This is a genomic window from Cyanobium sp. HWJ4-Hawea, assembly GCF_024345815.1.
GTDB lineage: Bacteria > Cyanobacteriota > Cyanobacteriia > PCC-6307 > Cyanobiaceae > Cyanobium_A.
Genome location: NZ_JAGQBV010000016.1, coordinates 1 through 42944 on the forward strand (window position 1 = coordinate 1; position 42944 = coordinate 42944).

At 57.8% G+C, this 42944-nt stretch carries 34 protein-coding genes and 2 tRNA genes; 20 read left to right on the forward strand and 16 right to left on the reverse strand.

Annotation, left to right across the window (positions count from 1 at the left end):
• Positions 1–833, reverse strand: an 833-nt coding sequence (gene dxr / locus KBY58_RS05255) for a 1-deoxy-D-xylulose-5-phosphate reductoisomerase (RefSeq protein ID WP_255003296.1), incomplete at its 3' end; no start/stop codon positions are given.
• Between the two features lie 60 nt (positions 834–893).
• Between dxr and KBY58_RS05260 the strand changes: the two genes are divergently transcribed.
• Complete coding sequence (locus tag KBY58_RS05260) at positions 894–1532, forward strand: RluA family pseudouridine synthase (RefSeq protein ID WP_255003297.1); 639 nt, start codon at positions 894–896, stop codon at positions 1530–1532.
• Between the two features lie 46 nt (positions 1533–1578).
• Entirely contained in the window at positions 1579–1812 is a 234-nt protein-coding gene (locus KBY58_RS05265; protein ID WP_254933756.1) for a hypothetical protein, read from the forward strand.
• A 22-nt stretch (positions 1813–1834) separates the two neighbouring features.
• Here the strand turns inward: KBY58_RS05265 and KBY58_RS05270 are convergent, their stop codons facing one another.
• The 4 genes from KBY58_RS05270 to polA form a co-directional block, all read right to left on the reverse strand.
• The gene (locus KBY58_RS05270; protein ID WP_255003298.1) at positions 1835–2245 is read right to left on the reverse strand and encodes a type II toxin-antitoxin system VapC family toxin; all 411 of its coding nucleotides are present in this window, start codon (positions 2243–2245) and stop codon (positions 1835–1837) included.
• Entirely contained in the window at positions 2246–2491 is a 246-nt protein-coding gene (locus KBY58_RS05275) for a type II toxin-antitoxin system Phd/YefM family antitoxin (RefSeq protein ID WP_254933754.1), read from the reverse strand.
• A gap of 71 nt (positions 2492–2562) precedes the next feature.
• A complete protein-coding gene (gene cysS, locus KBY58_RS05280; RefSeq protein ID WP_255003299.1) occupies positions 2563–4056 on the reverse strand; it encodes a cysteine--tRNA ligase in 1494 nt (497 codons plus the stop codon).
• The gene (gene polA / locus KBY58_RS05285; protein WP_255003300.1) at positions 4053–7046 is read right to left on the reverse strand and encodes a DNA polymerase I; all 2994 of its coding nucleotides are present in this window, start codon (positions 7044–7046) and stop codon (positions 4053–4055) included. Before polA ends, cysS begins: the two co-directional genes overlap by 4 nt.
• Positions 7047–7201: 155 nt before the next feature.
• Here polA and KBY58_RS05290 point away from each other — a divergent pair, with 155 nt between their 5' ends.
• Entirely contained in the window at positions 7202–8455 is a 1254-nt protein-coding gene (locus KBY58_RS05290; RefSeq protein WP_255003301.1) for a cation:proton antiporter, read from the forward strand.
• Here KBY58_RS05290 and gltX read toward each other — a convergent pair.
• From gltX to rplS, 5 genes are all read right to left on the reverse strand, one after another.
• Positions 8387–9829 carry a glutamate--tRNA ligase gene (gene gltX, locus KBY58_RS05295; RefSeq protein WP_255003302.1) on the reverse strand — a complete coding sequence of 481 codons (1443 nt, stop codon included), beginning with the start codon at positions 9827–9829 and terminating at the stop codon, positions 8387–8389. The genes KBY58_RS05290 and gltX overlap by 69 nt on opposite strands.
• Positions 9830–9853: 24 nt before the next feature.
• Positions 9854–9927, reverse strand: a tRNA-Asp gene (locus KBY58_RS05300).
• 118 nt (positions 9928–10045) lie between these two features.
• Positions 10046–10234: a hyperconserved protein Hcp gene (locus tag KBY58_RS05305; protein WP_006043540.1), complete on the reverse strand. Its 189-nt coding sequence runs from the start codon at positions 10232–10234 to the stop codon at positions 10046–10048.
• A 36-nt stretch (positions 10235–10270) separates the two neighbouring features.
• Positions 10271–10343, reverse strand: a tRNA-Trp gene (locus tag KBY58_RS05310).
• 62 nt (positions 10344–10405) lie between these two features.
• On the reverse strand, positions 10406–10903 hold the full coding sequence (gene rplS, locus KBY58_RS05315) for a 50S ribosomal protein L19 (protein WP_255003303.1): 498 nt from the start codon (positions 10901–10903) through the stop codon (positions 10406–10408).
• Positions 10904–11034: 131 nt separating this feature from the next.
• Between rplS and map the strand changes: the two genes are divergently transcribed.
• Positions 11035–11895 (forward strand): type I methionyl aminopeptidase, encoded by an 861-nt coding sequence (map, locus tag KBY58_RS05320; protein WP_254933748.1) that lies wholly within the window; start codon positions 11035–11037, stop codon positions 11893–11895.
• A gap of 4 nt (positions 11896–11899) precedes the next feature.
• Here map and KBY58_RS05325 read toward each other — a convergent pair whose 3' ends face one another.
• Entirely contained in the window at positions 11900–12589 is a 690-nt protein-coding gene (locus KBY58_RS05325) for an SDR family NAD(P)-dependent oxidoreductase (RefSeq protein ID WP_255003304.1), read from the reverse strand.
• A gap of 171 nt (positions 12590–12760) precedes the next feature.
• Here KBY58_RS05325 and KBY58_RS05330 point away from each other — a divergent pair, with 171 nt between their 5' ends.
• Positions 12761–13834: a phosphotransacetylase family protein gene (locus KBY58_RS05330; protein ID WP_255003305.1), complete on the forward strand. Its 1074-nt coding sequence runs from the start codon at positions 12761–12763 to the stop codon at positions 13832–13834.
• Positions 13835–13870: 36 nt separating this feature from the next.
• Positions 13871–14383 (forward strand): DNA-protecting protein DprA, encoded by a 513-nt coding sequence (locus tag KBY58_RS05335; RefSeq protein WP_254933745.1) that lies wholly within the window; start codon positions 13871–13873, stop codon positions 14381–14383.
• Between the two features lie 14 nt (positions 14384–14397).
• On the opposite strand, the gene KBY58_RS05340 is transcribed toward KBY58_RS05335, so the two are convergent.
• Positions 14398–14835 carry an MAPEG family protein gene (locus tag KBY58_RS05340; protein ID WP_255003328.1) on the reverse strand — a complete coding sequence of 146 codons (438 nt, stop codon included), beginning with the start codon at positions 14833–14835 and terminating at the stop codon, positions 14398–14400.
• A 256-nt stretch (positions 14836–15091) separates the two neighbouring features.
• Between KBY58_RS05340 and KBY58_RS05345 the strand changes: the two genes are divergently transcribed.
• The 6 genes from KBY58_RS05345 to KBY58_RS05370 are packed head-to-tail and all read left to right on the forward strand — an operon-like array spanning position 15092 to position 25210.
• Complete coding sequence (locus KBY58_RS05345) at positions 15092–17500, forward strand: class I SAM-dependent DNA methyltransferase (RefSeq protein WP_255003306.1); 2409 nt, start codon at positions 15092–15094, stop codon at positions 17498–17500.
• Entirely contained in the window at positions 17491–18684 is a 1194-nt protein-coding gene (locus KBY58_RS05350; protein WP_255003307.1) for a restriction endonuclease subunit S, read from the forward strand. The genes KBY58_RS05345 and KBY58_RS05350 overlap by 10 nt, the downstream gene beginning before the upstream one ends.
• Positions 18681–20636, forward strand: a complete 1956-nt coding sequence (locus KBY58_RS05355) for a DUF262 domain-containing protein (protein ID WP_255003308.1) — start codon at positions 18681–18683, stop codon at positions 20634–20636. The genes KBY58_RS05350 and KBY58_RS05355 overlap by 4 nt, the downstream gene beginning before the upstream one ends.
• Positions 20633–23683 (forward strand): type I restriction endonuclease subunit R, encoded by a 3051-nt coding sequence (locus tag KBY58_RS05360; RefSeq protein WP_255003309.1) that lies wholly within the window; start codon positions 20633–20635, stop codon positions 23681–23683. Before KBY58_RS05355 ends, KBY58_RS05360 begins: the two co-directional genes overlap by 4 nt.
• Positions 23683–24411 carry a M48 family metallopeptidase gene (locus KBY58_RS05365; RefSeq protein WP_255003310.1) on the forward strand — a complete coding sequence of 243 codons (729 nt, stop codon included), beginning with the start codon at positions 23683–23685 and terminating at the stop codon, positions 24409–24411. Before KBY58_RS05360 ends, KBY58_RS05365 begins: the two co-directional genes overlap by 1 nt.
• On the forward strand, positions 24395–25210 hold the full coding sequence (locus KBY58_RS05370) for a hypothetical protein (RefSeq protein ID WP_255003311.1): 816 nt from the start codon (positions 24395–24397) through the stop codon (positions 25208–25210). The genes KBY58_RS05365 and KBY58_RS05370 overlap by 17 nt, the downstream gene beginning before the upstream one ends.
• On the opposite strand, the gene KBY58_RS05375 is transcribed toward KBY58_RS05370, so the two are convergent.
• Positions 25207–25542 carry a hypothetical protein gene (locus KBY58_RS05375; RefSeq protein WP_255003312.1) on the reverse strand — a complete coding sequence of 112 codons (336 nt, stop codon included), beginning with the start codon at positions 25540–25542 and terminating at the stop codon, positions 25207–25209. The two genes, KBY58_RS05370 and KBY58_RS05375, sit on opposite strands and share 4 nt — an antisense overlap.
• Before the next feature lie 375 nt (positions 25543–25917).
• Between KBY58_RS05375 and KBY58_RS05380 the strand changes: the two genes are divergently transcribed.
• From KBY58_RS05380 to KBY58_RS05400, 5 genes are all read left to right on the forward strand, one after another.
• Positions 25918–26280, forward strand: coding sequence for a hypothetical protein (locus KBY58_RS05380; protein ID WP_255003313.1), 363 nt, complete (start codon positions 25918–25920; stop codon positions 26278–26280).
• An 83-nt stretch (positions 26281–26363) separates the two neighbouring features.
• Entirely contained in the window at positions 26364–26720 is a 357-nt protein-coding gene (locus KBY58_RS05385) for a hypothetical protein (RefSeq protein WP_255003315.1), read from the forward strand.
• Positions 26721–26754: 34 nt separating this feature from the next.
• Complete coding sequence (locus tag KBY58_RS05390; protein WP_255003316.1) at positions 26755–27360, forward strand: hypothetical protein; 606 nt, start codon at positions 26755–26757, stop codon at positions 27358–27360.
• A 104-nt stretch (positions 27361–27464) separates the two neighbouring features.
• Complete coding sequence (locus KBY58_RS05395; protein WP_255003318.1) at positions 27465–28556, forward strand: DUF932 domain-containing protein; 1092 nt, start codon at positions 27465–27467, stop codon at positions 28554–28556.
• Positions 28557–28762: 206 nt separating this feature from the next.
• The gene (locus KBY58_RS05400; protein ID WP_255003320.1) at positions 28763–33421 is read left to right on the forward strand and encodes a DUF4114 domain-containing protein; all 4659 of its coding nucleotides are present in this window, start codon (positions 28763–28765) and stop codon (positions 33419–33421) included.
• Positions 33422–33455: 34 nt separating this feature from the next.
• Here KBY58_RS05400 and KBY58_RS05405 read toward each other — a convergent pair whose 3' ends face one another.
• A complete protein-coding gene (locus KBY58_RS05405) occupies positions 33456–37550 on the reverse strand; it encodes a phage/plasmid primase, P4 family (RefSeq protein WP_255003321.1) in 4095 nt (1364 codons plus the stop codon).
• A 924-nt stretch (positions 37551–38474) separates the two neighbouring features.
• On the opposite strand from KBY58_RS05405, the gene KBY58_RS05410 reads away from it, so the two are divergent.
• Positions 38475–38804 carry a hypothetical protein gene (locus KBY58_RS05410; protein WP_255003323.1) on the forward strand — a complete coding sequence of 110 codons (330 nt, stop codon included), beginning with the start codon at positions 38475–38477 and terminating at the stop codon, positions 38802–38804.
• 51 nt (positions 38805–38855) lie between these two features.
• Here KBY58_RS05410 and KBY58_RS05415 read toward each other — a convergent pair whose 3' ends face one another.
• The gene (locus KBY58_RS05415; RefSeq protein WP_255003324.1) at positions 38856–40190 is read right to left on the reverse strand and encodes a recombinase family protein; all 1335 of its coding nucleotides are present in this window, start codon (positions 40188–40190) and stop codon (positions 38856–38858) included.
• A 26-nt stretch (positions 40191–40216) separates the two neighbouring features.
• Here KBY58_RS05415 and KBY58_RS05420 point away from each other — a divergent pair, with 26 nt between their 5' ends.
• Positions 40217–40705 (forward strand): YajQ family cyclic di-GMP-binding protein, encoded by a 489-nt coding sequence (locus KBY58_RS05420; protein ID WP_255003325.1) that lies wholly within the window; start codon positions 40217–40219, stop codon positions 40703–40705.
• 2 nt (positions 40706–40707) lie between these two features.
• Complete coding sequence (gene ggt / locus KBY58_RS05425; protein WP_255003326.1) at positions 40708–42561, forward strand: gamma-glutamyltransferase; 1854 nt, start codon at positions 40708–40710, stop codon at positions 42559–42561.
• Between the two features lie 5 nt (positions 42562–42566).
• Here ggt and KBY58_RS05430 read toward each other — a convergent pair.
• The coding region (locus KBY58_RS05430; RefSeq protein WP_255003327.1) for an HdeD family acid-resistance protein at positions 42567–42944 on the reverse strand (378 nt) is incomplete at its 5' end.

Sequence of the window (42944 nt, forward strand, 5' to 3'; positions counted from 1 at the left end):
TGGCCGAGCACCGAGGAATCGGCCAGTTCGACCATCGAGTGGATGATCGATTGGGGGTGAATCACGATTTCGATGTGGTCGTAATCGAGGCCAAACAGGTAGTGGGCTTCGATCACCTCCAGGCCCTTGTTCATCAGGGAGGCCGAATCCACCGTGATTTTGCGGCCCATGCTCCAGTTCGGATGGCTGGTGGCATCGGCCACGGTGGCCTTGACCAGGTCGGCGGCATCCCAGTCGCGGAAGGCGCCGCCGGAGGCGGTGAGCTGGATCCGGCGCAGGCCCGGGGTGGGCTGGCCGGTGCTCAGGCGCGCCGTTTCGGCATAGGGCGTGCCCTGCAGGCACTGGAAGATGGCGGAATGTTCAGAATCGGCCGGCAGCAGGCGCGAACCGCTCTTGGCCAGTTCCGGCAACACCACCGGTCCTGCGGCGATCAGGGTCTCCTTGTTGGCGAGGGCCAGGTCCTTGCCGGCCCGGATGGCGGCCAGGGTGGGCAGCAGGCCCGCGCAACCGACGATGCCCGTCACCACTAGGTCGGCCGTGGCCCAGGCTGCGGCAGCGCAGAGTCCGTCGCTGCCCCCCAGCAGCTCAGGCATGCGCCGGGGCTTTTGCTCAGGGTCCAGGGCGGCCAACCTTTGCCGCAGTTCGGCCACCTTGTCGGCGTCTGCCAGGGCCACCACCTCTGGGGCATGGCGCTGGATCTGGCTGATAAGTAGATCCAGATTGTTGCCTGCGGTGAGGGCTACCACCTTGAAGCGATCGGGGAAGTCGTCCACGATCTCCAGGGTTTGGGTGCCGATTGAGCCCGTGGATCCCAGCACGCTGATGGCTTTCACGGTGCGATCCCTAGAGCTTTCGGCGTTTCAGTTTCCCATTCGCGCCGCTGGCCAACTTTTGTGGTTAGCGATCTGGCTGGCCGCTTGATTCACCAAGACCCCTGGTTGGCCGCCTTTGATAAGCCGGCGGGCCTGTTGTGCCAGCCGGGTTTGGGCCCTGACCTGGCTGATTCCCTGCTCAGCCGGGTGCAGCGGCAATGGCCGGAATGGCGTTTGGTGCATCGCCTGGATCGGGACACCTCCGGTTTGCTCTTGATGGCCACCAATGCCGCCATGCACCGCCAGCTCAGTGCCCTGTTTGCCCAACGCCAGATCCGTAAGGCCTATTTGGCTGAGGTGGCAGGCCATCTGCGGGGATCTGGGGGCAGGCTGGAAAGCTGCTTGGCCCGCACTGGCACCCGTCCGCCCCGCTATGGATCGGTGGCGGCCGGCAAGATCGCCATCACCCGCTGGCGACTGCTGGCTCTGGATGTGGATGGCGCCGGCAGGCCCCTCTCCCGGGTGTTACTTGCCCCGCGAACGGGCCGCTCCCACCAGTTGCGGGTGCAGATGGCTGAATTGGGCCATCCGCTGCTGGGCGACCCCCTCTACGGAGATGGCAATTCGGCTCCTGGGCTAAGGCTCCATGCCCTGGGCCTGGGCTTTTGCCATCCAGCCACAGGCCAAGGGCTGCGCCTGCGCTGTCTGCCCAGTTGGTGAACCAGCTGGGTGCACACTGATGGTCTCCTATGGGCCCAGGCTCGCCATGGCTGAGATGCCCGCTTTTTTACGCCGCTGGAATTTCATTGAGCGGGCCAAGCTTGAGCGCCAGCTGTGGGATGCCTTTGAGCGGGGCGACGACCTGGAGGCCACTGTGGCCGAATGTCGCCAGGCGGTGGCAGAAGGGGATCAGGAGCGGGCCTTTCAGCTGGAGGTCTGGGCCACAACCCTGCTGCGCATCCGCAAGATCGAGCGGTTGATGAAGGACCGCTCCAGTTGATGGTGGCTGAACTGCCGGTTGCTCAGTCGCTGGGGGCGAGTGCTCTGATCTCGAGACTGCCCGAGGCTTTCTTAAGGCGGCCGTCATTGGTGACTAGGGCCTGACAGTTGTGGCCCAGGGCGGTGGCCAGGTGCAAAGCATCCGGGGTTCGCAGCCGATGCTGGGCCCGCAGCTCGGTGGCCAGCTCAAAGGTGCTGTCCTGGATCCTCACCGATTCGAACAGCTGCAAAAACCCGTGGTAGCGATGCAGCCTTTCGCTGTGGCCCAGCGCCAGGGGTTGCACCAGGCACTCCAGCCGCACCAGGGCAGAGATCACCGGTTGCAGGCCTTGCTGCCTCAGTTCGGCTAGGGCCGCCCTGGCCGCTTTGCCAAAGCGGGGATCATCTTCCAGGGCGTAAATGACCACGCAGCTGTCGATGTAAGCGAGGGCCATTCAGTCCCACCCCTGCCGCTCGGTCTGAATGCTTGCTTCGATCGCTTCATGGCTACACCTGAGCTGCTCGGGCAGGGGGTGGGCCTGCAGCCAAGCCAGCGGGTCAGGCGTCGGTTCGGCAGGGGAGATCGCCACCAGTCGCACAGCGGGCACACCACGCTGGGCAATTACCACCTCTTGACCAGCCTGGGCCGCCTTGACCAGCTTGGAAAGCTGGTTCTTGGCCTCAAGAATGTTGACCTGCATGGCTAAAGCCTAGCCAGGTTGATACTGATCTGGCCAGGTCAGTCCCGGGAAGGCTCAGTCCCAGGCAGGTCTCAGCCCCGGAGCCAGTCGGTGATGCCGCCGGGCTTGTCGATCAGCTCGATGCCGGCTTCTTGCAGCTGGGCCCGAATTTGATCGGCAGCGGCAAAATCCTTGGCGGCCTTGGCGGTACGGCGCTGCTCGATTAAGGCAAGGATCTCGGCCTCACTGGGGCCAGTGGTGCTGGCTTGGTTTGCCGCCACAGGCGACTCAAAGTCCGCCGTGGTCGCAGACTCCGCCGTTGATGGCTCTGCTTTTAGGCCCAGCACATCGGCCAGTTCAGCCAGCAGGGCTGCCTGCTGCTGGAGCTGGGGGTCTGCCGCCACCAGCAGGGCGGCGTCCCGGTCGCCCCGGTCGATTCGGTTGGCTATGGCGCGCAGGGGTTTGGCCAGTTCAAACAACACGGCCAGGGCGGCGGAGCTGTTGAGGTCGTCGTCGAGGGCGGCCTGGAAACGGTTGCGGGCATCGGCCAGTTCGGTAGAAAGCGACGCCTGCTGCGGGGCGGGGCCCCCAACTGCCATGGCCAGGGCCCCATTGAGCCCCTTCCAGCCGGTGGCAGCGGCCTTTAGGGCCTCGGCGGTGAAATCCAGGGGTTTGCGGTAGTGGGCCTGCAGCACAAATAGCCGCAGGTTCATCGGACTCACCCCGCTTTCCAGCAGGGCGCGGATCGTGGTGAAGTTGCCAAGGGATTTGCCCATCTTTTGGCCGCCCACATTGACCATGCCGTTGTGCAGCCAGTAATGGGCGAGCTGCTTGCCGCTGGCGGCCTCGGACTGGGCAATTTCGTTTTCGTGGTGGGGAAAGATCAAATCCGCCCCACCCAGGTGGATGTCGATCGTGTCGCCCAGCTCCTCGCGCACCATGGCTGAGCACTCGATGTGCCAGCCCGGACGGCCAGGCCCCCAGGGGGAGGGGAAGCTGGGCTCCCCCGGTTTGGCTCCTTTCCACAGGGCGAAATCAAAGGGATGCTGCTTGCGGGCCTCCTCTGCATCCGCCACCCGACCATCGGCGTTGTGCTGTTGTTCGGCTAGATCACGGCCGGAAAGCTTGCCGTAGCCGGCGTGTTTCATAACAGCGAAATAGACGTCGCCATCGGCCGAATAGGCCGCACCCTTGGCCTCCAGCTCGCCAATTAGGGCCCTGATCGCATCCAGGCTGCGGGTGGCCCTGGGCATCCGGTCCGGAGGCAGGATGTTGAGCTGGGCCATGTCGGCACAGAAGGCGTCAATATTGCGTTCACTCACCGCCTCCATGGAGCTGCCCTCCTGGGCGGCCCGATTGAGGATCTTGTCGTCGATGTCCGTGTAGTTCTGCACGAAGGTCACCGAGAAGCCACTCCAGATCAGGTGGCGGCGCAGCACATCCCAGGCGATGTAGCTGCGGGCATGGCCCAGGTGGCAGAGGTCGTAGACCGTGACCCCGCAGCAGTAGATGCTCACCCGGCCCGGTTCGATCGGGCGGAATTCCTCCAGGCGGCGGCTGAGGGTGTTGGTGAACCGCAGGCTCATTTCGCTTCCATCCAGTTCGGGCCCACGCCGGTCTCCACCACCAGGGGCACAGACAGCTCGACGGCGCGCTCCATGGTTTCACGGGTGAGGCTCAGCACGGTCTCGAGGGCCTCGGGGGCGACCTCGAGCACCAATTCATCGTGCACCTGCAGCAGCAGCCTGGCCGGCAGGCCCCGGGCGATCAGTTGGTCGTGCAGTTGCACCATGGCCAACTTGATGATGTCGGCGCTGGATCCCTGGATAGGGGCGTTGGCTGCAGCTCGCAGTTGCTGGGCCTCCATGCCGCCGCGGCGGGCCACCTCCAGGTCGATCTCCAATGGGTCCTTGCCCAGCAGCCGGCCCAGGCCCGTGGGATCAAAGCCAAATGGCCTGCGCCTGCCAAAGATCGTTTCCACATAGCCCCGGCTCAGGGCCAGGCGCTCCTGCAGCTCCAGATAGGCGAAAACCTTGGGATAGCGCTGCTTGTATTTCCCCAGGAACTCCTTGGCCTGGGCTTGGCTGACCCCGGTTTCCCGGGCAAAGCGCTGGGCACCCATGCCGTAAATCACCCCGAAGTTAATCGTCTTGCCAAGGCGCCTTTCCTCGGCACTTACCTGCTCGCCTGCTGCCTTGTCGAGCAGCAGCCGGGCCGTGAGGGCGTGCACGTCGTCGCCGTCTTTGTAGGCCTCCACCAGCACCTCCTCCCCGGATAGGTGGGTGAGGATGCGCAGCTCGATCTGGGAGTAGTCGGCGCTGATCAGCTGCCAGCCAGCCTCCGGCAAAAAGGCCTTGCGAATGCGCCGGGAAAACTCGGTGCGAATCGGAATGTTCTGCAGGTTGGGGTTACTGCTGGAGAGCCGGCCGGTGGCCGTAACGGCCTGGTTGAAATCCGTGTGCACCCGCCCCGTTTCGGCCTCCACCAGGGCTGGAAGGGCATCCACGTAGGTGCTTTTCAGCTTGCTGAGGGTTCGGTGCTCGAGCACCAAGGCCACCACTGGATGGTCGGCTTCAAGCTTTTCCAGTACCGCTGCATCGGTGCTGAAGCCGGTTTTGGTTTTGCGCGATTTTTTGCGATCCAAGCCCAGGGTTTCGAACAGCAGTTCCCCGAGCTGCTTGGGGGAGGCGAGGTTGAAATCGACCCCGGCCGCTGCTTTCGCCTCCGCCTCCAGGCGGGTAAGGGCGCCCAATAGCTCCGCAGACAATTCGCCCAGGTAGGGAATGTCGATCCGGATACCCGTGGCTTCCATCGCCGCCAGCACCGGTTCGAGGGGCAGTTCGATCTGCTCCAGCAGCTTCGTCAGCTGGGGGCCCTGGGCTGCCAGCTGGGAGGCCAACAGGCCCGTAAGCCGAAAGGTGAGGTGCCCATCCATGCCGCAATAGAGCGACGCCGCCTCGATCGGCACCGATGCGAAGTTGGCCCCCTTGGGCACCAGTTCAGTGAAGCTGGTGGGTATGAAGCCAAAGTTGCGTTCGGCCAGGGCCTCCAGGCCGTGTTTGGAGTTGGCATCGCGCAGGTAATCGGCCAGCAGGGTGTCCATCACCACCCCGGCCAAGGCCAAGCCATGGCGCATCAGGATTAGGCGGTCGTATTTGGCGTTTTGGAGGGTTTTGGGGTGGGCTTTGCTGGCCAGCCAAGGGGCCAGGGCCTGGAGCACCTGGTCGAGGGGTAGCTGCCCTGGCGCTTCCGGGGCCGGGCTAAGTAGGTCGGCGGCGGCGGGCGGATGGTGGCCAATCGGGATGTAGGCCAGCTCAGATGCCCCTTCGCCCCAGCAGATTCCCAGGCCCACCAGTTCGGCCTTGAAGGGGTTTAGGTCCGTGGTTTCGGTGTCCAGGGCGATCGGTTGGCTGGGGTCCGTGGCGGCCATCAGGCGCTCCATCAGGGCCCCGAGCTGCCCTGGGCTGCTGATTATTTGCGGCTCCAGCACCGGCATTGGCGATTCTTGTTCGGCTGGTGCTGGTGCTGGCGCCGCATCTGATGCTGGTGCTGCTGGCGGCTTTGCCGGCTTGCTGATCGGCTTTGCCGGCGGGCTGACCAGTTCTGGCGGATTGGCCGAAAAGATCTCCGCAAAGCTGGGTACCAGACGCACCAGGCTGAACAGCTCCAGCTCCTCCAGGCGGCTGGCCAGGGCTTCAGCCTTCACCTCGCCGAGCTCCAACCGCGGATCAGTGGGCAGGGGAATATCAATCAGGATTTCCGCCAGCATCCGCGAGCGGTAGGCGTTCTCCTTGTCGTTGGCGAGCTTGTCGACCAGGGCACCCTTGAGGGCGCCTTTGGGATCCGTGGCCTTGGGGCCAGCAGCCTGCAGGGTTTCGAGGGCCCCGTACACCCCATCGAGGTTCCCGTGGGCTGCCAAGAGGGTGATGGCGGTTTTTGGACCCACCCCTTTGACCCCTGGGATGTTGTCGGAGCTGTCGCCGGTGAGGGCCTTGAGGTCCACCACCTCCTCTGGTGTGACCCCCAGCTTGGCGATCACACCCTCCCTGCGGATTTCGGTGGGGCCACTGTTTTTTGCATAGGGGCCGCCGCCCATGTAGAGCACGGCAATGTCGCGGCCGTCGTCAACCAACTGGAAAAGGTCCCGGTCACCGGAAAGGATGCGCACCCGCCAACCGCCATCGGCAGCCCGGTTCGCCAGGGTGCCGAGCACATCGTCGGCCTCGAAGCCCGGTGCCATGCATAGGGGCACGTCCAGGGATTCCTCAAGGATGCGTTGGAGGTTGCCCAGGTCTTCGAAAAAGTGTTCGGGGGCGGTGTCGCGGTGGGCCTTGTAGGCCCCGTCGGCCTCGTGGCGGAAGGTCGGCTCGGCGGTGTCGAAGGCAATCACCACCCCCTGGGGCGTTAGGCCCTTGCAGTTCTCGAGCAGGGCCTTTAGGAAGCCATAGGTGACGCTGGTGGGAATGCCCGTCTTGGTGGCCAGGCCCCCTTCGCCCCCCTTGGCAAAGGCATAGAAACTGCGAAAGGCCAATGAATGGCCATCCACCAGCAGCAGCAGGGGCTTGTCTCCTGGCATGGCAAGCCCGCTCTATTAGCAGCAACGTGGGTCCCAGCCTGCCATCCTGAGGGCATGGAATTAGGGGCTAAAAATCTGGTGATGTGCCCCGATGCCCCCATCACTATTTGGGTTGGGCCTACTCCCCGGGCTTTGCTTGCCCGGGCCTTAGCCACTTGAAGCCCCTGGAGCTGCTCTGGGGAGAGGCCTTCTTTGCCGGCTCCCTGGCCCAATTGCTGGCCCGGCTAAGCGGTTTGCCGGCGGTGGTTTTGCTCCTCGCTACGGGCCTTTTGGTCGGTCGAGCCGGCTTCGGTTGGGTGCAGCCCGAATCCCTGGGCCGTGGCTTGGAACCCCTGGTGGGGCTGCTGGTGAGCCTGGTGCTGTTCGATGGCGGACTCAATTTGAGGCTGGCCGGCCGGGACCTCCAACGCACAGTGGTGCAACTGGTCTTGGTGCGTGGCGTGCTCGGCCTCCTGGGTGGAGCCTGGTTTGCCCACCAATTGGCGGGTCTGAGCTGGCCCCTGGCCTGGGTGTTTGGGGCCATTGCCCTGGCCACCGGCCCCACGGTGGTCACACCGATGGTCAAGCAGATGCGGCTGCTGCCGGGCCTGGGCAAGGTGCTGGAGGCAGAGGGCCTGATTCTTGAGCCGGCTGGTGCGGTCCTGGCCCTGCTGTTGTTGCAGTTGGCCCTGGGGGATCTGGGCGGTTGGCAGGACGTGGCCGTCCTGTTGCTGCTGAGGCTTGGTGGCGGTGTGCTGGTCGGGGCCGTGGGGGGGCTGTTGTTGGTGGAGGTGCTGCGGCGCCTGCCCGCCGATGCAGATGCTCTCAAGTTGCAACTCAGCCTGGGCGTCCTGTTTGTGGTGGTCAGCGGTGTCCAGGTGTTTTTGCCCGAGGCGGGTCTGCCCGCGGCCGTAAGTGCTGGGGTGGTGGTGGGTTTGCGCCTTGATGAGCAGGCCAGCCAGCTCGACGAGCTGATTGCCCAGCTGGCCCAGTTGGCGATCACGGTGCTGTTTCCGCTGCTGGCGGCCGACCTCTCCTGGAGTGAACTGAGCCCCCTGGGCTGGGGCGGGGTGGCCTGTGTGTTCGCCTTGATGTTGTTCCGCTGGCTAGTTATCCAGGCCGGTGGCATTGGCCTGCCCGCCCTGGCCTGGCGCGAAAAATTGATCCTGAGTTGGATCGCCCCTAGGGGGATTGTCACGGCAGCGGTGGCGAGTTTGTTTGCCCTACAACTCGATCAAGCCGGGATCCCGGGGGCTGGCGCCCTGAAGGGCCTGGTCTTTTTGACGATCCTGCTCACCGTGGGCATCCAGGGCTTCACCGCACCTGTGTTGGCAAGGCGGCTGGGTCTGGTGGCTGACGATTCAGAGACAGCGCTCGATTCGGGCCCGGTCCTGGCCAAGGCGGTGGAGCAGCAACCAGGTGGCCAGTAGGTCGGGGCCCTGAAGGCTGCCCAGCAGCGCTGCCCGCAGGCTTTTCATCACCACTCCTTTCTTCACTCCAGCACTGGTCGCCGCCTCCGTCAGCAGCTTTTGGGCCTGTTCAGACCCCAGCTCCCCCGGGGGTAGGAGGGCTAGCAGGGCAACCAATACGGGTTTTGCCCCCTCGCTTTCCAGCTGGACTTGGGCGGCTTCATTGAGGGGCGGGCAACTAAAAAATGGCTCGGCCTGGGCCACCCCATCGGCCAAGAGGGTCATCGATGGGCCTATTAACTCACAGAGATCCGCCTGCCACTGGGTATCTGCTTTGTCTAATTCCCAGCCCTTGGCCTGCCAGAGGGGGAGTAGCTGTTCCAGCAGGACAGCGGGACCCTGCTCCTTCAACACCTGGCCGTTGAGCCAATTGAGCTTGTCCCAATCGAAGCGGGCGCCTGCCCTGTTGACCCGCTCAAAACCAAAGGCATTGGCAGCCTGCTCCAGGCTGAAGCGCTCATCCATGCCCTCCGGCGGCGACCACCCCAGCAGGGTCATGTAGTTGACCAGGGCCTCAGCGGTGTAGCCCATGGCCTGGAAGTCGCTGATCGAGGTGACCCCATCGCGTTTGGAGAGTTTTTTGCCCTCCTGATTCAGGATCAGGGGAGTGTGGGCAAACACCGGGGCCTGGGCACCTAGGGCCCCATACAGCAGGAGTTGCTTGGCGGTGTTGGCGATATGGTCTTCGCCGCGGATCACGTGGGTGATCGCCATGGCGGCGTCATCTACGACCACCACCAGGTTGTAGAGGGGGTCGCCAATTTGATCGGCCGGAGCCCTGCGGGCCACCACCATGTCGCCGCCGAGGTCGCTGCCAGCCCAGCGCATTTCGCCCCGCACCAGGTCTGTCCAGCCGATGCTGGCCCCGTCGTCGATGCGGAAGCGCACCGTTGCCTGGCGACCTTCGGCCACAAAGGCAGCCTCCTGCTCGGGGCTGAGGTCGCGGTGGCGGTTGTCGTAGCGGGGTGCCTGCTTGGCCGCGGCTTGCTGCTCCCGCATGGCGGTGAGCTCCTGTTCCGTGGCGTAGCAGCGGTAGGCACGGCCGCTGTCGAGTAGCTGCTGGATCGCTGCCCGATGGGCTGCGATGCGCTCGCTCTGGATTACCGGCTCGCCATCCCATTGCAGGCCAAGCCATTTCAGCCCGGAGAGGATGTTCTCCGTGAATTCCGGCTTGGAGCGCTCCTTGTCGGTGTCTTCAATCCTCAGCAGGAATTGGCCGCCTTGGTGGCGGGCGAACAGCCAATTGAAAACTGCGGTCCGAGCCGTGCCGATGTGCAGGGTGCCGGTGGGGCTGGGGGCAAGACGAACCCGAACAGCAGAATCCCCAGCACCCAACTGCCTAGCTCCGAAATTTGTAAACGGGACTGACGGGATTCGAACCCGCAACTTCCGCCGTGACAGGGCGGTGCTCTAACCGGTTGAACTACAGTCCCAGGCAGGCTTTTGACCTGGTGGATGTCGCCTATGCGACTTGAGAAGTATCCGCGATGGCCGGCCCCATCGTCAACCGATTGGATCGGTTGGTGGCACCGGCCGCCACGGCTAATTGGCCTAGGGGCGGAAGCCGGCCGGTTCAATCAGGCGCACCTGATTGCCCCGGGCGGTGAACTCCCGACCCTGATCACTTTGAACAACCACGCGGCCACCGGATTTAACCCGGATGACCCGTGCCCGCACCCAGCCAAGGGCAGCGGATTCGAGCACCTTGACCACATCACCGGGTTGTAGATCCAACTCCATGTTCGGAACCACGAAACTGCAAGTGGGAGCATCGAACGCGCCGTGGAGGACTTGAACCCCCGACATCAGGTTTTGGAGACCTGCGTTCTACCAACTGAACTAACGGCGCAATGCCGATGCCCCCGTTAACTAGAGGGACTCTTAGGGAAGGCGGTCTGCCTAAAAAGAGACCTAGCGGTCGAAGCGCTGCTTGACCCGTGTGGCTTTACCCACCCGATCCCGCAGATAAAAGAGCTTCGCCCGGCGCACCTTACCGCGGCGCTCCACGGTGACGGACGCCACCTGGGGGCTGTGGAGCATGAAAACCCTCTCCACGCCAATGCCCTGGAAGATTCTGCGCACGGTGATGGTCTCGTTCATCCCGCCGTGGCGCTTGGCTATGACCACGCCCTCGTAGGGCTGGACCCGCTCCTTGGTGCCTTCCCGAATCCGCACACCCACCTTGACGGTGTCGCCCACGTAGATCTCGGGTAGACCGCTCTTGAGTTGCCCGGCCTCGAAGGCGCGAATCATTTCGTAGGCGCTCATCTTGCCAGTGGTTGGCTTTGGTGCCGCAGTGGCCACAGCTGTTTTGGCCTCTGCGGTTGCAGTTCCTGCAGGAACAGTGCCCTCTTCTGGGGCTTCCAGCACTTCCGAGCTGTCGTTTACTTCGTTCGAATCCGTTGCCATCTCAGCTCCGCTACGCCTGGCCAAAGAGTCAGTGTACCGGCTCAAGTGCCAGCTCCCCCCAGCCGCCCTCCCATGGGCGGCCCGCAGTTGGTAGCTTGAAAGCTCTTGAAACGCTGATAGCTGGCGGCCGCATGAACCTCTTTGCCGACCTGCTGGCGAGCACTAAGGAGCGCAAGGCCCCCCAAGCCCAAGCTTTGGAAACGGGCCCCCGCATCCAAAAGGGCCGCCGCGGTGTGGAGATCAAATCGGCCCGCGAGCTGGAAACCATGCGCCGGGCCAGTCGCATCGTCGCCACGGTGTTGCGCGAAATTATGGACCTCGCTGCCCCTGGGATGACCACCGGCGACCTGGATCGCCATGCCGAGCGCCGGATCCGGGAGATGGGGGCAACCCCAAGCTTCATGGGGTACCACGGCTTCCCCGCCAGCATCTGCGCCAGCATCAACAACGAAGTGGTTCATGGCATTCCCAACAGCAAGCGGGTGATCAAGGCCGGCGACCTGGTGAAGGTGGACACAGGTGCCTATTTCGATGGCTACCACGGCGATAGCTGCATCAGTATTTGTGTGGGGGAAGGGGCCAGTGAGGAGGCCCAGCGCCTCAGCCGGGTGGCCCAGGAATCCTTGATGAAGGGCTTGGCCAAGATCAAGGCGGGCAACACCCTGCTCGACATCGCCGGTGCCGTTCAAGACCATGTGGAGGCCCATGGCTATGCGGTGGTGGAGGACTACACGGGCCACGGGGTGGGCCGCAACCTCCATGAGGAGCCCTCCGTATTTAATTTCCGCACCCGCGACCTGCCCAACATGACCCTCCGGTCCGGCATGACCCTGGCGGTGGAGCCGATCCTCAATGCGGGCAGCAAGGCCTGTCGCACCCTCAAGGATCGCTGGACCGTGGTAACCAAGGATGGCAGCCTTTCGGCCCAGTGGGAGCACACCGTCGCCGTCACCAGTGATGGCTGCGAAATCCTCACTGACCGCGATTTTTAGGCGCTTAAAAACTTGATTTTGTGAATACGGAGTTGTAAAGCCAGCGGCCCACAGTGGCGATTGGCATCAACAGATAGGTGAGGGGGTTGGGGGTCACAATTATTAGGTTGTAGCCCCAATTCGCCTGGTTGAGTATCTGATTGGCGACGAAATCTGCCCCCATCACCCCAATTGGGTTCAGGTTGGATCGAAATGGACCTAAGACCAGCCGGCGGATGCGCAGTGGTTGGGCGCCTGACTGCCAATCGAGGGCCCTCAGGCTGATCAGGTGACCCAAAAGGCGCTTGCTAATTTCGTAGAGCGGACTGGCGGCCGGCTGGATTTCCGCCTCTGAGGTGTTGATCCAAATCTCCTTGCCAGGTTTTTTGGCCGTGGTCGCCATTAGTTCGGCCAGGCGCCAGCTGCTCAAAGCGTTTACCTCCAAGCACCTGGCGGTGGCTGCCTGGCTGCGATCTTGATGGCTATTTATTCCGTGGTTCAAAACGAGCACATCGACCGCTGCCAGCAGGGGAGCCAGCTGCTCCTCCTTGCCCACCTGCCAGCTCACCTGCCTAAGGGGAATGGCCATCCCCTTTTGATCGCAAATCTCCAGGGGCTTGTCACTGCTAGTTAGGGCAACTAGTTGGGCGCCCCGGCGATGCCAGGCCCGCAGTAGGGCCTGGCCCAGGGCACCGCTGGCGCCCGTAATCGCCACGGTTGGGGCTAAACCAGCCGCCGATGAACCAAATTGCGACAAACCAGTATGGAAGCTGCGCTCAGGCTTACATGACCTCCAACGGTTTCTGGGCGGCCTTGCTGCCCCAGGCGTTTTGGTGCCAGCTGCGCCTAAATTGCCGGCCACCTAACAGCCCAGCGAGATCGAGAGATGGCGCCCACCTTGCTGGTTGGATCCTGTGAGCCCTACAGCGGCAAGTCGGCGGTGGTGCTGGGGCTGGCCCGCCAGCTGCGGCAGCAGGGGGTGGAGGTCAGGTTTGGCAAGCCCCTGGCTGCGGCCAACGGTGGCGGCCTGCTGGATCCCGATGTGAGCTTTCTGGGCACCACCCTCGGGCTGGGTGAGGGCCAACTGATCGCCTCCCTGCACGAATTGGGACCGACTAGCGCCCACCAGCGCCTGATCGCGGCAAACCTGGAAGCGGGGGCGGGCTTTGCGGCCCTGCGTCAGCAGCTTCAAGCTGCCCCTTCCGGTTTGACCCTGCTGGAGGCGGCGGGAAGTTTGCACGAGGGCCTTCTGTTTGGCCTGGGTCTGGCCCAGTTGGCAGAGGGGCTCGATGCTCCGGTGTTGCTGGTGCATCCCTGGACTGACAGCTCCAGCGTCGAGGCGCTTCTGGCCGCCCAGGCCCAGCTGGGCAGCCGCCTGGCGGGGGTTGTGCTCAACGGGGTTGATCCCGATGGGGTGGCGGCCCTGCGCCAGGAGGTGGTGCCGGCCCTGGGGCGGTTGGGTTTGGCCGTGCTGGGCGTGATGCCCCGCAGCCCCCTGCTGCGCAGCGTCACGGTGGAGGAGTTGGCCCGGCGCCTGCAGGCGGAGGTGCTCTGTTGCAGTGATCGCTTGGATCTGCTGGTCGAAACCCTCTCGATTGGGGCGATGAATGTGAATTCGGCCATGGAATTTTTCCGCCGCCGCCGCAACATGGCCGTGGTTACCGGTGCAGATCGCACGGATATTCAATTGGCGGCCCTCGAGGCCTCCACCCAGTGCCTGATCCTCACCGGTGCTGGTGATCCCTTGCCCCAGTTACTGAATCGGGCAGAGGAGCTGGAGGTGCCCCTGCTCAAGGTCGACCACGACACCCTCACAACCGTGGAGGTGATCGAGCATGCCTTTGGCCACGTGCGGCTCAATGAGGCTGTCAAGGCCACCTATGCCTTCCGCCTAGTGGAGGAGCACTGTGATTTCTCGCCCCTGTTTGGCCAGCTGGGGCTGGGCGCAAAAGCTGCCTGAGACTGCTAGTTTCAAGGGGCAGACTGCGGTCTATTGGTGACCCGATCCATAGATCTTCCGGGACTTGAGCGGATCGATACCCTGGCCCAAGAGCTGGCCATGCTCCAGGACCGGGGCAAGCGCCGCATTGCGATTCTTGGCAGTCGCCATGTGCCCGTGGTGGCGATTCACCTTGTGGAACTGGTGGCCCGCTCCCTGGCCCAGGAGGGTCACAACCTGATGACCTCCGGCGCCCAGGGGGTCAATTCAGCCGTAATCCGCAGCGTGCTCGATGTGGAGCCCAGCCGGCTGACGGTTCTGTTGCCCCAAAGTCTCGACCGCCAGCCTGGGGAATCCCGCGACCAGCTGGAAAAGGTGCTCCACCTAGTGGAGAAGCCCGAACACGACGACCTGCCCCTGCCGATAGCCAGCAGCCTCTGCAACCAGGACATCATCAGCAGGTGTGACCAGTTGATTTGCTACGCCTTCCACGACAGCGAAACCCTCTTGGCCAGTTGCCGCTCCGCCGAAGACATGGGCAAGGTGGTGACCCTGCTCTTCTTCGACTGAGGGCCGAGATAGCCCTAGCCCGCCAGTAGGGCCCTCAGGCCCCCCACGTAGAGCAGGCCAGTGCAGAGCAGGCCACCGGCCCAGCACATGCCCCGCAGGGGGGGCACATTGCCCACGTAGGCACCGATGTACACCAGCCTTAGGGCCGGGTGAATCCAGGCGGCGGCCATGGTGATGGCATCGCTGGCAATGGGCGAATTCGGCCCGGCCACTAGGCAGAGCAGGCAGGCAGGCGCATGCAGGCCGAAGGCCTCAAAGCTGTTTTGGTGGGCCCAGGCGGCCCGTTTCCCCCAGGCGGGCAGCCGCTCAAACATCGCCCTGGGGGCGGCCAAATCAGCCATGCTGAAATCGGCCTTGGAGCGGCCAGCGCCCAGGGGCACCACGCTCAAAACAACCACTGCCCCCGCCAGCACCAGGGACCAGGCATAGGGGGCTAGGGCGATGTTTTCCATGGCTTGCAAGGGCTTGTTGGGCTCTTTTCTAGGCTGGGCCCATACCCGGATGTGAGAGCCGCGATGGCCGATACCTATTCCTTCGATGATGTTGGCATAGCGCACAAGGCAAAACCGACTTATTCGCGATTGGCATGTCGTTCGGCCCATTGCTAGGCAGTTTTACAAGTTAAACAACTGCTACGACGCTGGATTTTGCTGGAGATTGCGCCGCCATCCCTTGATTACTCCCCCCAACGAGAAAGCTGATTAATCCATGGCCATCCGTAAATCCGAGCTGTATTCGAGCCTCTGGGCCAGCTGTGATGAGCTGCGCGGCGGCATGGATGCCAGCCAGTACAAGGACTATGTGCTGGTGCTCTTGTTCCTCAAGTACATCAGCGACAAGTACGCCGGAGCGCCCTATGCGCCACTGCTAATCCCGGAGGGATCTGGCTTTGCCGCCATGGTGGCGCTGAAAGGCAAGGCGGAGATCGGCGATCGGATCAACAAGGAGATCATCGCGCCGCTGGTGGCGGCCAATCAGCAGCTAAGCCAGAGCGACTTTCCCGATTTCAACGACCAGGCCAAGCTGGGTAGCGGCAAGGAGCTGGTGGAGCGGCTCACCAACCTGATCGCGATCTTCGAGAAACCGGAGCTCAACTTCTCCGGCAACCGGGCCGACGACGACGACATCCTTGGCGATGCCTACGAATACCTAATGCGCCACTTCGCCAGCGAAAGCGGCAAGAGCAAGGGGCAGTTCTACACACCGGCGGAGGTGAGCCGGATCAAGGCCCAGGTGCTGGGAATCGAGAAGGCAGCCACATCAGCTGCCACCACGGTGTGTGATCCCACCTGTGGCTCCGGCTCGTTGCTGCTGAAGGTGGCCGCCCAGGCAGGCACGCCGATCACCCTCTACGGCCAGGAGAAGGATGAGGCCACCAGCGGCCTGGCGCGGATGAACATGATCCTGCACGGCAATCCCACGGCCACGATCTGGCAGGGGAACACGCTGGCGGATCCGAAGCTCACCGAAGGCGAGCAGCTCAAGCAGTTCGACTTCGTGGTGGCCAACCCACCGTTTTCGGATAAACGCTGGAGCACTGGCCTGGATGCGGCGAAGGATAAATATGGGCGTTTCGAGGGCTTCGGCATCCCGCCCAACAAGCAGGGCGACTACGCCTACCTGCTGCATATTGTGCGCACCCTCAAGAGCGCCGGCCGAGGCAGCTGCATCCTTCCCCATGGGGTGCTGTTTCGCGGCAATGCCGAAGCTGAGATCCGCAGAAACCTGGTGCAACGCGGCCTGATCAAAGGGATCATCGGCCTGCCGGCGAACCTCTTCTATGGCACCGGCATCCCGGCCTGCATCGTGGTGATCGACAAGCGCGATGCCGGCAGCCGCCAGGGGATCTTCCTGGTGGATGCCAGCAAGGGCTTCATGAAGGATGGCCCGAAGAACCGCCTGCGGGAGCGCGACATCCACAAGATCGTGGATGTGTTCACGCGTCAGCTGGAGGTGCCGGGCTACGCCCGTTTTGCGAGCAACGAGGAGATCGCCAAAAACGACTACAACCTCAACCTGCCCCGCTACATCGACAGTTCCGAGCCGGAAGACCTGCAGGACATCGAGGGCCACCTACGCGGTGGGATCCCCGAACGGGATCTGGAAGCTTTGGCTGCTTACTGGGCGGTGTGCCCGAGCCTGCGGGCGAGCCTATTCCGGCCCCTGCGGACGGGCTACCTGGAGCTGGCGGTGGAGCCGGGTGCCATCAGGGCCACCATCAGCGCCCATGCGGAGTTCGCCGTCTACCTGGCAGCTATCGCCGAGCATTTCCAGCAGTGGCGATCGCTGGCGGCGGTGCAGCTCAAGGCCCTGGAGCCAGGCTGCCACCCCAAGCAGGTGATCGGCGATCTGTCCGAGGGTCTGCTGCTCCAGATGCATGGCCAGCCGCTGCTGGATGCCTATGGGGTGTACCAGCTGCTACTGGATCAGTGGGCCGATTCACTGCAAGACGACGTGTATGCCATCAGCGCCGATGGCTGGAAGGCCGAGCCCTATCGCGTGATCGAAACCGACAAGAAGGGCAAAACCAAAGACAAGGGCTGGACCTGCGACCTGCTGCCCAAAGAGCTGATCACGGCGCGGTTCTTTGCCGATGATCTGGAGATGTTTGCGGAGCTCTCCGCCGAGCTGGAGCAAGCCACAAGCCGGCTGGCAGAGCTGGAGGAGGAGCACGGCGGCGAGGAAGGGGCCTTTGCCGAACTGGAGAAGCTGAACAAGGCCAACGTGGCTGCCCGCATCAAGGAGATCAAGCACGACCCCGAGGCCGCAGACGAACTGACGGCCCTGCGGGAATGGCTGCTGGTGAGTGACGAAGAAGCCAAGACCAAAAAGATGCTCAGGGCCGCCGAAGCCCAGCTGGATGCGCAGGCCTACGGGCACTACGCCCAGCTGAGCGAGGCCCAGATTCGCGACCTGGTGGTCGACGACAAGTGGCTGTCCACCCTCGCCGCCGCCGTGCAGGGCGAGCTGGAGCGCGTTTCGCAAACCCTCACCGGCCGCATCCGCCAACTTGCCGAGCGATATGCCACCCCGCTGCCGCAGCTCACCGATGAGGTGGCGGTGCTCGCCAGCCGTGTGGAGGAACACCTCAAAGCGATGGGGGCGGTATGGACGTGAAGCCCGGCTACAAGCAGACCGAGGTGGGCGTCATCCCGGAGGAATGGAATATAGAGCCCTTGGGGAAACTAACCCAATTCGTGACCAGTGGTTCGCGGGGCTGGGCGCAGTTCTATTCTGAAACCGGCGCTTTGTTTATTCGCAGCCAGAATGTTCGAGATGGCCGGCTCACGTTCGACGACATTCAGTTTGTTTCGCCACCTTCTGGGGCAGAAGGAAACCGAACCAAGGTTGAGCTGAATGACCTCTTGATTACCATAACCGGCAACAGCGTCGGCAATGTCGCGCTTGTAGAACAGCAATTCGATGAGGCTTACATTAGCCAACACGTCGGGCTAGTCCGCCTCAACAAGCCATCGATTGGCCCGTATGCATGTCGATATCTATCTCCCTGTTCCCCGGGCAACCCGCAAATTTCCGGCAGTCAGTCAGGTCAAAGCAAGCCTGGGCTAAACCTTCAAAACCTCCGCGACTTTTTGATAGCGCTTCCACGAACGCTTGATGAATCGAATGCCATCGCGACGGCGTTGAGCGATGTGGATGGGCTGCTGGACGGGCTGGACCGGCTCATCGCCAAGAAGCGCGATCTCAAACAGGCCGCCATGCAGCAACTCCTCACCGGCCAGACTCGGCTGCCTGGCTTTAGTGGGGAGTGGGCGGTGAAGCGGTTGGGGGAGATTGCACACATAAAGACGGGCAGCAGGAACAATGAGAACAAGGTCGAGGATGGCAAATACCCGTTCTTCGTGCGATCTGACAATGTCGAACGTATCAACAGTTACTCGCACAACTGCGAAGCTATTCTGATCCCTGGCGAAGGTCGGATTGGTGACATTTTCCATTACATCAATGGTCGCTTTGACGTGCACCAGCGTGTCTATGCGATCACTCAGTTTGCGCCGGCAGTTTCAGGGAAGTTCGTGCACTTATATATGGCTATGAACTTCGGCGCCTGGGCTATGCAGAACACTGTCAAGGCAACAGTCGACTCGCTACGACTTCCCACTTTTCAGAACTTCGAGATGTGTATGCCAACGACCCTCCGCGAACAGACTGCCATCGCCAAGGTGCTGACTGAGGTGGACGCGGAACTGACGGCGCTGGTGCAGCAGCGGGAGAAGACTCGCGCTCTCAAACAAGGGATGATGCAGGAACTTCTAACGGGCAGGACGCGGCTGGTATGAAGATCTCCACCATCCTCGACCACATCGACAGCGGCCATATGGCCCTGCCTGAATTTCAGCGGGGTTATGTCTGGAACCGCGATCAGGTGCGAGGGCTGTTCGATTCCCTCTATAAACGCCATCCCGTAGGCGGATTGTTGGTCTGGGCCACGGAATCACAAACAGCCACCCATCGTGGTGATGGCCCCCTGGCGGCTGGCGTGGTGAAGCTGCTGCTCGATGGCCAGCAGCGCATGACCTCCCTCTACGGCGTGGTGCGTGGCAAGGCTCCGAAGTTCTTCGACGGCAACGCCCAGGCCTTCACCGGTCTCCGCTTCCATCTAGGCGACGAGGTGTTTGCCTTCTACCAGCCGGTGAAGATGAAGGACGATCCCCTCTGGATCGATGTCACCGCACTATTGGGTAAGGGCTCCACAGGCCTAGGGGAGCTCGCGGCCCAATTCGGTTCCAACCCAGAGCTGGCTCCACGGGTTGGTGAATTCATTGGTCGCTTCAGCCAGCTGCTAGCCATCACGGAGATCGATCTCCACATAGAAGAAGTCACCGGAGCAGACAAGACCCTCGATGTGGTGGTTGACATCTTCAACCGCGTCAACAGTGGTGGCACCAAGCTCTCCAAGGGCGACCTGGCCCTCGCCAAGATCTGCGCCGAATGGCCAGAAGGCCGTGATGCGATGAAAGCCAAGCTCAAGGAATGGAGTAATCACGGCTACAACTTCAACCTCGACTGGCTGCTGCGCTCAGTGAACACGGTGCTCACCGGCGAGGCCAAGTTCCAATACCTGCACGACAAGAGCACCGCCGAAATCCAGGAGGCGCTCAAGCGAGCCACCAGGCACATCGATACCTGCCTCAACCTGATCGCGGGCCGGTTGGGGTTAGATCACGACCAAGTGCTTTTCGGTCGCTTTGGCATCCCGGTGATGGTGCGCTACCTCGATCAGCGCAGCGGATCTATGGATGAAGTGGAGCGTGATCGGCTGATGTTCTGGTTCGTGCAGGCCGGCATGTGGGGCCGCTTCTCGGGCTCCATTGAAACGTTCATCGACCAAGACCTAGCCGCCCTGGAAGATGAAGGTGCCGGGCTGGAACGATTACTGGAGCAGCTCCGCCTCTGGCACGGCGGACTGAGGGTCGAACCCGGCCACTTCACCGGCTGGAGTCTCGGGGCCCGCTTCTACCCCGTGCTCTACCTCCTAACCCGCATGGGCGAAGCCCGCGACTGGGGCACCGGCCTGCCGCTCAAGGCCGGGATGCTGGGCAAGATGAGCAGCCTGGAAGTGCATCACATCTTCCCCAAGGCCCAGCTCTACAAGGCCGATTACCGCAGGCCAGAAGTCAACGCCTTGGCCAACTTCTGCTTCCTGACCAAAGACACCAACATCAAAATCCTCGATCGCCTCCCTGAGAAATACTTCCTAGAAATTGAGGCGGCCCACCCCGGCGCCCTGGCCTCCCAGTGGATCCCACCTGATCCCGAGCTCTGGAAAATTGAAAACTTCCGCTCCTTCCTGGAGGCCCGCAAGACCCTGCTGGCGGCCGAAGTAAATGCCCGGCTTGAGGAGCTACTCCACGGCGACACCCGCTGGCTCTCCGGCCCTGCGGCTGCCTTGCCCCAGCCACCACCGGAAACACTGGGTGGGATCACCAGCGAAGAGGAAGAGGCCGAGCTGATCCGTCTCAACGCCTGGATGGTTGAGCAGTCGCTCCCCCTGGGGAGCCTCGCCTACGACTTCGCCGACTCCGCCACTGGCGAGCAGCGCGCCGTATTTGATCTGGCCTGGCCCAGCGGCATCCAAGAGGAACTCAGCCAACCCGTGGCAGTGCTGCTAAATGAAGAGCCCGCCACCCTGGCCTTGGCCAGCGCCGCTGGCTTTCGCTGCTTCACCTCGCCGCTCGCCTTCCAAAGCTATGTGAAGCGCGAGATCCTCAGCGTGGGGGCTGCAACGTGAGCGGTCTTAGCCCTGAGCGCATCACCCAGGACAGGGTGATCAAGCTGTTCCATGGGGAACTTGGCTACCGCTACCTAGGCGATTGGAAGGACCGGGCTGGCAACAGCAACATCGAGGAGGAGCTCCTTGCTGGCTACCTGCAGCGTCGTGGCTACAGCTCGGCAGAGGTCAGCGGCGCCTTGTTTCAGCTCCGAGCTGCCGCCGATATCAGCCAGGTTGGCCTGTATGAGGCCAATCGCAGGGTCTATTCCCTGCTGCGCTACGGGGTTCAGGTGAAGGCCGCCGCCGATCAGCCCACCAGCACGGTGACCCTGATCGATTGGCACAACACGGAAGCCAATGATTTCGCCATTGCCGAGGAAGTCACCCTGAAGGGCCCTTTAGAGCGGCGCCCCGACCTGGTGCTCTACGTAAATGGCATCGCCATCGCCGTAATTGAACTCAAAAGCAGCCGCGTCGGCATTGGTGATGGCATCCGCCAAAACCTCTCCAACCAACAGCCGGAATTCAACGCCTGGTTTTTTGCCACCAACCAGCTGGTCTTGGCCGGCAACGACTCCGAGGGTCTTCGTTATGGCGCGATCCTGACTCCGGAAAAATACTTTCTCACCTGGAAGGAAGACGAAGACGACAACAGTCGTCTCAAGATCGATAAATACCTGGCCAAGATCTGTAGTAAGGATCGGTTGATTGAGCTGATCCGAGACTTCGTGCTCTTCGATGCCGGCATCAAGAAACTGCCGCGGGTGCATCAGTACGTCGGCATTAAGGCAGCCCAGCAACAAGTTGTGGACCGCCGCGGCGGCATCATCTGGCACACCCAGGGCAGCGGCAAGAGCATCGTGATGGTGCTGCTGGCCCGCTGGATCCTCGCCACCAATCCCAATGCTCGCGTTGTGGTCATCACAGACCGCGATGAACTCGACAAACAGATCGAAGGCGTGTTCGGTGGTGCAGGTGAAACCATCCAGCGCACCAGCAGTGGCCGGGATCTGATGCAGGCCCTGGGCCAACCCCTACCCCGTCTGCTCTGCTCACTGGTCCACAAGTTCGGCGTCCGTGGCGTTGACGACTTCGAAGCCTTCCTTGAACAACTTGAGGCCGAACCAAGCCCGGCCGTGGGCGAGCTGTTCATTTTTGTCGACGAGTGTCACCGCACCCAGAGCGGCAAATTGCACCGCGTGATGAAAGCGTTGCTGCCAGAGGCTGTCTTCATCGGTTTCACCGGGACGCCGCTACTCAAGAAAGACAAGGCCACCAGCCTAGAAATTTTTGGTGGCTACATCCACACCTACAAGTTCAGCGAAGGAGTTGAAGACCAAGTGGTGCTGGATCTGGTCTACGAGGCCCGCGACATTGACCAGCGCCTCAGCTCCCAGGCCAGGGTTGACCAGTGGTTCGACACCAAGACCGCGAGCCTCAATCCCTGGCAGCAGCGAGAGCTGAAGCGCCAGTGGGGAACACTGCAGAGCGTTCTCAGCTCCAAGGCGCGAATGAACCGAATCGTGGCCGACATCCTCTTTGACTTTTCCGTGCAGCCACGCCTGGCGAGTCAGCGCGGTAACGCCATCTTTGTGGCCTCGAGCATCTACGAGGCCTGCCGTTACTTCGAGCTGTTTAACCAGACCGAACTGAAAGGTAAGTGCGCCGTCATCACTTCCTATGACCCCAAAGCATCAGACGTGTCGAAGGAAGAGGTAGGAGCCAATACCGAAACTGACAAGCAATTCATCTTCAATACCTATACGAACTTGCTTGAGGGATTGGCGCCCCAACCGGGGATGACGCGAACCGAGACCTACGAGGAACAAGCCAAGCATCATTTCATCCATCAGCCAGTCCAGATGAAGCTGCTGATCGTGGTCGACAAGCTCCTCACCGGCTTCGATGCACCTTCCTGCAGCGTTCTCTACATCGACAAGTCGATGCAGGATCACGGTCTCTTCCAGGCCATCTGCCGCACCAACCGCCTCGATGGCGACGACAAGCCCTATGGCTGCATCGTGGACTACAAGGATCTTTTCAAAAAGGTTGAAAACGCGATTGCCGTTTACTCCAGCGATGACCTTGACCACTCAGCTGGCGGAGTTGATCCAAATGTGATCCTGCAGGACCGTCTCACCAAGGCAAAAGAGCGGCTAGAGGAGGCATTGGAGCAGGAGGCACTTCTTGCAGAACCCGTTGCGCCTCCAATGGAAGAGTTGGAAATCTTGCACCACTTCTGCGGCAACACTGAATTTGCGGCAGATCTACAGGAGCGTGAGCCTCTGCGGATGGCCTACTACAAGGCTGTGGCTGAACTGACCCGGGCCTATGCAGCCCTGGCTAACGAACTGCCAGACGCGGGCTACTCCCTTTCAGAAGCAAACCGGATCACCCGTCAGCGCGACAAGGCTCTTGATTGGAGACAAGTAATCCGGCTGGGGGCTGGTGAAAACCTTGACCTAAAGGCCTATGAGTCCGATATGCGCTACCTGATCGACTCCTACATCGAGGCGGATCTGCCTAGAAAAATTTCAGCCTTCGACGACATCGGCCTGTTGGAGTTAATCGTCAAAACCGGTGCTGCAGAAGCAATCCAAAAGCAATTTGGCAAGGGGGCAACCAATCGAACCGCGGTTGCCGAAACTATCGAAAACAACGTTCGGCGCACAATCATCAGTGAACGTGCGAATGATCCGGCTTTCTACGACCGCATGTCGGAGCTGCTTGATGAGATCATCCGCTTCCGCAAACAGCAGGCAGATGCCTATGAGGAGTACCTCCGGCGTGTCGCTGAACTGGCCCGCCAGCTCAATCAGCAGACAGCAGACAACACCCCAACCGAACTGGATACGGCTGGCAAAAGAGCCCTGTGGAACAACCTGAACGGGAATCTGAAGCTGGCGCTTCTCATCGACAGCACGGTCCGCCAGGTCAGGCCCGATGGCTGGCGTGGCGTGCAGGCCAAGGAACAACAGATCAAGGCAGCCCTATTCGGTGTGCTGCAGGATGCGGCCGAAGTGGAACGTCTGTTTCCAATCCTCGTGGCACAGCCTGAATACTGATGCCCCGGGTCTACCACAGCCATCAGATAGTGATCGGGGGTTTATCGGTTGAGGTCACCCTTAAGCCGATCAAGAATCTGCATCTTTCTGTAGATCCACCAGATGGAACAGTGCGAATTTCAGCGCCAGAGCAAATGAGTGCAAACCTTATAAGGTCTTATGCCATTGGCAAACTGAGCTGGATTCGCAAGCAGCAGAAAAAGCTTGAAGGACAGCAGCGAGAAAGCCCCAGAATGGTAGTTGAACGAGAGAGCCATCATCTCTGGGGCCGTCGTTTACTGCTTTCTATCCAGGAAGTGGAAGCACCCCCCAGGGTTGAGGTCAATACAAAGCAAATGCTGCTTTTTGTCCGCTCGGGAACAACAGAAGAGAAACGAAGGAGCCTATTAGCTGCCTGGTATCGCGATCAAATCAGGAAGGAAGCTGCGAGCCTGATCAGGAAATGGGAGCAACAACTCGATGTGCGGGTCAACAGGTTGTTTGTTCAGGCGATGACCCGCCAATGGGGGGGCTGCAATCCGGCCTCCGGGAATATCCGTTTGAATACCCACCTAGCCCAAAAGCCAAAGGGTTGTCTTGATTATGTCGTCCTACATGAGCTTGCCCACCTACGAGTGCCCAGTCATGGCGAGGGGTTCATTGCCCTGCTTGATTCCCACATGCCTGAGTGGAAGGATCGGCGCCATTTGCTCAACAACCTACCCCTGATTAGTGGCAAATATCAATAGAAAAATGAAACACACGCCAGATGTCAAGTCGGGGGAACAGTATGAGGAATTGCTAGATGAATTGCTAAGAGAATCCGGGGCTCAAATAAGCCAGCGAAATCAAGAACATTTTGATGAAACGCTAAAACTCTTTCTCCAAGCAGGATGCGGTCAGATAGAGCACAGCGACTGGAGAAATGTTGAAATGATCTCGACCATGTTCGAGATACTTACAGCCAAGCATAGACGTCTTAATCCCTGGAAATACGAAGAATATCGCTACGAAGACGATGCTGTATTTGATCCAGAACCACAAATCCAACAGAAGGAAATATATCCGGGAATCGATCGCTTTGCATTGGAGGTATTGGCCGCCGATCAGCACATTAAAAATGGTCAGAGAACCAAATCACAAAGAGTGACCAAGAATCCAGAGAATGACAATAGCAAGAAAGTAAAAGAGAGACTCGCAAAAACAAGAAAAGGTAATTTGCCCGAGTTAAGGGTCGAAGATATTGCAAAAGGAGGGCTAAGTGGAAAACAAGTCGTTGAGGACTGGGCGAGGAAAAATCCAGGAAAAATTGACAAAGAAAGTGGTGACTTCATGGCAAATCTTGAACTAAGTTTAAGCCGAGCGACATCTCGCACGAAGATAAATTTGGCAAAACAAGGACCAGTCAGCTTCCCAATGAGATGTCACAAAAGTAATAGGGGAAAGTGGGGTAGATACGCACTAATTAAAGAGGGTTCTGCCGGTGGCAAAGACACAGGTAACACATATGGAATTATTAAAACCGATACTGAGAAAGAAATAGCCTAGATAGCTGGCAAAACCTTGTCTTTTAGCTTTACGGTTACCGGCTGAGCTCCATTTAACCAGCGAAGCGATGAGTAAGGATTAACCAGGTACCGCTTGCGAACTGAACCAGGGGAGCTTCTATCAAGAAAGTCGATTCCAGAACGCAAAACATCGGCCTTAATCTGTGCTACAAGCCAATCTCTCCCGCAGTGGAGATGGCGTGTTGCTTCAAGCAGAGGTACAAATCTGTCTGGAACCTTTTGCTGAGAGAGGCGGGCGATATCAGCCTGCATACGATCAAGACGCAGGACGATATCACGCAAAGAAGCCGCAATGTGCGGAATATTTTCCATGTGGATAAGAATCTGTACCTTTATATAATAATAAGTCAGATAATTTTAAGACCCTAAAAAGGATCTGCGCCGCCGAGTTGTTCTGAACTCGTAAAGCTAAATCCAATTACAAGCCAACTTTTGGGTGCCAAAAGGGGGTGGCGCTATCTGACGCTTCTCCACATGCCCACCCGAATACGCCTACGTAGAGAAAAAAAAAGAAAGGCGGGCACATTGTTTTTTGGAGCTCTTTGTTCCGCCTAAGAAGCTTCTAATAATGATTTGCCAATAACAGTCTAGCTATAGCCCTGGCAGTGGCTTCCATCTGGAAGTCATCTAAGTCCAGGAACCTCCAAGTTGCTTGCCAAGCAATTGCTTAATTACTTTCTAAATTCCATGAACATTCTCACTGCTCTTAATTCACTGCTGCCGGAGCTACACAGCTATCGGGATGAAGATCGTCGTTTCCACATGGGTTGCACCTGGCACGCTAGGGACGGACTTAGGGAGTTTCACGACCTCGAACTCCGCTATTCATACAATTCTGAGCGACTTGCTCTTCAAGGGGAACCACGTCCAGATGGCAGTTGGTGCTACACAGAGCCCAATGGACGTATCCACACAATTTCTGTGGAACGCGCCAGAGAGTTTATGGAAAGTACCCACCGATCTGCAACTGTAATGGTTGCAATGCTGGACAAGCTAAGGGATTCAGGCGTACTCGACAACACAGTCGAAGCCGAGGCTCAACCTGTTTAAGGGCTGATTCATCAATCGAAAAACAACTGACTTCCCCATTGCAATACGGGTGGGGAGGTCTTTTTTTTTATGCAATCAAGCAAATGAATGAACCACCAACAAAAGACCAGGAGATTAAGGTCCTGCAGAAGATGTCAGATGGACTTGGCCCTGATTCTTATCTGGGGCCATGGATTCGACAGTCACTGCCATATCTCGCGGATGCAATCAGAGCTGATGTGCCACCCATATCAGCATTTGAGCTCTATGAGCAAGCATCCGCAGATCGATTAGCTGCTGCTGCTTCAAGGCAAATAGCTCATCAGGAAGCACGGCTGATCCTGGATACAGCTCGGCAAAAAGCTGATGAATTGCTACGGCAAGCAACAGCCGATGCCGAACGGATAACTAGCCGAGCGTGGCAAGCAATTCGTCTTGCCATGAAGGAACTAGAAGCCTGAGCAACAAACCAATTCACCCATCAAATCAACTCCAATGACCATCTCACGAATCAACAACCTACCTCAAGAGCAGCCTGGAACTTCCTTACAGCCCTGGTTCCCAGCAGCAATGCTCGGTTGGAAGCACCCAAGAAAGGTGGCCTATATCCATCGGCACGAACAACTTCAAGACCGATGCCTGTACTTCTGGAATCATCAGGAAAACACCCCTGAACCAACCAAGGCTCAGGATCTGATCTTCCTGCTTCAAGATGTCTACGTAGAAACACGTGGGGGATTCAAGTCTCAGAAGTTAGTGATTGACGCAGATCTCGGATTGGACGGATTGATCCGTCTGATCAGTGGCGTCAACACCACCTGTGCCACCACCCTTCTTTCATCACTGTGTGCACTATCGCCAGGTCTTCTCACAAGTCCATTGGCACTTAGGTTGCGTCCAGGAACCAGCCCTGGTGTGGTGATGCCAGCACTCTTCGTTGACAACGAATGGGTGGACGGCAGGCCGATGGCAAGAGATGACAAGGGGCATGCTCTCCCAGCGATCGATCTATTGATCGAAGTGCAGACACTGCTGCGGCACGCCATGGCGGTTGAAATGCTTCCACACCAGATGCGACAAGCGAGGAATCTGACGGCCTGAGTCTGGATCCAGCTCATCTAATTGGAACCCACCAGCGATCACCATTGATTGACTGGCAAGGTGCGAGAGATCCCCCTTGGTGTTGTGCCAGGGGGGATTTTCGTTTGAACGTTCGAGTCGTTCTGGGTTCCCTGCCCTGCACTTCCGCAGGGCTCACTTCCGGTTTATTAACCGGCTTCAACTCAATGGCCCATCAATTTTCTTCTGGAGTTTTCTGTTACAACAAGCCTGCGTGGCACCGGTTGGGTGTAGTTGTCGATGGCACCCTCTCTGCACGAGAAGCATTCCGTGTTGCCAATGCTGATTTCCATGTGGCAGGACGACCAGTTTTTGATGCTGACATGCAACCGATCACTGGCTACCAAGCGGTCACTCGCATGGATACAGGCAACACTTTGTCCGTGATGGCAGAGACTTACACACCGATCCAGAACGAATCGCTGATCAGAATTGCAGAAGCACTCCATGAGGACATCAGCATCGATTCCGTCTGCGTTTTATCCGATGGTAAAAAGGTCACCTTTACAGCAAGGGTCCGCGGTGCAGAGGGGGACGTAGTTCCAGGTGATCCAGTGCAGCAATACCTCGTTGGTTGTACCAGCCATGATGGCTCAATTCCCTTCCAGCTAATGTTCTCCCCGATCCGTGTGGTCTGTCAGAACACTCTCTCATCAGCTCTTGGTTTGGCTAGCAGCCAACGCTATCGCGATAGCAGCATTCGCATTAGGCACACCAAGAACGCTGATAGCCTTCTTGCAAGGCTTCCCGAGCTGGTTGATGTGAGGCGGCGTCAATTCATTGGCGGGCTTGCGGAGCTTCGGCATATGGCAGCGACTCCATGCTCCATGACCCAGTTTCGCCAGTACATTACCGATGTATTTGCTGAGCAGCTCCAAGGTACTGTCAATGATATCCGCGGTGACAAAAGCACTGAACGGCCCAAATTTCTGGAGGATTTGCCTTGCTGGCCATCGCTACTGAGTAAGTTCGAAGGAACAGCAGTTGGATCAGATTTAAGGGCTAGCTGTAATACTGCATGGGGGGCATATCAGTCGGTTACTGAGTTTCTCAGTCATGAAGCTGGGCGCGCCAAACAAACTGAACAAGCCACACGGCAGCGCTTTGAGTCGCTGTACTGGGGCAAGAGCGCCGTATCTCTCCAGCGTGCACATTCCTTAGCGCTAACTCTGATATAAGCGCGAAAGGGGAGTGTAATCCGCTCCCCCTCTATCTTTCAATAGCATGCTTAGAGTCACACACCCTGGGTCTGGGATTCACCCTTGGGGTCATTGCAACTCAGAGATTCACCCCCCGTATCACCCCCGCGGGTGATACGGGGGCGGCTGCAACATGATACATTGGATAGGTCAAACGGTGTGATTTGCGCCACAATCACAAAATTATGGGAATTTATTCATACTTGTTTCCAGGGGACGAGGGGGCACTCGCGGATATTTTCTGGAACACAAATAATTCGTCGGCAAACTCCTCCACTACACCAGCCAAGTCATATTCAATAGACACTTCTAATAGCAACGTAGAAGGGGAAGCCATAGTTATTATAGTCAGCACAGCAAATGTTTCTGCTGGAACTAAAGTTTATTACTCTTTATCTGGCGGCGGGATTTCCAGTTCTGACTTGTCTGATGGCAAATTATCAGGTTTCGGAATAGTAGGGCTTGACGGTAAATTTAGTTTTGCTACTAAACTTGCAGACGATCTTACTACAGAGGGCAGTGAAACTCTTGAGATTAAACTGTATGCGTATTCGGATTTTTCTGGTCAGCTAGGTTCAACTGCTTATGCAGTAATTAAGGACTCCTCACTTGCTCCAACTAAAAATTCATTTGGGACACCGATTACATATACAATTTCCCCATCAGTAGCTACTATTAGCGAAGGTGAAAACCTATCTACAACTGTAAAAACAACAGGTGTCGCTACAGGAACCATTCTTTATTACACGCTGTCTGGCACGGGTATTGATGCAGCAGATTTCTCTACTGGTGCACTAAAAGGTTCTGGTACTGTTGGCAATGATGGAAAGTTCAGCTTATCCCATACATTAGCAAATGATCAGACACCAGAAGAGAAAGAAATAATAAGAATTAAACTATTTAATGATTCATCTCTTACATCTCAAGTCGGGTCAACTGCTTCTGTAGTAGTTGCTGATTCTTCCTGGACAACAGCAAAAAACAATTCATATTTTGCAAGCACCCCAATTCGCCACAGTTACCCAGGCAGAACCACTGGAGAATTTAAAAATACGTATGCGTTTGCCGCACTTCAAAGAGACGGTTCCGTAGTTACATGGGGGGATTACAGTTATGGAGGTGATAGTAGTAAAGTTTCAAATGAGCTGACTGGTAGCGTCAGCCAAATCTTTTCGACTGACACTGCTTTTGCGGCCCTCAAGAGCGATGGCTCAGTAGTTACCTGGGGGGATTATAAATACGGTGGAGATAGTAGTTCTGTACGAAGCCGATTATCAAGCGGCGTTAGTCAAATTTTCTCAACAAAATATTCCTTTGCTGCCCTTAAGAATGATGGCTCTGTCGTTAGCTGGGGGGGTAGTTTATCCGGTGGCAATAGCAGTTCTGTTGCAAGCAAACTTACAGGCGGCATTACTCAAATTTTTTCAACCTCAGGGGCATTTGCGGCACTCAAGAGTGATGGATCAGTAGTTACCTGGGGAAGTAGTTACGACGGCGGAGATAGCAGCTCTGTAGCTAGCAGTATCAATAGTGGAATTGTTGATATATTTACCAATCAAAATGCTTTCGCAGCACTTAAGACTGATGGCTCTGTTATCACCTGGGGTGCCAGCTCGTCTGGGGGTGATAGTAGTGCGGTAGCAAGGCAGCTCTTGAGTGGAGTCATTCATATTTTCTCAACCAAAAGTGCCTTCGCCGCTCTCAAGAGTGACGGATCAGTAGTTACCTGGGGTAGTAATGGTTACGGTTCATTTGGAGGTGACAGTAGCGCTGTAGCAAGTAAGCTCGCAAGCGGTGTGAGCAAAATTTTCTCCACTGATGATGCTTTTGCCGCACTTAAGAGTGACGGATCGGTTGTTACCTGGGGGAGTTCTCTCAGTGGCGGAGATAGTAGTTCTATATCTAGTTTGATCAAGGGTGACGTTATCAACATATTCCCCGCTGCTAGTGCCTTTGCCGCTGTCAAAATCGATGGGTCGGTTGTCACCTGGGGTGACTCGTACTCTGGGGGAGATAGTAGTTCTGTTGCGACAAAACTTTCAAGTGGAGTAAATAATATTGTGTCAAGTTACGGTGCTTTCGCTGCCCTAAAGGCCGATGGTTCGGTTGTTACGTGGGGAATTTCCAGCCAAGGTGGCGATAGCAGCCTTGCTGACGGCGATCTAACTAGTAATGTAACCAACATTTACTCTACTTATTCTGCTTTTGCAGCTCTCAAATCTGATGGATCAGTAATTACATGGGGCAACGCCAATAATGGTGGTGTTAAAGATCTAAAGGTCGTTGATCGTCTTAATAGTAAGGTGGTTGGACTGGTAACTCCTTTTACAAATGATATTTTTGTGCCAACATATGTGATATCTTCTTCTTCCTCGTCCATCAATGAAGGTGAGAGCCTATCCATATCGCTGACTACCACGGGGATTGCAACCGGTTCTGCTTTTTACATTGGAGTGTCTGGTGCAGGGATAGATGCAGAGGATTTTTATAGTTATTATGACAAAGGATTTATTGATTCTAACGGTAGAGTGAGTTTTAGTCTCGATAGCAAAAAAGATAATTTAACAGAGGGCCTTGAATTGTTGAATATCAAATTGTTCTCTGATTCTGGCCTCTTAACGCAGGTTGGGAATGCTAAATCTATTGCTATTAATGATACGTCGTTGACCTGGGTGAAGCCAACATTTTTGATAGCACCGTCTTCGGCATCCATCAGTGAGGGGCAGACACTAACTACCACAATTAAAACTACAGGGATTGATGTTGGCTATCGCCTCTACTACAGGCTTACAGGCGTTTCTGCCTCCGATCTATCCTCCGGCACGCTCACAGGCTCAGGAGTTGTTGGAGATGATGGAACATTTAGTTTTGCCCATACTTTAGCTAATGACCTCACCACTGAAAGTGATGAGCTTTTGGGGATCCAACTTTCGCAATGGCCCGATTCATTTTGGGATGAATCAAAAGTATTTGCTAGCACTTCGATTGCCATACGCGATACTTCTACAACGCCAATCAGTTACGTAATCACACCCTCAGCGGCCACCATCAATGAAGGCGCAACCCTAACTACTACAGTCACGACAACTGGCGTTGCACAAGGCACCACGCTTTACTATTCCCTTACAGGCACTGGTATTAATGCTGCTGATTTCACTGCTGGTGCACTAACAGGATCAGGCACTGTTGGTATTGATGGAAAAATCAACTTCTCTCATACTCTTGCTAATGATCTGATAACTGAGGGACTAGAAACTTTAGAGATTAAACTCTTCTCTGATGCTGATCGAACTGTTCAGGTGGGGGCAACTGCTTCTGTAGCTATAGCTGATACCTCTTTGATTGTTGCGCCTACACCAAAATCTGATTACTTGCCAACCCTATCTCAAGGCACGTCTAATGAAACAATTGCTGTTTCCTTTGATCATTCCGGTGGCGTACAAGTACTTCGGTCACAAGCCGGTAGCTCGCTAAGCAATATTATAAGAAGTGATATCAATATAGAGAAAAAGCAATTAGTAGATAAAACTGGAGTGCTTCTAAACTCCTCCCAGCTTGATTTTACCCTGAACCTCGCAAAACAAAAGGATAAAGACAACACTTACTTCTACGCTAGCTCGGCCAATGCCTATGTAGACCTGTCACTGGTGGGCAGCGACTTGGCAATCACTTCAGGCAAGGCCCTGGCCTACTACGTGGGTGATTCGGCTAACGGCTACAAAGCATTTACCTATGACCCAATCAAAAAAGAAGGTGCCCGTTTCTTTGACACCAATGGGGACGGAATAGCCGACTATGCATCCTTGCGCTTCGTTGATGGCGGCTATGGCGATAAGGATGGTGTCAAGAATGGTGCGATCGTTGATCCTGGTGCTGCTGCAGCAGCCAGCATCAGTGCCAGCCTCAGCTCTAGCGGCCAATCTCTACTGGTGAAGGATGCTAATAAGGGCGATGCCAAGGTGGCCGTCAACCTCAAGGCATCCTTGCGCAGTCGTGCTGCCACAGCCAATGAAATTGGCTACATCGTTTTAAATGATGGCGATGCAGTTACCTTCAGCACTCTCACCGATCGCGCACAAGTTCTATTCTCCAACCTGCAATCTGGTGATGTGCCGGACCTGAACAGCTTCAGCTTCCAGCGTCAACTCAGCCTGGTGAATGGCCAGAGCCTGCGCCTCTTTGAAACCTCGAACACCACTCTGGCAGCCCTGGCGGCAGGCAAGGCTTCAATCGAAGCCCTGGGTAGCAGCTTCCAATGGTTAACCAGCACGGTAACGGCAGGGGTTGCCTCCTATAACTCAACAAGTGGGCTCAACTTCACACTCGAACTCAGCGGTGCTGCCCTTGGCCTTGGTCAGCTCCTCGCCCAGGAGCAAGCCAATGCACCCGTGCTGGACTTCACAGGAATGGGCGGCAAAACCCTCTCGGCCAGTTACGTTCTAGCCCGGGAAGCTTCATATAGCTCAAGCTTGAGCTTTTATCGTGTGCAGGATGTACTTGGAACTGTCAAGGACACCACAACGGGCCTCTCCTATCGACCTGGTGACACCGATTACTTAAATGTCGCCAAAACCAACATGGTTAGCAGCCTTAGCAATCTTGCGGTCGCCAATCTTCAGACTGGCTCAGGCAGCCTCAGCCTCAACGAAACCACTTATCTGGCACCGATGGCGGTGTTGAATGGCGGCGAAACCTACTTTGCCTTTGCCGCTGCCAATAGCGATGGCCTAGCCCACTTCCGCAGCCTCGGTGATAACACCATTGGCCTAGAAGATATCCGCGGCGGCGGCGATCTAGACTTTGATGATTTGATCTTTAGTATTACTCCAACGCAACTAGTCTGAAATTAATATTAGTCAAAGGCCAGTCATCCTTCCGCTAGTTGGGTTCCAGTCTCTGTGCAGTCACTGTGACTGGAGGGCCGCCTACTTCCTCCCCCCGGTAGCAATCGGCCCATGTACGGCCGGGGGCGCTCAGCTCAGCAACAACCGGCACCGGCCTAATCGACCCTGATACTGGAATCACCATTGCATCAGCTGGTGGTGCCCACCTGAATTGGAATGCCTCCAGCAGTGCCTCCCGATAGAGGTCCAGGTGCTTTTCCGGAACTGACAGCACGATCTCGTCGTGCAGGAAGCAACGGATTTGAGAGGCCATCTCCAGGGGTAGGCGGAGGATCCCCTCTGCCATCCATTCCCTGGTGGTGGATTGGCCAAGGTAGGCCGGTGCCTGAGTGAACGCCTTGCTTTCCCCGTTCCGCATCCCCTTGGTGTGGTGGCCTGTGTACAGCAGGCGTCCAAAGCCATTCTTTAGGGGACGACCTGTTTGGCCAATCGCTACAACCCGATCAATCCAGCGATGAACTGCTTTGTGACGCTGGCGATGCGCATCTAGAAATCGCTCACAATCAGCAAGCTCAATGCCCGTTTGGTTGTGCATTCCCCTGGCCTGCTGGTTGTACCTTGTCCCGTGGCCCAGGGCCTTCGCCATGGTTTTGGGGATGTTGAACTGAGCCGCTAGCTCCTTATTGATGTCCCGGTTCGGGTCATCAAAGATATCCAAGTAAACCGGATCCTGGCTCCACACCGCCACAGCCCGGGCATCAGCTTTGCTCAGGTCGATTGCTAGCAGCAAGTGGTCATGTTCATCAGGAAGAAATACTTCCCGCTCTGCGGCGTTTGCTCCGTGCTTGCCAAATACCGTCAGGCCGGGATTGGTGATGCTGCAGCGGCCGGTGGCCTGGCCGGGAAATACCGACGGATGGACCCGATCGTCAGTGGCGTGGCTGAGCACATTGCCGTAGGTGCTGCGGCTACTAACCAGCCCTCCAACGGTTTCACAGAGTTCCACCACAGCCTGCTTGTCGGCATGCTCATTGGCCAATTTCTCCATAACCTCAGCCTTAATACATGGAATTCCACCGGGGGTCAGCGGCAGAGTGATGCCGAGATCAGCGAAGGCTGCGGCAATAGCAGTTTTGCCAGCAGCAGTGGAGTGGGGGGAGCTCCATTTCCCATCCTTTTTCAGCACCCGCTGGGGCAGACCGATGGCCTCGAGCTGCAGGGCACCAGCGGCAACACGCTCCTGCCGCGCAGCCTCGCGGCGCTCGATCTCAGGTCGATCAATGCGGAAGCCCACCAGGGTGATGCCATGCACCAGCCGGCCCATCAGCCGCATTTCCCTGGCTTGATAGGGGTTGAGCTGGCCACCAGGGCATTGGCTGTTAAACACGGCCCGGCCAGCGGCAACATCCCCGCGCAGGTAGGAGTTGTAATCCGGATCTACCTGGGGGATTAGCCCGTAGCCAGCCATCTCCAACTGCTTGGGGCTTCCTTCGATGCCGTTGGCCTTGGCAGCAGTGCGGGCCAACTTGGCCAGGTCGTCAGTTTTGCCGGGGAGCCCGCGGCGCTCGGCTGCTGCAGTCAGCCCCAGCTGGCGAATGTACCGATCTGGATCCAGGTCTTCCCGATTGGGGTGGGCCAGGGTTTCCAGCACCATTGTGTCGATCAACATTCCTTGCTCACTCATCTCAAGCAGTTGCAGCCCGTGGTGAATGGCTAGGGCTAGGAAGTCGAACCCAAATCCGTTGTGGGCCACCAGTGGTCCTACATGCTCGAGCAGCTGCCGAGGGTCGGTGTTGTTGCCGTGATCTGTGCCCACCAGCCGAATAAATGGGGTGGCCGGATCTGGCGTTGCCCAAAGCTGATCGGCGCTGCAAGTTTCCATGTCGATCACCAAGGGCTTGGTGTCATCTGCCAATAGCAAGGGCTCTGAAGGAACCGATCTAAAAAGTTGAGCTTCTGGTGTAGGTTCTCGAAGAGACCCGGCGGTTTCGGCAGTATTAACCCATTGCGGCTGTTTGGAATTCAGACTTGGTTGCTTATTAGGGGTAATGCAGTAAGGCAAAACAGCCGAAACAGCCGTCGCCACATCACGCTGCACTGGCAGATCGCTTGCCACCACTTGAATTTTACTGTTGTCAGTTTCGATCGGCAGTTTTGTTTTAATACACGCTGTAGTATCAATCGCAGGTACATTTTGTATTGATATTTGTTGGGCTTCTAGTGGTTTGGGTGGTTTTGAAATATGGGCGTCGGCAGTTTCGGGGTCTACTTCAATGAGGTTCCAGCACCAGGATCCAGAGGGTGGTTTGAACTCCGGTCCACAAGCAAGGCGAACTCGGTCGTTGAACTTGTGCTTGCCGAGTATTCGCCCCGCCCTCCCCGCATGCTCTTCGTCGACCCAATTACAAAACAATCGATACAGGTTTGCTCTTAGAATGCACTTCGGCCCCCTGTCACCTACGCGGGTATGCTCCGCCAAGAACATACGTACGCGATCCGTCTTTTCAGCAAAGGCGTTTTGCCGCTCCCTATCCAATGGAAGAAAACTTCCACGCAGCATGCGCTTTTGTAGCGCCTCTACCATCAGCCGTAAAATACCGGGTATCTCATCACGAAGGATTTTTTCTTCAATTGTTTTGTCCTCACGTCCTTCGAAGCTGTTTGGGAATTTGAAGTGAGCCACCCTGGCTAAGAACGCACTACTACTTTCACTAGCGGCCGGAACCGTATTTGCACTGAAAACCAACATGGCCTGATTGCGCATGGTAAATCGATGACCATGCTTGCGCTGAGCTTCAAATTCATCGCCCCCGGTCAACACCTTAACGAGGGAAAGATCCTGAAGATCTTCCGCGGATAAATCAGCAAAGGTATTCAATACTTTGCCAAAAAGACTACTACTGGCAAAACGATCGCCCCCAGATCTGCTCAGGTCATGGAGGCTGACATTCGATCGAAGGTGGGCGCCAACCAGGTTATTGAGTATTCGAATCCATGTGGATTTTCCTGATCTGGTCGGTCCTGTCAGGAACGCAATCATCCTTGGCCAAGCCGATAAATCCAACATTTGGCTGCAAACATCAAGCAGGCTTTCCAGCTGACCGGGGGCCACATCTTCCACCCACTGCAAGAATGTGGGACACCCAGCATTGGGGTCCCAATTGTGCGGTAATTGAATTAATGTCAGATGCGCCGGTGAGTGCTCCTGAGCCTCAAGACTCTGCACATTAAGCAGACAGTTCTTGAAATTGATTACTGGCTTCTTTTGCTGGAAAGGAATCACCTTTCCCTCCGTCTTCAGTTGCGCCAACCCAAGGTTGGTAACAGTGTGTTCAAACTCGGGACGGTAGTCATCCCCCAAGGTTTCCGACAACAGGCGTGTCCACCACAGGCTGCTGCCGTTATGGAATACGCCATTGTGGTAGACGGCTATCGTCTGGTCGCCACTCATCGCTAGGTGATGTTCTGAACCTAGATATTCCCAGCAGCTCAGTGATTTAAAATTGTTGCCATCGAAGAATCCACTTAATTTGGCTGGCCGCTTTGGTGCCCGAATTGCTCGGTGTTCAACTGCGGTGTCAATCAGGTGGCGCAGTACTTTTACTCGTCTTTCGAGTGTTGGTTGACGGCCGAGTAAATCATCCAAGCCGTCACTCGAGCCCCCGTTGCCCGGGTTGATTAGGAAGCGGACAGACCGAGCCATCAGCTCACCCAATAAATATTTCATAAGTCGCCGTGCTGCCTCCCAGACCATCCATTTACTTGCTACGTCTGCATCGAACGCCACCAGTACGTCTCGGCCCTCAACAGGCAACGCAAGTAAATCGTCGCTCGGTTTCTGGTCATTACTCCAACCCCAGCAGCCCGCCAACCCAAACGGAATCGCAAATGGAGTATCCGGATTGATCGTCGATGCCGCAGCCTGAAACTGCTTGGTACCCTCAACAAGCAGAATTGGAATATGTGTGTTTGCCCAATCCCTTTTGAAAGCATCGTCCACCCCGACAATGCCCCCACTGCCCTTGGGGAATAGGTAGCGCGTGGCACGCCCATCTTTTTGCGGGATTGCCGCATTAAGCCGGATTTGTGGTACTCGTTTTCCACTTACGGTGGTCCATGTCGTGGCCATACAAGGCACTGCCTTGCCACCCCAACCCCGCAGCTCTAGGGGGAGATCCCCCGGTTCAGAGATAGTTTCCCAAAGCTCAATTCGATCGTCGCTTATTGCGCTGGCTAGAAGTATCTGGCGGTGCTGCTTACTAAGCTGAGTGCGCGATGCTCGCCCAGCACCGACTAAATCGATACCAGTATCAAACTTTTTTTCGCCTCGTAACTGATCAGTTGCTCTGTCTAATTCGTTGGACCCGAGGATGCTCAATTCAGGCAGAATCGAAGTAGTTTCGACCTGGTTTGTGTTTGCTGGTGCCATAATAGATTAAGAATTTGTCCTCTTCTCCCGGTTCGCACCCGGGTTTTTTATTGCTTGAGAGCCTTGTTTTTTGCTAAAGGGGTGGGACTCCTAGGCCAGTAAGCACCTCAACCTGCTGCTCTTCATCTTGGCTTTGAAGAAGTTTGCGAATCGTGGCGCTTTTGCTTGTATTTGCCAAGTAGGCCAGCTTGCGGATCCTGTCGTGTAGATCTTTGTCGGTCCGGACTACAAATGTGTGAGAGTTCATGGCCTCAAAGCGGTGGTGTATTCGTAGAAGTATTGAATACAAAAATGATCATAATTCCCCCTAATCTGTGGTTTATTTTTCTTCGGGCCTAAATCTTGGAAATGATTTTCATCGGTGCTTGGTTTACTTCCCTTCAATCTCCGCCGTAAAGCCATCCTTGTCAAACCGCAGAATTCATGTAGGCATCTACTTGTCGACATAAAAAAGATGTCGATGACTCAGGAAAGTGGTGTTTGACTATTTCCTCTATGCATCACAGGATATTGATCAAGTCTTTATTGATCTAGTGGAAGCTGCTCTTTTTGTCTTACCCCGGATGATCCACGGCTTTCGTCGGGGGCAATTGTGAAAAGCATTTTGGTCATTGCTGATGCGGCATGAAGATGTTGAATCTTTCCTTTGATCTCTCCATTGCAAAGGCACCTTGCCAGGCACTAGGGGATCGGATTTCGTTTTCAGTTATTCATCGCTGCCGCCACGGTCTGTTCCTGCAGATACGTACAGCAAATCACGATAAATCCCTGCTATCAGAGGCATTTAGATCGCCTACTCCATTTGGGGATGCGGCCTGTGAACTTTCCTGGTTTTGGGACAGTGTCGTCGCTGGCCTGGAGCTAATTCGCCTCGGTATTAAATCGATTGCTGTGCTTATCTGCGGCCCGGAGTTCATTCACAACTGCCCAGTATTTGTGATCGTGGTCTGCTGATGAGTAAGCAATATGAGCTGATGACAGTAAGGGAGATTTTGCTTGCGCGTCTCAAAACCTACGAGGAAGAGGTTCGATCTGGTCGCCACGTTCCGCCACCACCACGGAACTCAGCGCCATTGAAAACACCGCCCGTTGCTGGTGGGCCGGAAGCTCCCTGAAGAAGTGTGGATCTTCTAGAGCTCGCTTAGCTATTGGATTTACTTCCGGTGCTTTGTTCCGTCTGAGCGCCTCGATCCTCTGCCGCTGCTCTGCCACGGCTGCTGCCATTGCCCGATTCTCTGGATTGCGTGCGGCCATGCTCTCCATCTCTTCTAACTCTTTAGTTTTTGCGGCGGCGGCGGGGTCCTCCCCTTGCGGCTGTTCTAGGAGCGCAGCCAGCCTTCGGGCTTCTGCCGCACACGCCTCAATTACGACTGGCAGGATCCGATCTTCTCTTGCACCACCGCGTGCTTCACAGAGGCGATGACGGCAACGCCACCAAGCAACTCCATTCGATGAGTTTCGGCGCAAAAGGTGGTCACATGATTTGCATCGCAGCAATCCAGTCAGGCCATGGGCCACTTCGGTGACGGTGCCACCGCCCCTAAATTTGTTGGTTGGACGCTTAAGCAGATCTGCCAGCTCCTGCCAATCTGGTTCAGAGATCAGCGCTGGGTGCTGGTCGTAGTGGATCTCCCCCCATTGCTGATTCCAGCCCTTGCCCGATTTCAGATTAAGTCGGTGGCCTATGTGGCCGCGGATCACTGGATTTACAAACCACGCTTGCAGATTTGACGCAGCTGGCGTCCATTCGCACCATGCCGGCATCGAGCGACTAACAGCAGAGAAGGACCCCAGGCCGCGCAGCTCGGTTATTACTCGCAGTGCCTGGCTCCATTGATCTGGATTCGGCTCTAAGTGGTGGTTGGGGCCGCCCCGGTAGCCGAATGGCTTACGGCGGCGCAGGTGGCGACCTTCAGCTCGGTAGACCGAAAACTGGCGCCGGAGACGCATTGACAGCATCCGCGACTCCATCTCTGCCAGACCGGTCTGCAACCTCGCCATCAGGAATCCCTGGGGTGTCGCCGTTTCAATTACGCCACCGTCCAGCGCTCTGACGGAAACACCGTGCTCTTCGCACTGGGCCAGCAGTGCATCTGTGTACGCCGCGTCTCGCCCCAGGCGATCCACGCGGGTCACGAGTAGCTCGGTGGCTTGACCAGCCTTCACCATCGCCATCAGCTCAATCAGGCCATCTCGATCGGTACTGCGCCCGGTTTCGATGTCTGTGATCACACGGCGGCAGCCCGCTGATTCAAGGCGGCTTACCTGCGCCGGCAAGCTGTCTGCTTGATCGTCCTTGCTGACTCGGGCGTAGCCGATGGAGCCCATAGAGTCAGTCAAGAACGCCCACCCAGGCTAGCTGCGCTATGTCCACCTATTCCTTCGACGTGGTGAGCGATTTTGATCGCCAGGAGCTGGTCAACACCCTCGACCAGGTGCGCCGTGACGTGGGGCAGCGCTACGACCTCAAGGACTCAGGCACGGAGATAGAGCTGGAGGAAACCAGCTTCACGATCACTACCGCCAGCGACATGTCTCTGCAGGCCGTAGAAGATGTGCTGCGCCAGAAGGCCACCAAGCGGGATCTCTCGCTCAAAATCTTCGATTTCCAGACCCCAGAAGCGGTTGGCGGCAACCGGGTCAAGCAGGTGGTCAAGCTGCGCAAGGGCCTCACCCAGGAACTGGCTAAATCCCTGAGCAAAACCGTCCGCGACGAACTCAAAAAGGTCACCGTGGCGATCCAGGGCGACAGCCTGCGGGTGACAGGCAAAAACAAGGACGATCTCCAGCAGGCCATCCAGCTGCTCAAGGCCCAGGACGTGGACGTGCCGCTCCAGTTTGAGAACTACCGCTAGCCATGCTCCCTGGCCTAAGCACGGTTGCTGGCCAAGGCAGGAGCTGGTTTCGAGCCCTTGCGCTCCTGGCTGTAGGGGCCAATTGTGTGGGATTGCCGGCCCAGGCCAATGTGCTCCAGGAGCAGGGCCAGCGCTTTCAGCCGATCTGGTCGGCCAAGGGCATGGTGGCGAGCCAGGAGCTGATCGCCTCCGGGGTGGGCGCCCAGATCCTGCGCCAGGGGGGTAATGCGGTAGATGCAGCCGTGGCCACCTCCTTTGCCCTGGCCGTAACCCTGCCCCAGGCCGGCAATTTGGGCGGGGGCGGTTTTCTGGTGGCCTGGCTGCCCGGCGCCTCGCCGGCCCGGCAGCGGGGATGTTTGGCGGCGGCCAATCCAGAGGTTCCTGCGGGCAAGGGCACCGCAGTGGCCGTCGATTTTCGCGAGACGGCCCCCCTGGCGGCCCAGCCCCAGCTTTTTCTGAAGGCCGATGGCAGTGTCGACCGGCAACGGACCAGCCGCAGCCTGCTCAGTACCGGGGTGCCAGGCACTCCCGCGGGCCTGTTGTTGAGCCAGCGCTGCTACGGCCGCCTGCCCTTGGCCGCCGTAATGGCACCGGCCATTCGCCTGGCCGACCAGGGCTTCCCCGTGGGTAAGGCCCTGGCCGATTCCCTGGTGCAGGCGGCACCCTTGCTCCAGGCCGACCAGCTCTCGCGCCGCATCTTCTTCCACCCCCCGGCCCGGCCTGGCGGATCGCCCATCCCCTATCGCCCGGGGGAAATCCTGCGCCAGCCGCTGCTGGCCGCCAGCCTTCGGCGCATCGCCCTGGCGGGGGAGCGGGGCTTCTACCAGGGGCCCACCGGCTCCGCCCTGGTGCAACTTATGCGCAGCCGCGGCGGCCTAATTAGCCAGCTCGACCTGGACCGCTACCGGGCCCAGTTACGGCGCCCCTTGGTGGGCCAGTTTCGGGGCTTGCCGGTGGTCACCATGCCTCCCCCCAGCGGCGGTGGTGTCACCTTGCTGCTGTTGCTGCAAATTCTGGAGCCCCTCGATTTGGCCGCCCCTGGCCTCAATAGCGCCGCCACCATCCACACCATGGTCGAGGCGTTGAACCTCGCCTACCGCGACCGCAACCAATGGCTCGGCGATCCAGATCAGATCCCAATCCCCCTGGAGCGCCTGCTCAGCCGGAGCTACGCCGACCAGCTCCGCCAATCAATCAATACCAGGCGCCATCGGCAGGCCATTGAGCTTGCCAAGGCTGCCAGTGGGGTGACCGGCGGCACCAACACCACCCACCTTTCGGTGGTGGATCGCCAGGGGGGGCTTGTGGCCACCACCACCACCTTGAACTTCGCCTATGGCAATGGGGTGAGCGTGCCAGGAGCGGGATTCTTGCTCAACAATGAAATGGATGATTTCAGCTTCAAAGCCGGCACTGCCAACGCCTATGGGTTGGTGCAGGGGATGGCCAATTTGGTGGCCCCGGGCCGCAGACCCTTGAGTTCGATGACCCCCACCCTGGTGTTGCGCCCTGATGGCAGCCCCTGGTTTGCCACGGGAAGCCCGGGCGGCAGCCGCATCATCAGCACCGTGCTGCAGGTGCTCCTAAATCGGATCGTGCATGGCCTGAACCTGGCCTCGGCGGTGGCCGCACCCCGCATCCACAGCCAGCTCTGGCCCGACCAAATCAACATCGAACAGGGCATCAGCCCAGACACCCAGCACCTACTCGAGGCGATGGGCCACCTGCTGGAGCAGGGCCAGGCGATGGGCTCGGCCAACAGTGTTGAGGCCTTGCCACGGCAGCAGGGGCGCTGGACCGGCAGCCTGGGGGTGGCGGATCCCAGGCGCCTGGATGCGGCTGCGGTGGCTGAATGAATGGCCTAGCTGGCCGATCCGGTCGGCTGGCTAGGGGCGGTAAGCAGGTTGATGGCGGAGAAGGCCATGCCAATGCCAAAAAGCATGCCTACGGCCCAGATGCTGTCGCTCGGCCATTCGGCGATCAGCATTACCCCCAGGATCGCGGTGACGATGCCGTCGACCAGCACCAAGCCCCGCGCCGCGCCTTGGCCGGTGGCTGAGGCGGCCAATTCCATCACCCCTTCGAAGGCCAGCAGGAAGCCCACAAACAGGGTGAGGCTCACCTCGCTATCGATCGGGAAGGCCAAAACCCAAATGCCGCCGCCCACGTAGAGCAGGCCAGATAGGAGCCGAAAAAGCTTTGCTTTGGCATCGCCTTCGCCGGTCAGACGCAGGATTTG

Excerpts from the sequence above, each read along its gene's own strand:
- KBY58_RS05410 (WP_255003323.1), top strand. The coding sequence starts at position 38,475 with ATGAAGATGTTGAATCTTTCCTTTGATCTCTCCATTGCAAAGGCACCT.
- KBY58_RS05265 (WP_254933756.1), top strand. The coding sequence starts at position 1,579 with ATGGCTGAGATGCCCGCTTTTTTACGCCGCTGGAATTTCATTGAGCGG.
- KBY58_RS05345 (WP_255003306.1), top strand. The coding sequence starts at position 15,092 with ATGGCCATCCGTAAATCCGAGCTGTATTCGAGCCTCTGGGCCAGCTGT.
- KBY58_RS05400 (WP_255003320.1), top strand. The coding sequence starts at position 28,763 with ATGGGAATTTATTCATACTTGTTTCCAGGGGACGAGGGGGCACTCGCG.
- KBY58_RS05380 (WP_255003313.1), top strand. The coding sequence starts at position 25,918 with ATGAACATTCTCACTGCTCTTAATTCACTGCTGCCGGAGCTACACAGC.
- polA (WP_255003300.1), bottom strand. The coding sequence starts at position 7,046 with ATGCCAGGAGACAAGCCCCTGCTGCTGCTGGTGGATGGCCATTCATTG.
- KBY58_RS05350 (WP_255003307.1), top strand. The coding sequence starts at position 17,491 with ATGGACGTGAAGCCCGGCTACAAGCAGACCGAGGTGGGCGTCATCCCG.
- cysS (WP_255003299.1), bottom strand. The coding sequence starts at position 4,056 with ATGAGCCTGCGGTTCACCAACACCCTCAGCCGCCGCCTGGAGGAATTC.
- KBY58_RS05390 (WP_255003316.1), top strand. The coding sequence starts at position 26,755 with ATGACCATCTCACGAATCAACAACCTACCTCAAGAGCAGCCTGGAACT.
- KBY58_RS05275 (WP_254933754.1), bottom strand. The coding sequence starts at position 2,491 with ATGCAGGTCAACATTCTTGAGGCCAAGAACCAGCTTTCCAAGCTGGTC.
- KBY58_RS05340 (WP_255003328.1), bottom strand. The coding sequence starts at position 14,835 with ATGGAAAACATCGCCCTAGCCCCCTATGCCTGGTCCCTGGTGCTGGCG.
- KBY58_RS05270 (WP_255003298.1), bottom strand. The coding sequence starts at position 2,245 with ATGGCCCTCGCTTACATCGACAGCTGCGTGGTCATTTACGCCCTGGAA.
- map (WP_254933748.1), top strand. The coding sequence starts at position 11,035 with ATGAACCTCTTTGCCGACCTGCTGGCGAGCACTAAGGAGCGCAAGGCC.
- KBY58_RS05375 (WP_255003312.1), bottom strand. The coding sequence starts at position 25,542 with ATGGAAAATATTCCGCACATTGCGGCTTCTTTGCGTGATATCGTCCTG.
- KBY58_RS05355 (WP_255003308.1), top strand. The coding sequence starts at position 18,681 with ATGAAGATCTCCACCATCCTCGACCACATCGACAGCGGCCATATGGCC.
- KBY58_RS05405 (WP_255003321.1), bottom strand. The coding sequence starts at position 37,550 with ATGGCCACGACATGGACCACCGTAAGTGGAAAACGAGTACCACAAATC.
- KBY58_RS05385 (WP_255003315.1), top strand. The coding sequence starts at position 26,364 with ATGAATGAACCACCAACAAAAGACCAGGAGATTAAGGTCCTGCAGAAG.
- KBY58_RS05305 (WP_006043540.1), bottom strand. The coding sequence starts at position 10,234 with ATGGAGTTGGATCTACAACCCGGTGATGTGGTCAAGGTGCTCGAATCC.
- ggt (WP_255003326.1), top strand. The coding sequence starts at position 40,708 with ATGCTCCCTGGCCTAAGCACGGTTGCTGGCCAAGGCAGGAGCTGGTTT.
- rplS (WP_255003303.1), bottom strand. The coding sequence starts at position 10,903 with ATGGCAACGGATTCGAACGAAGTAAACGACAGCTCGGAAGTGCTGGAA.
- KBY58_RS05330 (WP_255003305.1), top strand. The coding sequence starts at position 12,761 with ATGGCGCCCACCTTGCTGGTTGGATCCTGTGAGCCCTACAGCGGCAAG.
- KBY58_RS05365 (WP_255003310.1), top strand. The coding sequence starts at position 23,683 with ATGCCCCGGGTCTACCACAGCCATCAGATAGTGATCGGGGGTTTATCG.
- KBY58_RS05420 (WP_255003325.1), top strand. The coding sequence starts at position 40,217 with ATGTCCACCTATTCCTTCGACGTGGTGAGCGATTTTGATCGCCAGGAG.